54 protein-coding genes, 1 tRNA gene and 1 pseudogene (2 of these 56 only partly in view) are annotated in these 55736 nt (G+C 58.4%); 26 read left to right on the forward strand and 30 right to left on the reverse strand.

From position 1 onward, the window contains the following. From HP062_RS22130 to rffA, 6 genes are all read right to left on the reverse strand, one after another. On the reverse strand, positions 1-121 hold the beginning of the coding sequence (locus tag HP062_RS22130) for an acetyltransferase (protein WP_010464737.1). 545 nt of this gene lie to the left of the window's left edge; the window shows 121 of its 666 coding nt (coding positions 1-121); the start codon lies at positions 119-121; its stop codon lies beyond the left edge, outside the window. Further along, positions 118-753 carry a trans-aconitate 2-methyltransferase gene (locus HP062_RS22135; protein ID WP_010464736.1) on the reverse strand — a complete coding sequence of 212 codons (636 nt, stop codon included), beginning with the start codon at positions 751-753 and terminating at the stop codon, positions 118-120. Before HP062_RS22135 ends, HP062_RS22130 begins: the two co-directional genes overlap by 4 nt. Then, entirely contained in the window at positions 740-1663 is a 924-nt protein-coding gene (locus HP062_RS22140) for a glycosyltransferase family 2 protein (RefSeq protein ID WP_172792029.1), read from the reverse strand. The genes HP062_RS22135 and HP062_RS22140 overlap by 14 nt, the downstream gene beginning before the upstream one ends. After that, complete coding sequence (locus HP062_RS22145; RefSeq protein ID WP_172792030.1) at positions 1660-2352, reverse strand: WbqC family protein; 693 nt, start codon at positions 2350-2352, stop codon at positions 1660-1662. Before HP062_RS22145 ends, HP062_RS22140 begins: the two co-directional genes overlap by 4 nt. 38 nt (positions 2353-2390) lie before the next feature. Further along, positions 2391-4025, reverse strand: a complete 1635-nt coding sequence (locus HP062_RS22150) for a hypothetical protein (RefSeq protein WP_172792031.1) — start codon at positions 4023-4025, stop codon at positions 2391-2393. 137 nt (positions 4026-4162) lie between these two features. Then, positions 4163-5305 carry a dTDP-4-amino-4,6-dideoxygalactose transaminase gene (rffA, locus tag HP062_RS22155; RefSeq protein WP_010464728.1) on the reverse strand — a complete coding sequence of 381 codons (1143 nt, stop codon included), beginning with the start codon at positions 5303-5305 and terminating at the stop codon, positions 4163-4165. A gap of 322 nt (positions 5306-5627) precedes the next feature. On the opposite strand from rffA, the gene HP062_RS22160 reads away from it, so the two are divergent. Both HP062_RS22160 and HP062_RS22165 read left to right on the forward strand, forming a co-directional pair. Then, positions 5628-6854 carry a 3-hydroxyacyl-CoA dehydrogenase gene (locus HP062_RS22160; RefSeq protein ID WP_172792032.1) on the forward strand — a complete coding sequence of 409 codons (1227 nt, stop codon included), beginning with the start codon at positions 5628-5630 and terminating at the stop codon, positions 6852-6854. A gap of 162 nt (positions 6855-7016) precedes the next feature. Continuing rightward, the gene (locus tag HP062_RS22165; RefSeq protein ID WP_010464723.1) at positions 7017-7448 is read left to right on the forward strand and encodes a thioesterase family protein; all 432 of its coding nucleotides are present in this window, start codon (positions 7017-7019) and stop codon (positions 7446-7448) included. Between the two features lie 68 nt (positions 7449-7516). Here the strand turns inward: HP062_RS22165 and HP062_RS22170 are convergent, their stop codons facing one another. The 4 genes from HP062_RS22170 to HP062_RS22185 form a co-directional block, all read right to left on the reverse strand. Next, positions 7517-8005: a glycine zipper domain-containing protein gene (locus HP062_RS22170; RefSeq protein ID WP_010464721.1), complete on the reverse strand. Its 489-nt coding sequence runs from the start codon at positions 8003-8005 to the stop codon at positions 7517-7519. Positions 8006-8364: 359 nt separating this feature from the next. Then, the gene (locus tag HP062_RS22175) at positions 8365-10713 is read right to left on the reverse strand and encodes an FdhF/YdeP family oxidoreductase (RefSeq protein WP_172792033.1); all 2349 of its coding nucleotides are present in this window, start codon (positions 10711-10713) and stop codon (positions 8365-8367) included. Beyond that, positions 10710-11549 (reverse strand): formate dehydrogenase accessory sulfurtransferase FdhD, encoded by an 840-nt coding sequence (gene fdhD, locus HP062_RS22180; RefSeq protein ID WP_154502599.1) that lies wholly within the window; start codon positions 11547-11549, stop codon positions 10710-10712. Before fdhD ends, HP062_RS22175 begins: the two co-directional genes overlap by 4 nt. Positions 11550-11642: 93 nt before the next feature. Beyond that, positions 11643-12530: a LysR family transcriptional regulator gene (locus HP062_RS22185; RefSeq protein WP_083375272.1), complete on the reverse strand. Its 888-nt coding sequence runs from the start codon at positions 12528-12530 to the stop codon at positions 11643-11645. A gap of 137 nt (positions 12531-12667) precedes the next feature. Between HP062_RS22185 and lysM the strand changes: the two genes are divergently transcribed. After that, positions 12668-13108, forward strand: coding sequence for a peptidoglycan-binding protein LysM (gene lysM, locus HP062_RS22190; protein WP_010464714.1), 441 nt, complete (start codon positions 12668-12670; stop codon positions 13106-13108). An 86-nt stretch (positions 13109-13194) separates the two neighbouring features. Here the strand turns inward: lysM and yrfG are convergent, their stop codons facing one another. Next, complete coding sequence (gene yrfG, locus HP062_RS22195; protein ID WP_010464712.1) at positions 13195-13857, reverse strand: GMP/IMP nucleotidase; 663 nt, start codon at positions 13855-13857, stop codon at positions 13195-13197. A gap of 90 nt (positions 13858-13947) precedes the next feature. On the opposite strand from yrfG, the gene nudE reads away from it, so the two are divergent. Further along, on the forward strand, positions 13948-14514 hold the full coding sequence (gene nudE, locus HP062_RS22200; RefSeq protein WP_010464710.1) for an ADP compounds hydrolase NudE: 567 nt from the start codon (positions 13948-13950) through the stop codon (positions 14512-14514). Next, positions 14511-15338 carry a 3'(2'),5'-bisphosphate nucleotidase CysQ gene (cysQ, locus tag HP062_RS22205; RefSeq protein WP_172792034.1) on the forward strand — a complete coding sequence of 276 codons (828 nt, stop codon included), beginning with the start codon at positions 14511-14513 and terminating at the stop codon, positions 15336-15338. Before nudE ends, cysQ begins: the two co-directional genes overlap by 4 nt. A gap of 168 nt (positions 15339-15506) precedes the next feature. Here cysQ and HP062_RS22210 read toward each other — a convergent pair whose 3' ends face one another. From HP062_RS22210 to rfbB, 7 genes and pseudogenes are all read right to left on the reverse strand, one after another. Then, on the reverse strand, positions 15507-15962 hold the full coding sequence (locus tag HP062_RS22210; protein ID WP_010464706.1) for a YiiD C-terminal domain-containing protein: 456 nt from the start codon (positions 15960-15962) through the stop codon (positions 15507-15509). A 40-nt stretch (positions 15963-16002) separates the two neighbouring features. Further along, positions 16003-17396, reverse strand: a pseudogene (locus HP062_RS22215) (sigma-54-dependent transcriptional regulator). Next, entirely contained in the window at positions 17393-19201 is a 1809-nt protein-coding gene (locus HP062_RS22220; RefSeq protein ID WP_010464701.1) for an ATP-binding protein, read from the reverse strand. Before HP062_RS22220 ends, HP062_RS22215 begins: the two are co-directional and overlap by 4 nt. A 36-nt stretch (positions 19202-19237) precedes the next feature. Beyond that, positions 19238-20107 carry a dTDP-4-dehydrorhamnose reductase gene (gene rfbD / locus HP062_RS22225; protein ID WP_172792035.1) on the reverse strand — a complete coding sequence of 290 codons (870 nt, stop codon included), beginning with the start codon at positions 20105-20107 and terminating at the stop codon, positions 19238-19240. Further along, complete coding sequence (gene rfbC / locus HP062_RS22230; RefSeq protein ID WP_010464697.1) at positions 20104-20649, reverse strand: dTDP-4-dehydrorhamnose 3,5-epimerase; 546 nt, start codon at positions 20647-20649, stop codon at positions 20104-20106. The genes rfbD and rfbC overlap by 4 nt, the downstream gene beginning before the upstream one ends. Then, the gene (gene rfbA, locus HP062_RS22235; protein ID WP_172792036.1) at positions 20646-21521 is read right to left on the reverse strand and encodes a glucose-1-phosphate thymidylyltransferase RfbA; all 876 of its coding nucleotides are present in this window, start codon (positions 21519-21521) and stop codon (positions 20646-20648) included. The genes rfbC and rfbA overlap by 4 nt, the downstream gene beginning before the upstream one ends. Next, on the reverse strand, positions 21518-22600 hold the full coding sequence (gene rfbB / locus HP062_RS22240) for a dTDP-glucose 4,6-dehydratase (protein WP_102593435.1): 1083 nt from the start codon (positions 22598-22600) through the stop codon (positions 21518-21520). Before rfbB ends, rfbA begins: the two co-directional genes overlap by 4 nt. A gap of 175 nt (positions 22601-22775) precedes the next feature. Here rfbB and HP062_RS22245 point away from each other — a divergent pair, with 175 nt between their 5' ends. The 4 genes from HP062_RS22245 (at position 22776) to HP062_RS22260 (ending at position 28433) form a co-directional block, all read left to right on the forward strand. Then, positions 22776-25688, forward strand: a complete 2913-nt coding sequence (locus HP062_RS22245) for an aminotransferase (protein ID WP_172792037.1) — start codon at positions 22776-22778, stop codon at positions 25686-25688. Between the two features lie 297 nt (positions 25689-25985). Beyond that, positions 25986-26864, forward strand: coding sequence for an N-carbamoylputrescine amidase (aguB, locus tag HP062_RS22250; protein WP_077747518.1), 879 nt, complete (start codon positions 25986-25988; stop codon positions 26862-26864). Between the two features lie 4 nt (positions 26865-26868). After that, complete coding sequence (gene aguA / locus HP062_RS22255; protein WP_077747519.1) at positions 26869-27975, forward strand: agmatine deiminase; 1107 nt, start codon at positions 26869-26871, stop codon at positions 27973-27975. Positions 27976-28220: 245 nt separating this feature from the next. Then, the gene (locus HP062_RS22260; RefSeq protein WP_010464685.1) at positions 28221-28433 is read left to right on the forward strand and encodes a hypothetical protein; all 213 of its coding nucleotides are present in this window, start codon (positions 28221-28223) and stop codon (positions 28431-28433) included. A 206-nt stretch (positions 28434-28639) separates the two neighbouring features. Here the strand turns inward: HP062_RS22260 and HP062_RS22265 are convergent, their stop codons facing one another. Next, positions 28640-30733, reverse strand: a complete 2094-nt coding sequence (locus HP062_RS22265; protein ID WP_172792038.1) for a TonB-dependent siderophore receptor — start codon at positions 30731-30733, stop codon at positions 28640-28642. Between the two features lie 254 nt (positions 30734-30987). Between HP062_RS22265 and HP062_RS22270 the strand changes: the two genes are divergently transcribed. The 6 genes from HP062_RS22270 (at position 30988) to HP062_RS22295 (ending at position 35572) form a co-directional block, all read left to right on the forward strand. Next, a complete protein-coding gene (locus HP062_RS22270) occupies positions 30988-31602 on the forward strand; it encodes a DsbA family protein (RefSeq protein WP_172792039.1) in 615 nt (204 codons plus the stop codon). 233 nt (positions 31603-31835) lie between these two features. Further along, positions 31836-33122 carry an OprD family porin gene (locus HP062_RS22275; protein WP_010464680.1) on the forward strand — a complete coding sequence of 429 codons (1287 nt, stop codon included), beginning with the start codon at positions 31836-31838 and terminating at the stop codon, positions 33120-33122. Between the two features lie 231 nt (positions 33123-33353). Continuing rightward, entirely contained in the window at positions 33354-34103 is a 750-nt protein-coding gene (locus HP062_RS22280) for a 2OG-Fe dioxygenase family protein (protein WP_102593439.1), read from the forward strand. Positions 34104-34149: 46 nt separating this feature from the next. Beyond that, on the forward strand, positions 34150-34563 hold the full coding sequence (locus HP062_RS22285) for a GNAT family N-acetyltransferase (protein ID WP_169857613.1): 414 nt from the start codon (positions 34150-34152) through the stop codon (positions 34561-34563). Beyond that, entirely contained in the window at positions 34560-35276 is a 717-nt protein-coding gene (locus HP062_RS22290; RefSeq protein ID WP_010464674.1) for an AzlC family ABC transporter permease, read from the forward strand. The genes HP062_RS22285 and HP062_RS22290 overlap by 4 nt, the downstream gene beginning before the upstream one ends. Next, positions 35255-35572: an AzlD domain-containing protein gene (locus tag HP062_RS22295; RefSeq protein WP_010464672.1), complete on the forward strand. Its 318-nt coding sequence runs from the start codon at positions 35255-35257 to the stop codon at positions 35570-35572. The genes HP062_RS22290 and HP062_RS22295 overlap by 22 nt, the downstream gene beginning before the upstream one ends. Here the strand turns inward: HP062_RS22295 and HP062_RS22300 are convergent. After that, positions 35489-36415 carry a LysR family transcriptional regulator gene (locus HP062_RS22300; protein WP_042932449.1) on the reverse strand — a complete coding sequence of 309 codons (927 nt, stop codon included), beginning with the start codon at positions 36413-36415 and terminating at the stop codon, positions 35489-35491. The genes HP062_RS22295 and HP062_RS22300 overlap by 84 nt on opposite strands. Before the next feature lie 475 nt (positions 36416-36890). On the opposite strand from HP062_RS22300, the gene HP062_RS22305 reads away from it, so the two are divergent. From HP062_RS22305 to HP062_RS22325, 5 genes are all read left to right on the forward strand, one after another. Then, on the forward strand, positions 36891-37904 hold the full coding sequence (locus tag HP062_RS22305) for a 2-keto-3-deoxygluconate permease (RefSeq protein WP_172792040.1): 1014 nt from the start codon (positions 36891-36893) through the stop codon (positions 37902-37904). Next, positions 37901-39181 (forward strand): four-carbon acid sugar kinase family protein, encoded by a 1281-nt coding sequence (locus tag HP062_RS22310; protein ID WP_172792041.1) that lies wholly within the window; start codon positions 37901-37903, stop codon positions 39179-39181. The genes HP062_RS22305 and HP062_RS22310 overlap by 4 nt, the downstream gene beginning before the upstream one ends. A 5-nt stretch (positions 39182-39186) precedes the next feature. Further along, a complete protein-coding gene (gene pdxA / locus HP062_RS22315; protein WP_172792042.1) occupies positions 39187-40188 on the forward strand; it encodes a 4-hydroxythreonine-4-phosphate dehydrogenase PdxA in 1002 nt (333 codons plus the stop codon). Between the two features lie 55 nt (positions 40189-40243). After that, positions 40244-41017 carry a DeoR/GlpR family DNA-binding transcription regulator gene (locus HP062_RS22320; RefSeq protein WP_083375261.1) on the forward strand — a complete coding sequence of 258 codons (774 nt, stop codon included), beginning with the start codon at positions 40244-40246 and terminating at the stop codon, positions 41015-41017. Positions 41018-41393: 376 nt separating this feature from the next. Then, a complete protein-coding gene (locus HP062_RS22325) occupies positions 41394-42956 on the forward strand; it encodes a Fic family protein (RefSeq protein ID WP_172792043.1) in 1563 nt (520 codons plus the stop codon). Positions 42957-43062: 106 nt separating this feature from the next. Here HP062_RS22325 and HP062_RS22330 read toward each other — a convergent pair whose 3' ends face one another. Then, on the reverse strand, positions 43063-43356 hold the full coding sequence (locus tag HP062_RS22330) for a DUF3077 domain-containing protein (protein ID WP_077747527.1): 294 nt from the start codon (positions 43354-43356) through the stop codon (positions 43063-43065). A gap of 738 nt (positions 43357-44094) precedes the next feature. Here HP062_RS22330 and HP062_RS22335 point away from each other — a divergent pair. The 4 genes from HP062_RS22335 (at position 44095) to HP062_RS22350 (ending at position 46632) form a co-directional block, all read left to right on the forward strand. After that, positions 44095-44316 carry a 4-oxalocrotonate tautomerase family protein gene (locus HP062_RS22335; RefSeq protein WP_027922199.1) on the forward strand — a complete coding sequence of 74 codons (222 nt, stop codon included), beginning with the start codon at positions 44095-44097 and terminating at the stop codon, positions 44314-44316. Continuing rightward, positions 44313-44969 carry a DsbA family oxidoreductase gene (locus HP062_RS22340; protein WP_010464653.1) on the forward strand — a complete coding sequence of 219 codons (657 nt, stop codon included), beginning with the start codon at positions 44313-44315 and terminating at the stop codon, positions 44967-44969. Before HP062_RS22335 ends, HP062_RS22340 begins: the two co-directional genes overlap by 4 nt. A 43-nt stretch (positions 44970-45012) precedes the next feature. Continuing rightward, positions 45013-45723, forward strand: coding sequence for an SDR family NAD(P)-dependent oxidoreductase (locus HP062_RS22345; protein ID WP_172792044.1), 711 nt, complete (start codon positions 45013-45015; stop codon positions 45721-45723). Between the two features lie 66 nt (positions 45724-45789). Next, positions 45790-46632: an oxidoreductase gene (locus HP062_RS22350; protein ID WP_172792045.1), complete on the forward strand. Its 843-nt coding sequence runs from the start codon at positions 45790-45792 to the stop codon at positions 46630-46632. 152 nt (positions 46633-46784) lie between these two features. Here HP062_RS22350 and HP062_RS22355 read toward each other — a convergent pair whose 3' ends face one another. From HP062_RS22355 to HP062_RS22390, 8 genes are all read right to left on the reverse strand, one after another. Further along, positions 46785-46991, reverse strand: a complete 207-nt coding sequence (locus HP062_RS22355; protein ID WP_042932964.1) for a hypothetical protein — start codon at positions 46989-46991, stop codon at positions 46785-46787. Positions 46992-47290: 299 nt separating this feature from the next. Continuing rightward, positions 47291-47366 (reverse strand) — tRNA-Thr (locus tag HP062_RS22360). 78 nt (positions 47367-47444) lie between these two features. Beyond that, positions 47445-48269 (reverse strand): FkbM family methyltransferase, encoded by an 825-nt coding sequence (locus tag HP062_RS22365; RefSeq protein WP_172792046.1) that lies wholly within the window; start codon positions 48267-48269, stop codon positions 47445-47447. A gap of 343 nt (positions 48270-48612) precedes the next feature. Further along, a complete protein-coding gene (locus tag HP062_RS22370) occupies positions 48613-49842 on the reverse strand; it encodes a methyltransferase (protein ID WP_169857523.1) in 1230 nt (409 codons plus the stop codon). Further along, positions 49823-50512 (reverse strand): ABC transporter permease, encoded by a 690-nt coding sequence (locus HP062_RS22375; RefSeq protein ID WP_010464640.1) that lies wholly within the window; start codon positions 50510-50512, stop codon positions 49823-49825. The genes HP062_RS22370 and HP062_RS22375 overlap by 20 nt, the downstream gene beginning before the upstream one ends. Further along, entirely contained in the window at positions 50509-51204 is a 696-nt protein-coding gene (locus HP062_RS22380) for an ABC transporter permease (protein WP_010464638.1), read from the reverse strand. The genes HP062_RS22375 and HP062_RS22380 overlap by 4 nt, the downstream gene beginning before the upstream one ends. A gap of 78 nt (positions 51205-51282) precedes the next feature. Continuing rightward, a complete protein-coding gene (locus HP062_RS22385; RefSeq protein ID WP_172792047.1) occupies positions 51283-52029 on the reverse strand; it encodes an ABC transporter substrate-binding protein in 747 nt (248 codons plus the stop codon). 13 nt (positions 52030-52042) lie between these two features. Continuing rightward, a complete protein-coding gene (locus tag HP062_RS22390; RefSeq protein WP_007897462.1) occupies positions 52043-52816 on the reverse strand; it encodes an ABC transporter ATP-binding protein in 774 nt (257 codons plus the stop codon). A gap of 553 nt (positions 52817-53369) precedes the next feature. Between HP062_RS22390 and gabP the strand changes: the two genes are divergently transcribed. Then, complete coding sequence (gene gabP / locus HP062_RS22395) at positions 53370-54761, forward strand: GABA permease (RefSeq protein WP_077747581.1); 1392 nt, start codon at positions 53370-53372, stop codon at positions 54759-54761. Between the two features lie 345 nt (positions 54762-55106). Continuing rightward, positions 55107-55433, forward strand: a complete 327-nt coding sequence (locus tag HP062_RS22400) for a hypothetical protein (RefSeq protein WP_010464627.1) — start codon at positions 55107-55109, stop codon at positions 55431-55433. Between the two features lie 79 nt (positions 55434-55512). Here the strand turns inward: HP062_RS22400 and vapC are convergent, their stop codons facing one another. Beyond that, positions 55513-55736 carry the 3' portion of a tRNA(fMet)-specific endonuclease VapC gene (gene vapC, locus HP062_RS22405; protein ID WP_010464625.1) on the reverse strand. It continues 184 nt past the right edge of the window, so only the last 224 of its 408 coding nucleotides appear in the window; its start codon lies off the right edge, out of view — the gene reads right to left on this strand; it ends in the stop codon at positions 55513-55515.

Genomic DNA, 55736 nt, shown 5'->3' on the forward strand with positions numbered 1-55736 from the left:
CGGTGACGTACGCCGCGTTAACAGTAAACGCGACAACTTCATAGTCTGAATCCGAGGAAAAATAATAATGGGCAAGTTGTGCAATATCGCCCGCTCCAAAGATAATCAACGGTTTCTTCATGGTTGTTTCCTCACCAGGATGGTGAACTCATAGAGATCATAATCATGAAGAAGCGCCACATTGCGCGAATAACGACGTTTACAAAGATCGAACAGTTTGCAAGGGTCAGCGTAGTAAAGATATTCACGCATCTTGTCGGCATCGGAGTAGGACGTCAGGCAATTGAAGGCGAATCCCAATCGGCTGGTCTTGTCGAGCGTATCGAGTACACCTTCAAGGTAAGTGGACCACTCTAAATCTGTTCTGCCCAGGCGGACGTTGAAAATGCCACTCGCAATTCCGTAGTCAGCGGTGCGCATGGGTTCGCTGCCGACATGGAACTGTACGTGGGATTGACCGTTGTAACGCAGCCTTGCGGCATTGACCATGTCTTCAGACACATCGATGCCGTCGTAGGAAAATGCGCTGTGTCGCTCCTGCAAAAAGTCGTAGAACGCACCGTAGCCACTGCCGACATCATTGATGGAAAAGGGCTTTTCGCTGTCAATGATGTTGTTGAGTTGCTTAAACCGCAGGTACTGCCCTTCTTTACCATTCCAGTCCACCCCTTGAGGCGTCTCGCCGTGCTCGGCAAGTTTCGAGGAGTAGTACTCGGCAACTTCAGACAAAAGTTCGGTTTTATCGCTTTCCATGAACTTGCCTCACAATGGTATAGGGGCGCTGTTTGGTCTCAGAGAATATCTTCGACAAATAAATGCCGACAACACCTATAAAAGAAATGATCATCCCGCCCAACAGCCAAATAGAGGCCATCACCGATGTCCAACCATCTACAGGCGTGGCCAGCGTCAATTTAATGATCAGTAGATAAGTGATGTAAACGCAAGACAACAGTGAAATGGCCAGGCCAATATAAAAAATGCCAATCAATGGTGCATTGCTGAACGAGGTGACGGAATTGACCAACAAGGACATTTTCCGGCGCAGCGTATACGTCGTTTCGCTAGTGCTGTGTTTCTTTATGAGGCGAGGGTTTTGAACGAAACCTGTGATGTGCCACAGGCCTGCCATAAACACTTCACGTTCTTGATGGCTGAGCAATGCATCCACATAGCGACGGGTCATCAATCGTGCAGTCACGATGTTCTCTGGAAGGTTGAGGCCCGTGAGTAGCCTGAACAAGCCATAGAACCAGCGCCCGCTGATACGCTCCAGAAAATTGCCTTTGCGTCGTTCCTGCACGCCATAGACCACGTCATTTTGGTCTTCTGCCATTTGTTGCGCGAACGTGAGCAGCCATTCCGGTTCTTCTTCCAGATCACTATCGATCAGAAATATGCGCTCACCGGTGGCGTGTGCCAGGCCGGTCATCATCGCCTTGTGATGGCCGAAATTGCGCGACAGGTCGACAACCACGACGTGGCCGTCCTGCTCGGTCAAACGCACTGCGGTTTCCAGACTGTTGTCGGGTGAGCCATCGTTTACAAGGACGATTTCATAATCATCGCCAACCAGCTTTTGTGCGGCAGCGCTTGCTCGCTGGTGAAACTCAGCCAGGTAAGCAGCTGATTGATAAAGCGTCGCTACAATTGATAGTTTCATTGGCGTATGAATTTCATGAAGTTAGGCGTTTCTTTCCCACAATTGAATAACAAATCAAGAATGGTTACGTAGTGAGAAAAATCTCCCCAGAGCTGCGGATACTCAGGGTAGCCGGAATAGTCAAACCAGCTTAGCTGAATACCTCGGTCGAAGAACACATCGGCCTCAACGTAATCCCGTGCTGCCGGGCCGGAAATGTACTCGGTGGCGCCAGCCTGCACACAGAGGTCCGCCAGGCGTTCGGTCTTGCCGTCGCTCAACGTATAGTCCGAAGAATTGCTGATGACCGTCGTAATCCCCAGATAGGTACAGATGCGCTCGAGAAAGGCTCTATTGAGGTCAGACAGCCGCGTGTAGGGACCTCTAAAGAGAGGTTCAAGCCAGGCTGAAATCTCTTCGAAGTGCGGCGAACGGCGATAATTTTGCTGCAAGGATTTCCAGTGAACCGACGCCCACTCGGAACCCTCGATTTCGGTTTCGAAAATTGTCTGGTGGTATTTGCCTTTGACTTTAACGGGCACGGTTAGCCATTGCAGACCCTGAGGTGTCTTGATCTGGTTTCGGTTGCGCCAGTCACGCCGGGTGTATTGCATGTCGTCATAGAGAATGAATTCATCGACAGCGGCAATCATGTCGAAATAACCCTTCCAGGGTATGTAATTGGATTGCACGATAGCGATTTTTTTCATTTCGTTCAGACGCCTCTTAAATGAATAAAATGCATGATTTATAAATCGTCCAGGTTCACACAGCAATAACCCATGTCATCACTCTTTTGTACATTACGAAACTGCAATGGCATCCATTCGCAGCGTGAAATGACACCAGGACTTTTCAGTTTTTTCAAGAAGGGCAATAGTCGACCATTTGACAGGTCGCCGCCGAAGCCATATTCGGATACATAAAGAACATGTATGGGGTTTTTCGCTTTCATATAAGCGAAATACGTCATGTGATCGACAACCATATTTCGTGTTTTGTCCGGAGGCAGACCACAGGATGCACCAAGCTTCTCAATGGATTTCAAGTGGGATTGGGTATTGAAAACCGGAATGGACAAGGGTTGGCCAGGCAGCGTTGCTGCCGCAGACGCAGAGTTTTTTAGCGTGGCGGGAAATACTGCTAATAAGAGCGTCATCATCGAAAGGATGGAAATGATCAAGATGGCTGAGTAACCAACAGCCGAGTATCCACGCCATTTTGGGATGATGATGTTATGCAATAACAAAGCGGCCAGGATGATGGCGATGGGTAAAAATTGGGTAGCTGCGTAGAAATTCTGAATATTGAAGAAAAGCGCATTGAATATGTCGGCGGATGCCAGCAATGCGGCCAGAAAGACGGGTGCGGATAACTTTCTTCTTACGATGTTGATCATAAAGATCAATAAGCCAGCAAGGTGCGTGCCGATGATAAAGGCGTAAAGCAGATATTTGATAACGAAGTTCAAGTACAGGAAAAAGCTGTCACTGCTTTCAATCGGCGGCAGCCAACCCGATTGCGAAACCGGATTGAAGGTCAAATGTAAAAGTAGTTTGTCCGGGAAATTCAGAAGGTTGTTTGACGCTGCGTTGATAAAATCAAGCGGTGCAGAGAATAACATTCCTGGCAACAGTGTGTTGGCAGCCAGTAACGCTTGCATTGCAGGTGCATCTGTACAAGCGGCAATAGCGTTCGATTCGTGGAGTACTTGAGCAAACAGCACCAGCGCATAGACGAGCAATGCGCAACGGATTAGCGTGTGATAAGTCTCGGTGGTCAACCACAGGGCGACCAATAAAAAAGGGAGGAAGAACAGGCTTTTTGGATGGACATAAAAAAAACAGGAAAGTATAAATGTCAGCAGCAATGCCCCCAGGCATTGTTTAAACACGGTTTTTTCGGCTTTAAAATAAAACGCGGTTAAACAAAAAACCAGAATAGGCAATGTCATAAACTGTTCGGAGCGAGACAGGACCAATAGATATGGCAATACGCCTAGTGATGAAAATGCAATAAGGCCGGCAAGACGTGTCATGCCGGATTTTTCATTTGTTTGCTTAAAGCACCAGAATGTAAGCAGGCCAAACCAAACCAGTGTTAAAACAATCCCGCTTAATCTCGTCCCAAGAGGGCTCAGGTTGCTATATATCGTCGAAATCAATGCAGCGGCGGGATAAAAGACCCAGGAGACAGCCCGGTCGGACATTGTCGAGCATTGTGGAAAGAAAGACACCAAATGTTGGTCTTCAAGAAAAAACCTCGACACACTCCACTTTGACACAATTTCGTCAGAGTAGACGGGTATGACAATCCCGGACAGCAATGTAAAAAAAAATAGTCCGATAACTATGGAGGCGGTTCGTTCTGTCATTTTGTACATAGTTACGGCCTTGTGGGTGAAGCGGTACAGTTGTGAGCGGGCAATGCGCCTGCTGCTTTATAACGAGAATGCGACACTTTTTGAATGTCGAGGTGCACCGCTATAAGGCGGCCTCTCCCATGATATATTTTTGTTGATTAGTTGCTGGTCGCATTCAATAACAAGTCGGCAATTTTGTTTTGCTGCTGTTCGGTGAGCCCTACCCACATTGGCAGTCTTATCAAACGTTCCGACTGTTGGTTGGTCACCGTCAGTGGTCCGTGTGCTCGTCCATAGCGCTGTCCTGCTGGAGAGGAATGTAACGGAACGTAGTGAAATACCGCATCTACGGCGTTTTGTTTCAACCTGGTCAATACGTGTTGACGGTCAAATTTCGGATCAAGCAATACGTAATACATATGCGCGTTATGCTGGCACTCATCCGGCACTATCGGACGTCGTAAAATACCTTTCTGTTCAAAGGGGGCTAGCAGTTCGTGGTAATGCTGCCAACTCGCCAGGCGCTGGGCGGTTATTGATTGTGCCTCTTGCAATTGTGCCCACAGGAACGCTGCCGTCAGTTCTCCGGGCAAAAAAGAAGAACCTACCTCTTGCCACGTGTATTTATCGACCTCTCCTCGGAAAAATCGACTGCGATCAGTGCCTTTTTCCCGAATTATCTCAGCGCGCAACGCCAGGTCGTCGTCATTCACCAATAACGCTCCGCCTTCGCCGGAAATCACGTTCTTGGTCTCGTGGAAGCTGAAAGCACCTAAATCACCGATGCTCCCCAAGGCTCGCCCTTTATAGCTAGCCATCACTCCTTGAGCGGCGTCTTCCACGACTTTCAGGCCGCGCCGCCGAGCGATGTCCATGATGGTGTCCATTTCGCATGCAACTCCTGCGTAATGGACTGGGACTATCGCCTTCGTGCGGGGCGTAATGGCTGCCTCAATCAGGCGTTCGTCGAGGTTCAGAGTGTCTTCTCTGATGTCGACGAATACAGGCACCGCACCTCGCAAAACAAAGGCATTGGCGGTGGAGACGAAAGTGTAGGAAGGCATGATGACTTCGTCACCGGGCTGGATGTCCAGCAGCAACGCGGTCATTTCAAGAGCAGCAGTACATGAGTGGGTCAAAAGCGCTTTGACAGACCCGGTTGTTTCTTCGAGCCAGCGGTGACATTTCTTGGTGAACGGACCATCTCCAGCGAGCACATTACCGAGCTTCGCCTGTTCAATGAAATAAAACTCCTTACCTGTCATATAAGGTCGATTGAACGGGATTTTTCCGATACTCACGCGATGCCTCCGGGCCTGAATAGTTGTAGTGGTGTAGCCAGTCAGCAGATTGTTACTTTTTTGTATTTAGCCTGGCGAAACTTTAATCGAAGGGCCGCGATATATTCATCCGCCGATAGGCAGGTTCGGCTGTGCGGATCATAACTTAACGCTCCGCTGAAGCCCACATTCACCCAAGGTGCGCACAGGTCGGTTCCCGAATTTACGGCGACTTTTTTCGATCCATCCGCTGAATGTCCCTCATCACAGGAATAAATTTCAAAAATGCCCAGCGGCTGACTATGGTGAGGACTGTCTTTGGATCGCCAACAAGAGAGCAAACATGAGCCAGACACCGTTCAACATTCAGCGCGCCGCCGTGATTGGTGCGGGCACCATGGGCCGTGGCATTGTCATGTGCCTGGCCAATGCCGGGGTGCCGGTCCAATGGGTCGATAACAACCCGCAGATGCTGGAACAGGCGCTGATTACCGTGGCGGACACCTACGCGCACAATGTGCGCCAGGGTCGCATCGATCAGGCCGAGGCGGATGCGCGCATCGCTCGGGTCACGGCAGCGGCTGATTATGCGGCGATCCGCGAGGTTGATCTGGTGATCGAAGCGGTTTACGAAAACCTGGAGCTCAAGCAAAAGATTTTCCGCGAACTGGACGGGCTGCTCAAACCCGAAGCCATTCTGGCCAGCAACACTTCAGCGCTGGATATCGACGCCATCGCCGCGGCGACTCGCCGTCCGGCTCAGGTCCTGGGGCTGCACTTCTTCAGCCCGGCGCACATCATGAAATTGCTGGAAATCGTTCGCGGTGCGAAGACTTCGCCCGCCGTACTCGATGCGGCGCTGGAGCTGGGCACGCGCATGGGCAAGGTCAGCGTGGTGGCGGGCAACTGTGAGGGTTTCATCGGCAACCGCATGCTCAATACCTACGTGCTTGAAGCGCGCAAGATGCTGCTTGAGGGCGCTTATCCCTATCAGGTGGATGCGGCGTTGCAAGGCTTCGGTTTTGCCATGGGGCCGTTTCGCATGTACGACGTGGTGGGCGTCGACCTGGGATGGCGGGCTCGGGAACTGGCAGGCACAGGCCAGGATGCGCCTGAGGTTCAGGTGGATAACCGTCTGTGCGAACTGGGCCGATTTGGTCAGAAGAGCGGCAATGGCTATTACCACTATGAGCAGGGTAGTCGACAGGCAGAACACGACCCTGAAGTCGATGCGCTGGTGCTAAGTGTTAGCGAAGGGCTTGGCTTCCAGCGTCGTGAGATAAGCCCTGAGGAAATTCTCGAGCGCTGTCTGCTGGCGCTGGTCAATGAAGGCGCGAAGATCCTTCAGGAAGGTATTGCGGGGTCGGCGCACGACATTGATCTGGTGTACCTCAACGGTTATGGCTTCCCGGCGGACAAGGGCGGGCCAATGGCGTGGGCGGATCAGCAAGGGCTGGCGGATATTCATCAGCGGTTGATGGCGCTGGAGGCTCGCCAGGGCGATCACTGGAAGCCGGCGCGGTTGATTGGTGAGTTGGAGTTGATGGGTAAAGGGTTTGCTGACAAGTAATTGATGCAGCGCCTGTGCCGGCGCTTTCGCGAGCAGGCTCGCTCCCACAAGGGATCTCGGTGGCCCACCCCTTCAAGTCTAAACATACAAGCGAGCCTGCTCGCGATGAATACAGCGCGGTATTCGCCTTAGACTGGCAATCCAACTCCAGGAATCGACACGATGTCCAACCCGATGCCCCAACGCACCGACTACCCGCACTTCCAGCCCATCACCACCCGCTGGCACGACAACGACGCCTACGGTCACGTCAACAACGTCACTTACTACAGCTTCTTCGACACGGCAGTGAATACCTACCTGATCGAAATCGGTGGCCTGGATATCCATGACGGCGAGGTGGTGGGTTTTGTGGTGAGTTCGTCTTGCGATTATTTCGCCTCCATCGCCTTTCCGGAGCGGATCGAGATCGGTCTGCGGGTGGGCAAGTTGGGTAACAGCTCGGTGCAGTACGAACTGGCGGTATTCAAGGCCGGGGAAGACGAGGCCTGCGCGGCGGGGCGCTTCGTGCATGTGTTTGTGGATCGGACGTCGAATCAGCCGGTGGCGATCCCTGCCGGATTGCGTGGTGCATTGGAGCGTCTGGTGGTTTGACGGACAAAAAAAATCGCAGCCCTTGGGCTGCGATTTTTTATCTATCGATCAGCGAAGCCGTTCAGGCCTCAATGATGACGATAGTGCTTGTTATGTTTGCGATGACCGTAGGCATGACCTCGGCCCGGGTGGCCGTCACGGTAGTAGCGACGATCATCGCGGCCGCCGCGATAGGAGCGACGATCATCGTCTTCATCGCTCTTGTTGCCCATGTAGTTACCCAGCGCGCCACCGGCGCCGCCGCCTGCTGCGGAGCCGATCAGGCTGCCGGTGGTGCCGCCCATGCTGCGGCCGACCACGTTACCGCCTGCTGCGCCCAACGCACCACCAATGGCGGCTTCGCCACGGCTGCGTTTGTCTGCGCCGACTGCGCTACCACCCGCGCCGCCCAAGGCCGCGCCAATGGTGGAACCAGTATTACCGCCAAGCGACTGACCGACGACCGAGCCAAGAACCCCGCCCAATGCGCCGCCCACACCTGCTTCGGTGGTGCCTCCGGCAGAAGCGAAGCCACTGACCAGGCCAAGGGACAACAAGAGAATCGAGGAGAACTTCATAGAGGAACCTCAAGGGGATGACGGCGCGATCCTGAGGCTGTGTCGGGGTTGTGACAATCGAAATCCGACGAGTAACACGACTTGAGCACATTTCTATAAGTTGCTGTTTTTTGGGCGGAACTTAACGGTTTTTCGCCGGTCTTTAGCTACTTCGGATAGGCCGTTTTTGTGAAAAAGCGGCCTTTTTTGTGGGCGATTGGAAAGTACCGAAAGGGGCCCGATCATGTGTTGTCATGTCGGACGCCTTCGCGGGCAAGCCTCGCTCCTGCAGGATTCGTGTCATGTACAAAAAAAATGCGTAAGACACCGATCCTGTAGGAGCGAGGCTTGCTCGCGAAGAGGCCAGACCTGCCGTCCCGTTAAGCCGACTTGGCCAAAATCAACCCGGTCTCACTCGCCATTTCCAGACGGATCGCCACAAACTTCGACGTTGGCGTATGGCTGCCATCCCCGGTGCTTTCCAGCGGCACCAGTGGATTCACTTCTGGATAGTAAGCAGCCGCCTGCCCCGCAGGAATATCAAACGCCAGCAGCGTAAACCCCTTCACTCGACGCTCACGTCCATCATCCCAGATCGAAACGATGTCAGCCTTCTGCCCAGGCTTGAACCCCAGGCGAATGATGTCCGCTTCATTGACGAACAACACATCCCGCTGACCCTTCACGCCACGGTAACGGTCATCCAGCCCATAAATCGTGGTGTTGTACTGATCGTGAGAACGCATCGATTGCATGATCAGGTCCGGCAACACGCCCGTGGCGCGGGTGCGTTCGTGCACCAGGTCCTTGGGCAGGGCGTTCGGGCGGAAATTGGCGCGCCCGGACGGGGTGTTCCACCTGCGTGCACCGGCGCTGTTGCCGAGGTAGAAACCGCCCGGATTCTTGATCTTCTCGTTGAAGTCGCGAAAGCCCGGAATGGTATCGGCGATCAGATCGCGAATGCGGCTGTAATCGGCCACGAGCCAGTTCCAGTCCACCGGTCTGCTGCCCAGGGTCGCGGCAGCGATGCCGGCGATAATCGACGGCTCCGAGCGCATCTGGTTCGACAGTGCCTGCAACTGGCCGTTGGAGGCGTGGACCATGCTGAACGAATCTTCGACGGTCACCGCTTGCGCGCCTTCGGCCTGGATATCGATGTCGGTACGGCCCAGGCACGGCAGAATCAGCGCATCTTTACCGTGGGCCAAATGGCTGCGGTTGAGCTTGGTGCTGATCTGCACGGTCAGGTCGCAATTGCTCAGGGCCTGGAAGGTGCGCGGGCTGTCCGGGGTTGCCTGGGCGAAGTTGCCACCCAGACCGATAAAGACTTTGGCGCGGCCTTCGGCCATGGCATGAATCGCCTCGACCACGTTATGACCGTTTTCACGCGGCACCTTGAACTGGAAGCGCCGCTCCAGGGAATCGAGGAACGCCACTGGCGGACGTTCGTTGATGCCCATCGTCCGGTCACCCTGCACGTTACTGTGGCCACGCACCGGGCACAGGCCGGCGCCCGGCCGGCCGATGTTGCCGCGCAGCAGCATCAGGTTGGCGATTTCCTGGATGGTTGCCACTGAGTGGCGGTGCTGGGTGATGCCCATGGCCCAGCACATGATGACGTTCTTGCCTTTGGCGTACATGCGCGCCGCTTGCTCGATTTCCACCAGGGGCAGGCCGGACTGCTCGACGATCTGCTCCCAGGAAGTGTCGTCGACGGTGCCCAGGTACTCCAGGACGTTGACGCTGTGCTCATTGAGGAAATCGTGGTCGAACACGGCCGGCTCACCCGCCTTCTGCGCGTCGCGCTCCCATTGCAGCAGGAATTTCGCCATGCCACGCAGCACCGCCATATCGCCGCCCAGCGCCGGGCGGAAGTAGGCGGTGTTGGTCGGCTTGTCGCCGTTGGTGAGCATTTCGATCGGGTGCTGCGGGTGCTGGAAACGTTCCAGGCCCCGCTCTTTCAACGGGTTGATGCACACCACCTGCGCGCCGCGTTTCACGGCTTCGCGCAATGGTTCGAGCATCCGCGGATGGTTGGTGCCCGGGTTCTGGCCCCAGACAAAAATCGCGTCGGCGTGTTCGAAGTCGTCGAAGGTCACGGTGCCTTTGCCGACACCGACACTTTGCGCCAACGCCACGCCGCTGGCCTCGTGGCACATGTTCGAGCAGTCGGGGAAGTTGTTGGTGCCGTAGGTGCGCACGAACAATTGATAGAGGTACGCCGCTTCGTTGCTGGCGCGGCCCGAGGTGTAGAACTCGGCCTGATTCGGGCTCGACAGGCCCTGCAAATGCTTGGCGATCAAGGCGAACGCCGCTTCCCAGCTGATCGGCTTGTAGCGATCGGTTTCGGCGTCATAGCTTAATGGCTCGGTCAGGCGACCCTGATACTCCAGCCAATAGTCGCTCTGTTCCAGCAACGAACTGACGCTGTGTTTAGCAAAGAAAGCGCCGTCGACACGCCGTTTGGTCGCTTCCCAGTTCACCGCTTTGGCGCCGTTCTCGCAGAACGCCACCATGCCGGCTTCGTTGGAATCGCCCCAGGCGCAACCGGGGCAGTCGAACCCGCCGTTCTTGTTGGTTTTGAGCATCATGCGCAGGTTTTTCAGCGCGTTGTCACTGGTCAACCAGGCCCGGGCAACGCTGGCCAGTGCGCCCCAACCACCGGCCGGGCCTTTGTAGGGCTTGTAGCGAGGGACGGGTTTCTGGTCGGCTTGACGGTGTTGACTCACGCTTGATTCTCCAATGCCGGGCTGTAGACCCGCGGCGCATTCTTCTGGGGCAGATGGATGAGGTTGAGGTTGTGGCGACGGGCCCATTGCACGGCAAGGCCCGTGGGCGACGACAGGCTGACGAGGGTCTGGATGCCGGCGCGCAATACTTTTTGAATCAATTCGAGGCTGCAACGGCTGGTGACAATCGCCAGGCCGCCTTCAGTCGGGATCTTCTGGCGGATGAGCCCGCCAATCAGTTTGTCGAGGGCGTTATGCCGGCCGATGTCTTCGCGGCCCAGCAGCAATTCGCCCTGACCGTTCATGAACACTGCCGCATGCACTGCGCCGGAGTACTGACCTAGAGGCTGGAACGCACCGATGCGCTGGCGCAAGCCATCGAGCCATTCGGCGGGGGGCAATGGGGCGCCGGGCAATACCTTGAGGTCTGGCAACGCCTGTTCAACCGCTTCCACGCCGCAGAGCCCGCAGCCGCTGGTGCCGGCCATTTGCCGACGCTGCTGCTTGAGGTTCCAGAACGCGCGGTTGGCGATGGTCACTTGCGCGTATTGCGCCGAGCCCGAGCCGCTGAGTTGCAGGTCATAGATGTCAGAGGCGTCTTCGATGATGCCGCTGCCGAGACTGAAACCGACGATGAAATCTTCGAGGTCCGTCGGCGTTACCAGCATCACCGCCTGACTGATGCCGTTATAAGCGATCGCCAACGCGACTTCTTCGGCGAGCGCGGTGCTGGCCGATTCGGTTTGTTGAAGGTCGCTGTAACTGTAGGTCTGGCTGGCGGCGGGTGCGGGCGCTTCAGAGGCGGGCGCCGCGCAGGCAGGGCGCTTGGCTTTCATGGGCATCACCGACGGTTTAGTCAGCTTTAAGCCTAGGCGCGTCAACATGTCGCGTCTAATCGCTTATACCGATCTACCGATAGATGACATCGATCAAGAAGCTGTCAGCGATTTCTGATAGATCGCAAAGCAGGCTTCGGCCAGCGCTGAACGCGGGGCGCTGCGACGCATGATCAGCCCAAGCCGGGCAAGGGTCTTGGCGTTTTCGATGGGTTGCAGACGCAAGTGATCGGTGAGGTTTTCCAGGCCGCCATCCAACGGCATCACCGCGCAGCAGAGGCCGCCGTGCACCGCTTGTAACAATTGGTGGACCGCGTCGGTTTGCAGAAGCGGCTGGGGTGTCAGGCCGCGGCTGTGGAAGTTGTGATCGATGGACTGGCGAAAGTGCATGCCGCTGGTGAGCATGCCCAAGGGCAACTCGATCAAGGACTCCCAACTCAACGGCGCCTCGCCAAAGCTGAAGAAGCGCTGATCGTAGAGCAGGCCCATGTGGGTTTCGCTGAAGGCCAGGGAGTCGAAACGCTCGTTGTCCAGTCGCTCCAGGTAAGACACGCCGAGGTCCAGGCGATTGTTCGCCAGTTGTTCGAGGATTTGTTCGGAGCTCAGGGCTGAGAGTTCAAAGCGCAGGTTCGGGTGTTCGGCATGCAGGCGTTGCATCAACGGCAGCGGATCGAAACTCGACAGGGGCACCACGCCCAACCGCAGCGTACCGACCAGATTGCCGCGACAGGCGGCGGCCTCGGCCTGCAAGCCGTCGTAGGCCGCCAGCACCGTGCGTGCCCACGCCAACACGCGCTCGCCCGGCGCGGTGAAGCCTTCGAAGCGCTGGCCGCGATTGACCAACGGCAGGTCGAGCTCTTCTTCGAGGCTGCGCAGGCGCATGGACAGGGTCGGCTGGGTGATATGACAGCGCGCCGCGGCCTGGCCGAAGTGGCGGGTTTCGTCGAGGGCGATGAGGAATTTCAGCTGCTTGATGTCCATCTTCGCTCCAGGGCGCGGTGAAGGTCGGGATTCTAGCGCTTGTGCCGGATCAGCGTCATTGGTCGGGTTGGAACCGGGGGTTTCAAGCTTGGTCTAGTCTTTTGCGTCTGGAACCCTAAACCCAAGGAGCGTGCACCATGAGTATTTTTAGCTTTGTGAAAGAAGCAGGCGAAAAACTTATCGATCTACTGACACCGGGCAACGCCAATGCCAGTGAGCAGTTGAAGGAACACATCAGCAAGGTCGGCCTGGGTAACCCGAATGTGCAGGCTACGGTGGACGGCGACAAAGTCACCGTCACCGGTGATGTGGGCAGCCAGGAAGAGAAGGAAAAGATTCTGCTGGCGGTGGGCAATATCGCTGGAGTTGGCAGCGTGGACGATCAGATGACCGTGACCGGGCCGGTGGTAGTGGCCGCAAAGTTTGTCACCGTCGTGAAGGGCGACACCCTCAGCGCTATTTCCTTGCGCGTGTATGGCGATGCCAACAAGTATCAAAAAATCTTCGAGGCCAACAAACCGATGCTCAAGCATCCGGACAAGATCTATCCGGGGCAGACGTTGCGGATTCCTGAGTAATCCTTAAGTCCGTTTGATGGCCTTCGCGGGCAAGTCGGAGCGAGCGATGCGGCGTTCCGACTTGCCCGCGAAGCAGGCGATAAGGTCTAAAGCCCTGCAATAAGCTCCCGATAATCCCCCACCGCCGCAAACTCCGCCGTGTCCTTCGGCCCTTTGCGACTGTCCGGCTCACTCACCGCCAACAGGTGCGCCACCCCAAAACTCTGCGCACTGCGCAGGATCGGCAACGTGTCGTCGATAAACAGGCTGCGAGCCGGGTCGAAACCGATGTCGGCCTGCAACGCCTCCCAGAACTGCGGATTCTCCTTGGGAAAACCATAGTCATGCGAGCTGATCAACCGCTCGAAGTAGGGCGCCAGTTCAATCCGCTCCAGTTTCAATGACAGCGAATCACGGTGCGCATTGGTGATCATCACCACGCGCTTGCCCGCCTGTTTGATCGCCGCCAGAAACGTGTCTGCATCCGGTCGCAGGGCGATCAGGTGGGCGGTTTCCAGTTTCAGTTCGCGCACCGGCAGTTTCAGCTCGGCGCTCCAGAAATCCAGGCAATACCACTGCAATTGGCCGGCGTTGCGTTCGAACAGCGGCTGCAATTCCATCTCGGCCATGGCCCGGCTGACCCCGTGCAACTCGGCGTAACGCTGAGGCAGGTGCTCCATCCAGAAATGGTTGTCGTAGTGCAGGTCCAGCAGCGTGCCGTCCATATCCAGCAGAACGGTGTCGATGTCGCGCCAGGGCAGCAGGGACATAAAAAACTTCTCCAGCGGTAAAAAAGATATCCGAGGTCAACAATCAGGATAGGCCGGGTATAGTAACCCGCTTACGCCAAGGAGCCTTTCATGCGCCAGAAACCCACCGTACTCGCCCGCGAGATCGTCGCCACCAGCCGTTTGTTCTGCGTCGAGGAGCTGAAGCTGCGCTTTTCCAATGGCGTGGAGCGCACCTACGAGCGCTTGGTCGGCAAAGGCGCCGGCTATGGCGCGGTGATGATCGTGGCGATGCTCGATGCGGATCATGCCGTGCTGGTCGAAGAGTATTGTGGCGGCACCGATGCTTATGAGCTGTCGTTGCCCAAAGGCTTGATCGAGCCGGGCGAGGACGTGCTGGCGGCGGCCGAGCGCGAGCTCAAGGAAGAGGCCGGGTATGGCGCGCGGCAACTGGAGCACCTGACCGAGTTGTCGTTGTCGCCCGGTTACATGAGCCAGAAGATCCAGGTGGTGCTGGCCACCGATCTGTACGAAGAGCGCCTGGAGGGCGACGAGCCCGAGCCGATGGGCGTGGACAAGATCAACCTGCGCGAGCTCTCATCCCTGGCGCAGAACCCGCGATTCACCGAGGGCCGTGCCTTGGCGGCGCTGTATCTGGCCCGTGATCTGCTGACTCAGCGAGGGGTGTTTCTGCCATGACGTTCCCGCATCCATTGATGGCGCCTGTGATTGAGCTGGCGCTGAAGGCTGGCGAAGCGATTTTGCCGTTCTGGCGCATCGGCACGGCGGTGACCGCCAAGGCTGACGATTCGCCCGTCACCGCAGCCGATCTGGCCGCCCACCATCTGATCCTGGACGGACTGACGGCACTGGACCCGAGTATTCCGGTGCTGTCCGAAGAAGACGCCAACATTCCCCAAAGCGTGCGAGCCGGCTGGCAGCGATGGTGGCTGGTGGACCCGTTGGACGGGACCAAGGAGTTCATCTCCGGCAGCGAAGAGTTCACCGTCAACATCGCGCTGATCGAGCAGGGCCGGGTGGTGTTTGGCGTGGTATCGATGCCGACCAACGGGCGGTTTTATGTCGGTGGCGCCGGTCTGGGCGCATGGCGTGGTGATAAAGGTGCCGAGGCGTTGCCGATTCAGGTTCGTGAGGTTCCTGCTGCGGGTGAGGCGTTTACCGTGGTCGCCAGCCGCCGGCATTCGAGTCCTGAGCAGGAACGTTTGCTGGCCGGTTTGAGCGCCAGTCTGGGTGAGTTGCAACTGGCTAATATCGGCAGTTCGTTGAAGTTCTGTTTGCTGGCTGAAGGCGCGGCGGATTGTTATCCGCGCCTGGCGCCGACCTCGCAGTGGGACACGGCGGCGGCCCAAGGTGTGCTGGAAGGGGCTGGTGGTGAAGTGCTGGATTTGAGCGGGAAGCCTTTTTGTTATCCGGCGCGGGAATCGTTGCTGAATGAGTTTTTTCTGGCGCTGCCGGCGAAGGCTGCGTGGCGAGAGAAGTTACTGGAACTGGCCCGATCCTGAGTTCACCCAAACCTGTGGCGGGAGCTTGCTCCCGCTGGGCTGCGAAGCGGCCCCAAAACCTAGACTCCGCGCAGCATCAGTTAAACCCGGCTGCCTGATGTGCGACTGCTGCGCCCGAGCGCGGACCGGCCGGCGGGAGCAAGCTCCCTCGCCACAGGTTTTGTGTCTTTACCGGTGCAAGACGTACTGCCCGGTAAACCTCACCGCATCCTCATCACTATCGGCATTGACGATCCGCGAATGCAACGCCAGCCGCGCCCGTCCATAGCGCTGATACATCGCCAGAAACTTCTTCCACACCACGGCGCTCGGCGCCTGGCAAATTGCAATCGCGTCCATGGTCACCGGCAGCGGATAAGTGATGTGCCCCTCTTGAATCACGATGTGCCCGCCTTCAATCCCTTCTTCGTGCAAGCGCAAATGCAGCCAGCCCCAACCTGCCAGCACCGCGCCGCAGTACAGGCTGCCGCCGAACATGGTGCTTTTGTGATTGACGTTGGCCTCCAGCGGCAAGTGCAGTCGCAGTTGCTGGTCGTGCCAGTCGAGCACTTTGAGGCCCATGTCCCGGGTCAACGGAATATCGCGGTGGAGGACTGATTCCAGGTGACGACTGTCGCGGCTCATTCACGGGTCTCTTTTTTAAAGATGATGATGGGACGGTAGCTCAATCGAGTTCGTCGGTGTGGCTGCTGGAGCCACCGTCGGCGAAGTTCAGGCCGTGCTTGCGCAGTTTGTCGTGCAGAGTCTTGCGCGGAATGCCGAGGGCCTCGGCGAGGCTGCGCACCGAGCTGTGAGAGCGCGCCAGTTCGGCGGCAATCAACGATTTCTCGAAGTTTTCCACTTGCTCGCTCAGGCCGCCGCTGACCACTTCTACGGTCATGCCGGCAGCGCCCTCCGGTGTGTTGTTGTCCAGGGCCAGTTCCAGGCCCAGGGCAAAACGTTCGGCGGCGTTTTGCAGTTCACGCACGTTGCCCGGCCAGGTGTGGCGCAGCAGCAGGGCGCGTTGCCCCGGTTGCAGTTCATGGGGCGGCAAGCCATGGCGGGCGCTGGCTTCGTCGGCGAAATACTGGAACAGCACCAGCGCGTCTTCGCCGCGCTCACGCAGCGGCGGAATACGCAGCGGCGCGACGTTCAGGCGGTAATACAAGTCGGCCCGGAAGCGCCCTTGATCGGCGGATTGACGCAGGTCTTCCTTGGTCGCGGCGATGATGCGGATGTCCAAAGGGATCAGTTGATTGCCGCCCAAGCGTTCGACCACGCGCTCCTGAAGCAAGCGCAGCAATTTCACCTGCACATCCAGGCTCATGCTTTCGATTTCATCGAGGAACAGCGTGCCGCCGTTGGCGAACTCGAATTTGCCGATGCGGCGCTTTTGCGCGCCGGTGAAGGCCCCGGCTCGTGACCGAACAGCTCGCTTTCCACCACAGATTCAGCCAAGGCCCCGGCGTTGATCGCTACAAACGGACCGCTACGTCGGCTCGACAAATCGTGCAGCGCCCGGGCCACGACTTCTTTGCCGGCGCCGGTTTCGCCAAGAATCAGCACGTCAGCCTTGGTTGCCGCCAGCGCACCAATTTGCTCGCGCAAGCGCAGCATCGGCGCCGATTGCCCGACCAGTCGGGTGCTCAGTTCATTGCGATCGCTCAGGGCCAGACGCAGGCTGCGGTTATCCAGAACCAGTCGGCGCAGGGCCAAGGCGCGGCGAACGCTGTCCAGCAGCGCGTCGCTGGCGAAGGGTTTTTCCAGGAAGTCATACGCCCCGGCGCGCATCGCTTGCACGGCCAGCGGCACATCGCCGTGGCCGGTGATCAGCAACACGGGCAACTCAGGGTCCTGGGCATGCAGTTCGGTCAGCAGTTCGAGGCCGTCCATGCCCGGCATGCGGATGTCGCTGACCACCACGCCGGGCCAGTCGCGCTCCAGTTGCCCGGCCAGGCCCTTGGCTTCGGCCAGTGGCAGGATTTTCAGGCCCGCCAGGTCCAGCGTCTGGCTCAACGCCTGACGCAGGTGGGGATCGTCGTCGATCAGCACGACCTGGACACGGTTATCGATGGTCATGCACTTCGGTCCTCGGACGGTTGCAGGCTCACACCCGGTGCGCCTGCGCGCAACTTCAGGGTAATCAGGGCGCCGCCTTCCTTGTGGTTGGCGAACGACAGTTCACCGCCGAAGGCGCGCATCAGGGTTTCGCAAATCGCCAACCCCAGGCCAAGCCCCTGGGTGCGGGTCTTGGTGGTGTAGAAGGGCTCGCTGGCGCGACCAAGGGCTTCCATGCAGAAGCCGGGGCCGTTGTCGCGAATGTACAGCGTGACACCGTCCGCGGTGGATTGGGCACTCAACCAGAGTTTACGCGGCGGGCCTTTTTCGGTCAGCGCGTCCAGCGCGTTGGCCAACAGGTTGCCGAGCACCTGGCGCAGACGGGTTTCCCCGGCCTCGACCCACAACGTGGCCGCCGGCAAATCGCGGATCAGTTCGACTTCCATGCTGCGCCGACGCTTGGCCAGCAACGCCAGGGCGTCATCCAGCGCTGGTTGCAGGGCGACACTTTCCGGCGCATGGCGATCGCGCCGGGCGAAGGCGCGCAAATGAGCAATGATCGACGCCATGCGTCCGGTCAGTTCGCTGATCAGCTTGAGGTTGCCGCGGGCATCGTCGGTGCGCTGATGATCGAGCAGCACTTCGGCGTTTTCCGCGTAGCTGCGAATGGCGGCCAACGGTTGATTCAATTCGTGGCTGATGCTCGCCGACATCGTCCCCAGCGCCGACAACTTGCCGGCCTGCACCAAGTCGTCCTGGGCGCGCACCAGTTCCTGCTGGGCATGTTCGCGCTCCAGTACTTCCTGTTTCAATCGACGGTTGAGGCCTTCGAGGTCACTGGTCCGCTCGGCGACCCGGCCTTCCAGCTCGCGCCGCGCCTTGGCTTCGAAGGCGATGCGTTCGAGGTAATGGCGGCGGCGCTGCATCATCAGGCCGAGCAGCAACATCAAGACCAGCAACGTCGCGCCGCCAATGGCGACAACGGTACGCACCGGGCGGTCGATCAGGGTGCGGGGGGCGAGGATGCTGACGTTCCAGCCGGTTTCGGCGATCTGCTGGGTTTGAGTCAGCCAGGCGTTGGGGTTGAGCCTCAATGGTTTCGGATCGCGGGTCGGGTACGGCTGGATCGCAGTGATCGCTTTGCTTTCTTCTTCGCTCAAGGGCCGGGTCGAGCGGAATCGCCACTCAGGCCGCGACGTGAGGATGACCACACCGTTATGGTCGGTCAGCAGCAGTTGTTCCGGGGTTTTACCCCATAGGCTTTCGGTGTGGTCCAGGTCGACCTTGACCACCAGTACGCCGATGATTTTCTCGCCGTTGCGCACTGCGGCGGCGAAGAAATAGCCGCGCTTGGCTGACGTGGTGCCTAAGCCGAAAAAGCGCCCGAGCCGTCCGGCCATGGCTTCGCTGAAATACGGACGGAAGGAAAAATTGCGGCCGACGAAACTGTCGTGTTTGTCCCAGTTCGATGCGGCCAGGGTCTTGCCCGTGGTGTCCATCAGGTACATGACTTCGGCGCCGGTCTGGGCGCTGATGTTTTTCAACAGGCGATTGGCATTGCCTTGGGTGACGCTGTCATCCGGCGCCCCGAGCACCGCGCGCAGGGCCGGCAGGTCGCCGAGGATCTGCGGCAACACTTCATAACGGTGCAGCGTGCCCAGCAGGTTGGCAACGTAAAGGTCGAGGGTCTGACGGTTCTGCCCGGCCAGCTCGCTGCGGTAGTAACGCTCGGCCAGATGCTCCAGCGGCCACAGCAACGGCGCCAGGCACAGCGCAAGCAGTGCGAGGCTGCGCCAGCGGGGTCTGCGGGGAAGGGTCGGAGTCATGAGCATCGGGCGCCTGTGGGTACAGGCGCATTATGCCTAGGCTTGCTCGTCAAGACACTCGCGCAGCGCGGTTTGCCAGTCAGGCTGACTGACGCCCCATTCGCGTTGCAGGCGGCTGCAATCCAGGCGCGAGTTCAATGGCCGGGCGGCCGGCGTCGGATAGTCGCTGGAGGGGATCGGCAGCAGGTTTGCGCAAGGCTTGCCCTGATCCCGCAGTGCCTGGCCGATGGCCTGGGCGAAACCGAACCAGGAAGTCTCACCCTGAGCGGTCAAGTGATACGTGCCCCAGGCCCCGGCCTGTACCGCTTGCCAGCGTTCGATCAGTGCGACAGTGCTGCTGGCGATCGTGCCGGCCCAGGTGGGCGCGCCGATCTGGTCGGCGACAATGCGCATCTCCGGCTTTTCTTGCAGCAGGCGTTGCATGGTCAGCAGGAAATTACGACCGTGGGTCGAGTAGACCCAACTGGTGCGCAGGATCAGGTGCTGGCCTTGTACCGCGCTGATCGCTTGCTCGCCGGCCAGCTTGCTCTTGCCGTAAACGCCGAGCGGGTTGGGCAAATCGGCTTCGTTGTAAGGCTCGGCTTTGCTGCCGTCGAAGACATAATCGGTGGAGTAGTGAATCAGCGGGATACCCAGCGCCGACGCTTCTTCGGCCAAAATACCCGGCCCGGTCGCGTTGATGGCAAACGCCAACTCCGGCTCGCTTTCAGCTTGATCGACCGCGGTGTGAGCGGCCGCGTTGATGATCAGGTCCGGGCGAACGCGCTGCACTTGCTGACGAATCTGTTGCGGCTGAGCCAGATCGAGCTGATCGCGACCCAAAACAACCCATTCGCCAACAGCACCCAGGCGAAGCTGCAACTCACGCGAAACCTGACCGTGCTGACCGCAGATAAGAATTTTCATGGAAACAGATCAGCCTCTTTCAGGCTTTTGCCGTTCTGATCCTTGGCCGACAGTTTGGGCGCTTCGTCCAGTTGCCAGTCGATGGCAAGCGTCGGATCGTCCCAGCGAATGCAACGCTCGGCGGACGGCGTGTAATAGTCCGTAGTCTTATAGAGAAACTCGGCGAATTCGCTCAGCACCACGAACCCATGGGCGAACCCTTCCGGCACCCAGAGTTGGCGACGGTTTTCTGCAGACAGGCGCACCGCTTCCCACTGGCCGAAATTCGGCGAGCTGCGACGGATGTCCACCGCGACGTCGAGCACTTCGCCGACGGTTACCCGCACCAGTTTCCCCTGGGTATTTTCCAGCTGATAGTGCAGGCCGCGCAGCACGCCTTTCTGCGAGCGGGAGTGGTTATCCTGAACAAACTGCGTGTCCAGGCCGGTCGCTTCTTCGAACGCCTTGGCATTGAAGCTTTCGTAGAAAAAACCGCGCTCGTCACCAAACACCTTGGGTTCAATGATCAGCACGCCGGGCAAGGCGGTTTCAATCACATTCATTGTTCTTCCCCGGCCAGTTTGAAGAGGTACTGGCCATAGCCGGTCTTGCCGAAATAGCTGGCGCGCTCCAGCAACAGCTCGCGGCTGATCCAGCCATTTTCGTAAGCGATTTCTTCGAGGCAAGCGACTTTCAGGCCTTGGCGGTGCTCGATGGTCTGCACGTATTGCGAGGCTTCGAGCAGGCTGTCGTGGGTACCGGTGTCGAGCCAGGCGAACCCGCGACCGAAGCGCTCGACCTGCAGATCGCCGCGTTGCAGGTAAGCGTTGTTGATGTCGGTGATCTCCAGCTCTCCACGCGGCGAAGGCTTCACCGCTTTGGCGATCTCGATCACATCGTTGTCGTAGAAATACAGGCCGGTCACGGCATAGCTGGACTTCGGCTTTTTCGGCTTCTCTTCGATCGACAGGGCGCGGCCTTCTCTGTCGAAATCAATCACGCCGAAGCGCTCCGGATCCTTGACCCAATACCCAAACACGGTGGCGCCGGAAGGGCGCATGGCCGCGTTTTTCAACTGTTCGCCAAAGTGCTGACCATGGAAGATGTTGTCGCCGAGGATCAGGCACACCGGATCGTCGCCAATAAATTCTTCGCCGATCAGGAAAGCCTGGGCCAAACCGTCCGGCGACGGCTGTTCGGCGTAGCTGAAGTTGACGCCGAACTGAATGCCGTCACCCAGCAGGTTGCGGTATTGCGGCAAATCCTGAGGCGTGGAGATCAGCAAAATATCTTTGATGCCGGCCAGCATCAGGACCGAGATCGGGTAGTAGATCATCGGTTTGTCGTACACCGGCAACAGCTGCTTGGAGACGCCAAGCGTGATCGGGTGCAGACGCGTGCCGGAGCCACCGGCCAAAACGATGCCTTTCATCATGCGAGCAGCTCCTTGGTATTGAGGGCGCCCAGGCGTTCGCCCTGATAACTGCCATCCTGAACGCGACGGCACCATTCCAGGTTGTCGAGGTACCACTGAACGGTTTTGCGCAGGCCGGTTTCGAAGGTTTCTTCGGGCACCCAGCCCAGTTCGCGCTCGATCTTGCTCGCGTCGATGGCGTAGCGCAGGTCGTGGCCAGGCCGGTCCTGGACGAAGGTAATCAGGTCAGCGAAATGAGCCACGCCTTCAGGCTTGTTCGGTGCCAACTCTTCGAGCAACGCGCAGATGCCACGCACCACGTCGATGTTCTTTTGCTCGTTGTGACCGCCAATGTTGTAGGTCTCGCCGACCACGCCTTCGGTGACCACTTTGAGCAGCGCCCGGGCGTGATCCTCGACAAACAGCCAGTCGCGCACTTGCAGGCCGTTACCGTAGACAGGCAAAGGCTTGCCGGCCAAGGCGTTGAGGATCACCAGCGGAATCAGCTTTTCGGGGAAGTGGAACGGCCCGTAGTTGTTCGAGCAATTGGTCAGCAACACCGGCAAGCCGTAGGTGCGCTGCCAGGCGCGGACCAGATGGTCGGACGCCGCTTTGCTGGCCGAATAGGGTGAGCTGGGCGCGTAAGGCGTGGTTTCGGTGAACAGATCGTCGACGCCATGCAGGTCGCCGTAGACCTCGTCGGTGGAGATGTGATGGAAGCGGAAGGCGCTTTTTTCCGGCTCGGCCAGCGTCTGCCAGTAGGCGCGAGTGGCCTCGAGCAGGCTGTAGGTGCCGACGATATTGGTCTGGATGAAGTCCGACGGACCGTCAATAGAACGGTCGACATGGGATTCTGCCGCCAGGTGCATGATCGCGTGAGGCTGGAAACGTGCCAGTACCGCACTGACGGTGGCCTGGTCGACGATATCGGCCTGGACGAATTCGTAGCGGGTGTCGGTGGCAATGCTGGTCAGCGACTCGAGATTGCCGGCGTAGGTCAGTTTGTCCAGGTTGAGCACTTCATGCCCGGTGTGCCGAATGAGGTGGCGAATCAGGGCAGAGCCAATGAAACCGGCACCGCCGGTGATGAGAATACGCATGTTGGCCAGCCTTTTTCTGTAAGACGATAAAGCGAATGAGCATAGCTTGTCGGCAGGAGCAGGGCGGTGCAAGAGGGTTGTTGGTCGTAATTGGCATTTGCCGCACCAGGGGGGGTTGATTCTCGACCGATGCAGTGGCGATATAGGCGCCTAATAACATTTCAGGGGTCGTTGTATGCCGCTCACCACGTTGATTCACCGCGCCAGTTTGCCCAGCCCGCAAGTGTCTGCGGAGCAAGCGCTAGAACTGCTGGAAGGGCATTACGGGCTGAGTGGAAGGTTGCACGCCCTGGGTAGCCAGCAGGACCTCAACTTTCGGGTCGACAGTGATCAAGGGCGTTTCGTCCTGAAAATCTGCCGTGGCGACTATTCGGCGCTGGAGCTGCAAGCCCAACATGCCGGACTCAAGCAGTTGGGTGAACACTCCGGCGTGCATGTGCCGCGAGTGATTCCTGCAATAAACGGCGCTGAACTGCTCACGCTGGAAGTCGGGGGGCAGGCCGTGCATATGCGCCTGCTCGATTACATCGAAGGCCAGTCACTGACGCACCTTGATCATTTGCCCGGTCCGGTGGTGGCCGGTTTCGGTCGGCTGTGCGGCGAAATGGACCTGGCACTGGCCGCTTTCGAGCATCCGGGCCTTGAGCGCACGCTGCAGTGGGATGCCCGCCACGCCAGCGCGCTGATTGGCCATTTGCTGCCGGTGATCAAGGATGACGCGCAACGCCGGTTGATCGCCGACGCGGCGGAACGGGCCGAGCATCATTTACTGCCGCTGGTGGACAAGCTGCCGGTGCAGGCGATTCACATGGACATCACCGACGACAACGTGGTCTGGCAGCGTGACTCGCAACGCCAATGGCAGTTGCAGGGCGTGATCGATTTCGGCGACCTGATCCGTACCTGGCGCATCACCGATCTGTCGGTCACTTGCGCGGCGTTGCTGCATCACGCCGATGGCGATCCTTTCTATATTTTGCCGGCGGTCCAGGCGTATCACGCCGTCAATCCGCTCACCCATGAAGAACTGCGGGCGCTGTGGCCGCTGATCGTCGCGCGCGCGGCGGTGCTGGTGCTCAGTGGCGAGCAGCAAGTCAGCATCGATCCGGGCAATGATTACAGCCGCGACAACCTGAGCCACGAGTGGGAGATCTTCCGCGTGGCCACGTCGCTGCCGCTGGAATTGATGGAAGCGGCGATTCTGACGTCGGTCGGCCAGACACTGCCGAGCATTGGCAGCGAAGGTTTCGCGCCGTTGCTGCCGAGCCTGGTGGGGCGTGAATTTGCCTTGATCGATCTGGGTGTGCTGAGCCCGCATTTTGAGGCGGGCAACTGGGAGCAAGAGGGGGTTGATCAGCGTTTGCTGACTGAAGCTGCGGCGGCTCACGGATTGGCGGCCAGTCGTTATGGTCAATACCGGCTGTCCCGTACTCGTCCAGATAGCTCAGGCGAACCCGACACCTGCCCGTTGCACGTGGAGTTGCGAGTGCCAAACGGCACGGCGGTCGAATCGCCGTTTGCCGGCGTGGTCCATCAGCCGGCGGCGGGTGTGTTGCAACTGGACGGTCCGCAACTGAGCGTGCGGTTGTGGGGCGTGACGCCGTCGCTGCACACCGGCGCGGCGCTGGTCAAAGGTCAGGTGCTGGGTGCGGTCAGCGGGCCGTTGATTGTGCAGTTGTGCCGAGGCGCTTCGTTCGATGCGCCGTTGTTTTGCACGCCGTCTCGCGCACCGGCCTGGCAAGCGTTGTGCCCGTCACCGGCGGCGCTGCTGGGGCTGGCTTGCGATGCTGAAGCCGAGCTCGATTCGCAGACGTTGCTGGCGCGCCGTGACGCCAGTTTCGCGCGCACGCAGAAGCATTATTACGTCGACCCGCCGCGCATCGAGCGTGGCTGGCGCAATCACCTGATCGACATGCAGGGCCGCTCCTACCTCGACATGCTCAACAACGTCGCGGTGCTGGGCCACGGTCATCCGCGCATGGCGGCGGTCGCCAGCCGTCAGTGGTCGTTGCTCAATACCAACTCGCGCTTCAACTACGCGGCGGTGGCCGAGTTTTCCGAGCGCCTGCTGAAGCTGTCGCCGGAGGGCATGGACCGGGTGTTCCTGGTAAACAGCGGCAGCGAGGCCAATGACTTGGCGATCCGTCTGGCATGGGCCTACAGCGGCGGTCGCGACATGCTCAGCGTGCTGGAGGCTTATCACGGCTGGACAGTGGGCGCGGACGCGGTTTCGACCTCGATTGCCGACAACCCGCAAGCCTTGAGCAGCCGTCCCGATTGGGTGCATCCGGTGATCGCGCCGAATACCTATCGCGGCGAATTCCGTGGCCCAGGCAGCGCGCCGGACTACGTGCGCAGCGTCGAACACAACCTGGCGAAAATCGCTGAGCAGAAACGCCAGTTGGCCGGTTTCATCTGCGAACCGGTGTACGGCAATGCCGGCGGGATATCGCTGCCGCCGGGTTATCTGAAACAGGTCTATGCGTTGGTTCGCGCCCAAGGCGGTGTGTGCATCGCCGATGAAGTGCAGGTCGGCTACGGGCGCATGGGTCATTTCTTCTGGGGCTTCGAAGAGCAGGGCGTGGTGCCGGACATCATCACGATGGCCAAAGGCATGGGCAACGGCCAGCCGTTGGGCGCGGTGATCACCCGCCGGGAAATCGCCGAGGCGCTGGAGGCCGAGGGTTACTTCTTCTCGTCGGCCGGTGGCAGCCCAGTCAGTTGCCAGGTCGGCATGGCGGTGCTGGACGTGATGGAGGAAGAAAAGCTCTGGGAAAACGCTCAGGTGGTGGGCGGGTATTTCAAGGAGCGGCTTGAAGCGCTGATCGATATTCATCCGTTGGTGGGCGCGGTGCATGGTTCCGGCTTCTATCTGGGTGTCGAGCTGATCCGCAACCGCGAGACCCTGGAGCCGGCGACCGAAGAAACCACGGCGCTGTGTGACCGGTTGCGGGAGTTGGGGATTTTCATGCAGCCGACAGGGGATTATCTGAACGTACTGAAGATCAAACCGCCGATGGTGACCTCGCGCCAGAGTGTGGATTTCTTTGTCGACATGCTTTCGAAGGTGTTGGGTGAAGGGTTGTAAGGCTTGATATCGCCTTCGCGGGCAAGCCTCGCTCCTACAGAATTTGCGCGATTTAAACGTCGTCGCATGACCTGTAGGAGCGAGGCTTGCCCGCGAAGGAGTATTCGGTAATACCGATTGTTATCGGGATTAAGTGCGTAAAACTAGACAGCCGGAAGATTAATTGCTTTTAAAGCCGATATTTATCGGCTATAAAGTCGCCATTGCTCACGGCGTGCCTCATCGCGCCCGTGCTTCCCGTTTCTGTCATCGGTCGAGGCCATACTCGACCCATCAGCACTTGCCCGGAGATGATTCATGAGTCGTATCGTTACCGTCGCCGCCACCCAGATGGCCTGTTCCTGGGACCTTGAAGCCAACATCGAGACCGCTGAGAAGCTGGTTCGTGAGGCAGCAGCCAAAGGCGCGCAGATCATACTGATCCAGGAGCTGTTCGAGGCGCCGTACTTCTGCCAGAAACCGAACCCGGATTACCTGCAACTGGCCACGACGGTTGAAGACAACGTCGCCATCAAGCACTTCCGGAAAGTCGCCAAGGAACTGCAAGTGGTGCTGCCGATCAGCTTCTATGAACTGGCCGGCCGTGCCCGTTTCAACAGCATCGCGATCATCGATGCCGACGGCAGCAACCTCGGGATTTATCGTAAAAGCCACATCCCGGACGGCCCCGGTTACCACGAAAAGTATTACTTCAACCCGGGCGATACCGGCTTCAAAGTCTGGAACACCCGTTACGCGAAAATCGGCGTCGGCATCTGCTGGGACCAGTGGTTCCCGGAGTGCGCTCGCAGCATGGCGTTGCTGGGCGCGGAAATCCTGTTCTACCCGACCGCCATCGGCAGCGAGCCGCACGACAAAACCATTTCTTCGCGCGACCACTGGCAGCGCGTGCAACAAGGCCATGCTGGCGCCAACCTGATGCCGCTGATCGCGAGCAACCGCATCGGTAACGAAGAACAGGACGGCTACGACATCACGTTCTACGGCTCGTCGTTCATCGCCAACCAGTTCGGCGAGAAGGTCCAGGAACTCGACAAGACTGAAGAGGGCGTGCTGGTCCAGAGCTTCGACCTCGACGAGCTGGAGCACATTCGCAGCGCGTGGGGTTCGTTCCGTGATCGTCGCCCGAACCTATACAATGCGATCAAAACCCTCGACGGTTCCCTGGAGTCCTGATCGCATGACCACTTTAAACAGCACCCCGCGCGCCGATGGCTTCTACATGCCCGCCGAGTGGGCGCCACAAACCCAGACCTGGATGATCTGGCCGGAGCGCCCGGACAACTGGCGTCTGGGCGGCAAACCCGCGCAAGCCGCGCACGTGGCCGTCGCCAAGGCCATCGCCCGTTTCGAACCGGTGACCGTGGCGGTCTCTGCCGGCCAATACGAAAACGCCCGTGCCCGTCTCGACGTGCCGAATATTCGTGTGGTCGAGATGTCCAGCGACGACGCCTGGGTTCGCGACACCGGCCCGACGTTCGTCATCAATAACAGTGGCGAAGTCCGTGGTGTGAACTGGGACTTCAACTCGTGGGGCGGTTTCGATGGCGGTTTGTACTCGCCGTGGAACCGCGACTCGCAGGTGGGCGGCAAGATCCTCGAGATCGAGCGCAGCCAGCGCTACCGTACCCAGGGCTTCGTGCTCGAGGGCGGTTCGATTCACGTCGATGGCGAAGGCACCCTGATCACCACCGAAGAATGCCTGCTCAACCGCAATCGCAACCCGCACCTGAGCCGGGGGGAAATCGAAGCGGTGCTCAGTGCTCATCTGGCTGTGGATAAGATCATCTGGCTGCCGGACGGTCTGTTCAACGACGAAACCGACGGCCATGTGGATAACTTCTGCTGCTACGTGCGTCCGGGTGAAGTATTGCTGGCCTGGACCGATGATCCGCAGGACCCGAACTACCCCCGCTGCCAAGCGGCAATGAAAGTGCTGGAAAGCAGCACCGATGCCAAGGGTCGCCCATTCACGGTGCACAAGATGCCGATCCCGGGGCCGCTGTATGCGACCGAGGAAGAGTGTGCCGGTGTGGACCCGGTGGACGGGACTCAGGAGCGTAATCCGAGCGTGCGTCTGGCTGGTTCCTACGTGAACTTCCTGATCGTCAACGGCGGCATTATCGCGCCGAGTTTCGACGACCCGCTGGACGGTCCTGCGAAAGAGATTCTGCAGGCGCTATTCCCGCAGCATGAAGTGGTGATGGTGCCGGGCCGCGAACTGTTACTGGGGGGCGGTAACATCCACTGCCTTACCCAACAACAGCCGGCGCCGCACAAGGAGTGAGTGGGGTTGTAACAGCCTGAACCGGCTGAAAAATCACCAAGACGCCGGTTTATCCCCGCTCTTCACCCAGAAGCCCGCAGCCCCAAAGGACTGCGGGCTTCTTTGTATCCACTTGTCGACACTTGGGAAACATTGGCACAGCTCTTGTATCTGTCACGGAGTGAAACAGGGAGGGGGAGGACTTCGATGTTCTGTCATAAACCTTGGATAAGTTAGCCGCTCACGAACCAGGAGAGAGCGCTGAAATGAACGCCGAAGTGAACGTAGTGAGAGAGCGGGCGTTGCATCCCCTGGCAGTTAATAGCGAATCGCTCCAGGTCCTGGCGCACTGGTTGAAGTCCAATGGAACGCGTCAGATCAGAGAACCTGATCCGCGCCGGATGATGATCGAGCGCTACCCCGCTGGTTTATTCAGCGAGGCGGAACTGGAAGCGTTGTGGGATGTGATGGAAGGATAAGAAGAAAAAACAAAGGATTGATGAGAGCGCTGCCGGGATGGCGGCGCTTTTTTATGGGCGATGGATTTGTAAGCTACACCCTGACCATTGTAGGAGCGAGCCTGCTCGCGATGGCGGCCTGGCAGTCACATTAACGTTGACTGACCCGCCGCCATCGCGAGCAGGCTCGCTCCTACAGGTGATTGGTGGGAACACATCAGCAGTGTTTAGAAGCTGTAGGTCCCCGTCACCACCAGGCTGCGCGGTTCGCCGGGTTGAATCTGCGCGGCGCTGGTGGCCGACGAGTAATAGGTCTTGTCGCTGATGTTGTTCAGTGCCGCACGCAAGTCCCAATCCTTCTGCCGGAATCCGGCCAGTGCATCCCAACGGCCATAACCCGGCAGCACGACGGTGTTGAGGTTATCGGCGTAACGCTGGCCGACCAGGGTCAACCCGGTTTCCGCATACCAGCCCATTTCCGGTTTCCAGGTCAGGAACAGACTGCCGTTGTGCTTGGCCACGTTGCTGATGCGTTTGCCTTCAAAGCCGTTGTTGTCCTTCTCGACCGTCGCGTCCTGTACGCCCACGCCACCGCGCACGTACCAGTTGCCGGCAATTTTACCGGTGCCGGTCAGCTCGATCCCGCGGGAACGTTGCAAGCCCGAGAGCAAGGTGACGGTCGGGTTGAGTGGATCGCTGGTGCGGCGGTTGTAGAGTTCCAGTTCGTAGATTGCCAGGGTGGTGCTCAGGCGGTCGTCGAGCCAGTCGCTCTTCACGCCGATTTCCTTCTGCTTGGTCAGCTCCGGGCTCAAGTCGTTGCTGTTACCGGCCGCGCCGGGCGTGATGCCGATCAAGCCGCCGCCCACTGGCGAGAACGTCTTGGTCCAGGAGGCATAGAAGGAATGATTCTGCAGCGGCGTCCAGACCAGGCCTACACGCGGGCTTGTGCTGTGGCTGTCTCGGTCTTCGGAAATGTCGCGCAGCTTGTTGGTCGATTCGATGTCGAACGTGTCGTAGCGCAAACCGGCCAGCAGTTGCCATTGATCGTTCAGACGCAATTGATCCTGCACGTACACCGCACGGCTTTCGACTTCGGTGTGGTTGTCGCTGGACACCTGCATGCGGCCGGTATGCCGCAGATCGCGATTCGGGTTGTGCAGGTCCAGCGCCGGCACCGGCGAGCTGCCCGGCCCGGAAGTGGCCGCGTTGTAAAGGGTCGGATCGCGGCGCTGGCTGCCGATCTCGATGCCGGTCAGCAGGCGATGCTCCAGGCCGAAGGTGTCGAAACCTCCCTCCAGTTCGACGTTGTTGTAGACATTGCGGGTGGTCAGGTCTTGCTGCCAATGCTGACGCGTGACCTTGTTGGTGGCCGGGGTGTAACCGGTCAGGTACGTGTTGTCGAAATCGCTGTCGAGCTTGAACACGCCCAGGGTGTGGCGCAGCTGCCAGTTGTCGCTCAGTTCATAGCTGAGTTTGGAGCGCAGGGATTGCGACTTGTCGTCGATGAAATCGTGCTCGCTGCCGTAGGTCGTATCGCGTCCTACGTCTGCCGGGCGCCCGTTTACGCCAGGAATACCGCGATCCGGCGTGCGGTTGTAACGGCTGTATTCGTATTGCACCAACCAGTTCAGGTCCGGCGTCAATTGCCAGCTCATGGACGGCGCGAACAGTTGGCGGTTGCCGCTGACACCCTCGCGAAAGCTGTTCTGATCCATGTTGCCCATGTTCAGGCGCAGGCTGATGTTCTCGGACGGATCGGTGCTGAGGTCGGCATAAAGGCTGCGTAAATCATCGCTGCCGCCCTGGGCTTCGATGGTCGAACGGCGGCCGAACTCGGGCAGTTTGCTGACCCGGTTGACGATTCCGCCCTGGCTGCCACGCCCGTATAACACGGCGGCCGGCCCTTTGAGGACTTCGATACGCTCGATGTTGTGCAAGTCGCGCACGTATTGGCTGTCGTCACGAATGCCATCGAGGTAGAAGTCGTTGCTCGCATCGAAACCGCGGATGCGCAGGCTGTCGAAACGGGTGTCGGCACCGCTGTTGACGTTGGGGATGCCGCTCAATGCAGTGCCCAGATCATTGGTGCCGTAATCCGAGACGTTCGAGGTTTTAATCGAGTCGATGGCTTGTGGCACGTAGCGCACCGGGGTCGCAGTCCGGGTGGCGGTGCTGGTTTCCTTTACTCGCGGATCGTCGGCCTCCGCTTCGGCACTGATCGAGGTTTCGGGTAAAACGGTGGTCGCGGCGCAGGTGAATCCGGCAGACAGAAAAGCAGAAAACCCAAGGGTGACGGGCATAAGGCGGAAGGGGGCAGGCATCTGAAGCGCATCCGAAAGGGTAGAAGAATTCGAGGGCGCAAATGGTAATGCTTGCTATTTACTTCTGTTAATTATTCTTGAAAAGCTTCGTTGTTCGATTGTTTCAAGTTGTGTCGAGATTGCTACAGAGATTCGTCGAGGCTATTCGACCGATTCATGAAACAGACTGAACGCCATTCCAGCGTTTTTCCGCAACGGTCCGAGGATTAGTCTGCCGGCACTGAGTTTCCCTGATTGATTGCCGGAGTCTTTCCATGATCCTTCACTACATCTACGACCCTTTGTGCGGCTGGTGCTACGGCGCCAAACCGCTGGTGCACGCCGCTCAAGGCGTGTTGCCGGTGATCGCCCACGGTGGCGGCATGATGAGCGGTGCCAACCGCAAAGCCGTTTCGCCACAATTGCGCAACTATGTGATGCCCCACGACCGCCGAATCGCCGAGTACACCGGCCAGCCATTTGGCGAAGCGTATTTCGAAGGTTTGCTACGCGACGACACGGCGGTGTTCGATTCCACCCCGCCAATCGCTGCGGTGCTGGCCGCCGAACACATCGCCGGCCGTGGGCTTGAGTTGCTGGGGCGTTTGCAAACCGCCCATTACGTGGAAGGGAGGCGGATTGCCGATGAGGCGGTGTTATTTGAGCTGGCAAAAGAGATTGGTCTTGAGCCTGATGCCTTTGCGTCAGCCTTCACAAGCACCGACTCGGATCGCCACATCAAGGACAGCCGCGCATTGCTGGCCCGTGTCGGTGGTCAAGGTTTTCCGACCTTGTCGTTGGAGCAAAATGGTCATTTCACGGTGGTCGATATCAGCCCTTGGCTTGGTAAGCCGGAAGCGTTCGCGTCTTGGCTTGCCCAGTCCGCTTAGATGTTTTTCGCCTATGGATAGACGATTCATCAAATTGACACAGCCTTCTGGGCGCGGCTACGATCGCGCCCAACGCCTGTGGCTAACCGCCATGACTCATAAAATAATAAAAAGGCCCGCCACGATTTCTTCGTGGGCGGGCCTTTTTGTTTTGGGGTGAAAAAAGAGTGCGATAGCGCCGTTTCAGCCGTTCGACACAGCGCGTATCAACCGGTAATAAGGAAAAAAACAAAATGTTGAATAAGCGAATCAGCTTGATCGCTCTGGGGATGTTGAGCGCTACACAGGCCATGGCTAACGACCAGGCCGAATCCAAGGGGTTTGTTGAAGACAGCAGCCTCAAAGTGCTGCTGCGCAACGCCTACATCAATCGTGATTACAAAGACGGTCGTGCGGACAAAGCCGAATGGGGCCAAGCGGCCATCGGCACGTTCTCGTCCGGCTTCACCCAAGGCACCGTCGGTGTCGGTGTGGATGCTTTCGGTCTGTACGCACTGCGTCTGGATGGCGGCAAGGGTCGCACCGGCGCACAAGGCATCGACTTCTTTAAAAAGGGCGACAGCGGCAACGCGGCTGACGACCTGTCCAAAGGCGGTGCAGCAGTCAAATTCCGTGTCTCCAGCACCACGCTGACCTACGGCGACCAGATGCCGGCCCTGCCGGTGCTGAGCTACGACAACTCGCGCCTGCTGCCGGAAAGCTACACCGGCACCTTGATCACCTCCAAGGAGATCAAAGGCCTGGAGCTGAACGCCGGTCGCTTCACCGCCGAATCGCGCAAAAGCGCTGAAGGCCGTGACAGTGGCGGTCTGAAGTCGATCAACGTATTGGGCGGTAGCTACCAGTTCACCGAACAATTCAAGGCGGCGCTGTACGCATCCGACGTTGAAGACGTGTTGAAGAAGCAATACGTGAACGCCAACTACGTGTTCCCGATCGACAAGGATCAGTCCCTGACCCTGGACTTCAACGGCTATCGCACCAAGCTGGATGATTCCTACGTCCGCGAAAGCGGCGCCACCGGCGACGACAACAAAATCTGGAGCCTGGCGGCGACCTTCGCCACCGGCCCGCACTCGTTCACCCTCGCGCACCAGCGCAGCACCGGCGACAGCAACCTGGGCTATGCCTACGGCGGTTACCAGAAGGACCAAGGTCGTGTCGGCGACGGCGGCAACACCATCTACCTGGCGAACTCCTACTGGTCTGACTTCAACGCCGAAGACGAGCGCAGCTGGCAGTTGGGCTACGGCCTGGACTTCACCGCATTCGGCGTTCCTGGCCTGAGCTACAACTTCGCCTACGTGCGCGGTGACAACATCACCACGTCCACCAGCGAAGGCGGCACCGAGCGTGAAATCTTCAACCAGTTCAAGTACGTCGTGCAAAGCGGCCCGGCCAAAGACCTGAGCGTGAAACTGCGCAGCTCGATCCTGCGTGTCTCGCAGAAATCCAGCGAGTACAACGTCAGCGGTAACGAAGTGCGTGTGTTCGTGGATTACCCGATCAACATCTTCTGATGATCGACTGAGTGTTCAACACTCACTAAAGAACCCCGACTGGCTCGGGGTTTTTTTCGCCTGAGATCCGTTGAAAAACGCATAAAAAGGCCATTTTCGATCGTAAAAAGTCAAACTAATGCAACGTCATGCTCCGTTTCAAGCAGCGCTTGATATGCCTCAAATTCTTTCTCATGGACGTAAATCCTGTGCTCTCTAGATTAGGCAGCTAAATGCACGGAGATTTTTAAAATGATCGTTTTGAACAAAGAAGTGGGCGAGTTTCTACGGCGTGACAAATATGCGAACGTCCGGGGTGCTGACTTCAATCTTTTCGGTCATTTCAACGATTTCGTCAGATTGACCAATAGCTGGGAAAACATGGAGCCGGACAGTTACTACGGACAGTCCGAGGCGGGCATGCGCTACCGTCGCTACAGCGATTTCGAGTACAACCCGGTCACGCGCGATCTGAAGCAGCTGGAACACCGCGCCTACGTTCAGTCCAAGGCGAACAACAGTTATGTTGGCGGGATGGTTCGGCACTTCCAGGACTTCTCTGATGAAATCATCAGTTCGCCGGTGATGCGCAGCCTGATCGACACCGACTTCGAAGTGTACAAAAACGTTTTGCCACCTGAGTTGCACGACGAAATCTGGCAGTGCCAGATTCATCAGATCCGCATCGAGATCAAGCCTGGCAAACAACTGGAAATCACCCCGGAAGGTATTCACTGCGACGGTTATCCGTTCAGCGGCGTGCACTTCTGGGGACGCAATAACGTTGAAGGGGCAGAGAGCCGTTTGTACGACACGGAAAACCAGGAGCACCTGGCCTCGACGACGTATCAGGAAATCCTCGACACCACCTACTTTCTCGATCGCGACATGCGTCACTACGTGACACCGGCACGCAATACCCATTCTCACGACATGGCGTACCGGCAGATTCTGGCGATCTCTTTCTCGCGGCCCGGGACCGCTTTCGACATTGTTCGCTGAACAGTACAACACCGTGACCAGCCTCGCCGAGTGCCCCGCACCGGTGATGCTGCGGCGCACCACGGCCAAGGATGCACAGCGCCTGGAACGCTTCTTTCGGCAATTCGAAGAAGTGTCTTTCTGTGAATGGCAGGACGCCAAATGCCTGCGCAGTGTGCTGGTGCAGAAGACCACCACCGCGTTTATCGCACTGGACGTCAGCGGCGAAATAGTCGGCGCGGTGTTGGGCGGAATGCTCGGCAGTCGCGGCACGATCAACCACCTCGCCGTGAGCCCGGATTACCGCAGCCAAGGCGTCGGTCAACGCCTGGTTGAAGCAGCGTCGTCAGACATGAAGCGCGTGGGCGTGCTGCGGATGTTCCTGTTTGTCGACGATGCTAACCTTGCCGGCCAGCGCTTCTGGAGTGCCCAGGGTTTTTGCGAGCCGCGCGGCGAAAGAACATTTGAGAGGGACCTATGAATGAGACGTCCAGCAGCCAGCCGCTGATGGTCGAGCCGCACGCTTCGCGCACCTTCGCCGAAGCCAGCCCGGTGGTTGCGGGTTACTTCACGGTGTCGTTTGTGTTCGGTTTGATGGCGGTGAATGCCGGGTTGCCTGTGTGGCTGCCGGTCGCCATGTGCCTGTTCGTGTATGCCGGCGCTTCGCAGTTCGCGGCCCTCGCGCTGATTTCCAGCGGTGCGTCGCTGACCACCATCATCCTCACCACGTTTCTGATCAACGCGCGGCACATGCTGATGTCGGTCTACATGGCCAAGGCGTTGCAGGCAATGGGCCTCAGCCGAATGGAGCGCTGGTGTTACGCGGGTGGGCTGACCGATGAGTCGTTCGCTTTTCACAGCGTCAAACTGGGCAAAGGCTCGCCCGTCAACGTGCGTTACCTGATCGGTTTCAATCTGTATTGCCACACCTCTTGGGTGCTCGGCGGTTTGCTGGGGGCGATTTGCGCGCAGTATGCGGCGCACTTGATCCAGTATCAGCTCGACTACGCGTTGACCGCGATGATGCTCTACGTGCTGGTGTCACTGTGCAACACGCGTAACAAACTCATCGCCGCACTGGCCGCCGTCGCCTGCATGGGCGTGCTGAGCCTGGTCGGCAGCTCGCCCTTCAACGTATTCATCGCCACATTTGTGGGCTGCGGGGTGGGCGTATGCCTGACCAAACGTTCCTGATTCTGGTCGTTGTGCTGATGATGGCCGTGACCTTCCTGCCGCGCGCATTGCCGCTGCAAGTGAACACTGACCATTGGCCGCCCTTCGTCGCCCGGGCGCTGGAATACCTGCCGGTGGCGATCGTCGCTGCAATCAGCCTCACGCCGTTGTTGATCAAGGATCAGCACGTGCAGCTCGATCGCCCGGAATTTTATGCCGCGATTCCGACGTTGTTATGTGCGTATTTCAGCAAAAACCTCTTTCTCTCCGTTGCGGTGGGAACGGCTGCGTACATTGCGCTCGGCTCGTTCATGTAGCGGGAGGTCGACCACATCGTGCAAAGCCTGGCCCGACAACTCAGGATTATTGATCGCCAGCCGCACTTCAAGGGCATCCTCGAAGCCGGGGAAAATCGTCAGGCCATTGCGCTGGGCTGCATCCCGCGAAACCATGCCAAGGCCGTCCATCTGGGTGATCAACGACAGCGTCAGGGTTTCGCTGCACGAATAGACCATCCGCTTGCCCGACTCGTAATTGCCCAGACCCGCGTCGAGAAAGCGCAAGAAGCTGTGGGAATACGGACAATCGTCTGCCGGACGCACCTGAAACTTGTTGCCGAGCAGCACCAGCGGATCATGTTCCTGACCGCAATGCGCACCGACCACCTGCACCTGGACCTCGGGCAGGATAATGCTGGGCAATCCCGGCTTCTGCGGACCAATCAGCACCGCCAGGTCAAAGTCTTCGTTCTTCAGCTTGCTGAGGTTTTCCATCGACTCGGCGTAGCTGAATTCCAGCTGATAGTCGGGAAACACCTCAATCAGGCGTCCGATCATTCGCCGATTGAAGTCAGCCGACAGCGTCGTGTTCAGCGCTACCTTGAGCGTGCGCTGCCCAGGCACCTTCAACGCGGCGACTTTTTCTTCCAGTTGCCGCGTGGCAACCAACACCTTGTCCATGTAAGGCGTGAGTTCCGTGCCCTGCGTGGTCAGGGTCAACCCCTTGTTGGAGCGACGAAACAACCGAAAACCGAACTGTTCTTCGACCTTGTTCAACTGCGCGGCCAACGCCTGCACGGTTAAACAGGAATGCTCTGCCGCCGCCGACAAAGAGCCGGTCTGAACAATGCGCATGAGGTTGCGTAGGGTTCTGCTATCCATTGGGTAATGCCCTCTAAAGTGGGCTGGCTATTGTTGAGTACCTGGCCGCCGGTTGGGCGATACGTGCTGGCTATAATCCTGCACCTGAACACGCTTGTCCCGAGTTTAGTAGCGAATTGATGCTGCGTCCGATGGTTGGAGGCTTACATAGAGTCGAGGTTTTTTGGGAATGTTGGGTGATCAGGGTCAAAAAAATGCTCAGGCCGGGAGGTTTGGGCATTTTTTTTGGGGTGTGTGAATGCGCGACCTTGCCGCTTTTCTGTATATGGGGGCGGCTACTGAGGTGGCTGGCAAAGGTATTTTTGAAAAAACAGGTTTCCTCCATAAATGATCAAAACGATCATTTGAATGATTGATTTGCGCAATTAAGATCGAAAGCCTAAGATTATTTTGACTGACTCAATCACCAAATGATCGAATCAGTCAGTTTCGAGGTGAAGTACGTCTTACCAAACAATTATAAAAGGAGACCCTCGTGGCCCAAATTCCTATCAAGCGCACCATTGAACGCATCCCTGGCGGCATGATGATTGTCCCGCTGCTGATTGGCTCACTGGTGGCTACATTCCTTCCTGACACACCGAAGTTTTTCGGCTCTTTCACCAATGCGCTGTTCACCGGGGCGTTACCCATCCTCGCGGTGTTCTACGTCTGCATGGGCGCGAGCATCAATATCAAGGCCACACCTTATCTGCTGAAGAAGGGCGGCACGCTGCTTATCACGAAAGTCGGCATCGCCGTGCTTATCGGCATTGTGCTCGGGCATTTTCTCGGCGAGCAGCCAATCTCGTCTGGCCTCTTCGCCGGCATTTCAACGCTGGCGGTCGTCGCCGCGATGAACGACACCAATGGCGGCTTGTACATGGCGCTGATGGGGCAATACGGTCGATCCGAAGACGTCGGCGCCTATTCGGTCATGTCCCTGGAGTCCGGGCCTTTTCTGACGATGGTCACCTTGGGCATCGCCGGCCTGTCGGCTTTCCCTTGGCCGACGCTGGTGGGCAGCATCCTGCCACTGGCCCTCGGTATGTTGCTGGGAAACCTCGACCGTGACATGCGCGACTTTCTGGCCAAGGCCGTCCCGGTGATGATCCCGTTTTTTGCCCTTGCACTCGGCGCCAGCCTGGACTTGCATAACGTCTGGCAGGCCGGTTTGCTGGGTCTCGGCATGGGCGTTGCGGTGGTTGTGCTGACCGGCATTCCGCTGTTCTTCGCCGATCGTTTGACCGGTGGCACGGGCGTCGCGGGTGTTGCCGCAGCCACCACCGCCGGGAATGCCGCCGCCGTCCCTGCACTGATTGCGGCAGCCAACCCGGTGTACGCCGAAGCGGCCAAGAGCGCGACCATACTGGTAGCCGCCTGCGTCGTGGTCACCGCGATCCTCGCGCCGTTACTCACCGCCGCCGTCGCCAAACGCGTGCAGCAGCGCAGTCCTGTCGTCATACCTGAACCGGGGATCGAACCTCAAAAGCAGGAGGCTTTGCGATGAGGATTCTGATCATCGCTGACGATCTGTCCGGCGCGGCAGATTGCGCCATCGGCTTTGCCGGCGTGGGGATGCAAACGGTCGTCACCCTCGACCCCCTGAATGACGAGGCTGACGCTCAGGTGATTGCCGCTGATACGGACACTCGGCGCCTCCCACCCGCACGGGCTGCCGAGCGCACGGTCGCGGCATTCAAAGCACTGCACAAACCCGGGCAGCGGCTGTACAAAAAAATCGATTCGACGCTGCGCGGCAACTGGGCGGCTGAGGTTGCCGCCCTGCAACCGTTGGCCGGCCTGGCCATCGTCGCCCCGGCGTTCCCGGCCACCGGGCGCACGTTGCGCGGCGGTCGCGTGTTCGTCAACGGCCAGCCGCTGGAAACCACCGACACCTGGAAACTGGAAAACGCCGACCGTCCGGCCGATGTCGAGGCGATGCTGATTGCCGCAGGCCTGAGCACTGCGAAGCTCGATCTCGACACCTTGCGCGGCAACGAAAAAGCGCTCGAGCGGCACATTGCTGAAATTGCCGGCAATGGCACGCAGGCGCTGATCGTCGATGCGCAGACCGAAGACGACCTGCTGACCCTCGCTCGCTTGACCGCGTCGATGGATCAGCCGCTGTTCTGGATCGGTTCGGGTGGTCTGGCACGGGAAATCGCCAGTCTTCCTGATTTATCCGAAGCAAGGTTCACGACTATCGAACCTGCGACCCTCGAAAAAAGCCAGGCGCCGATTCTGATCCTCGTCGGCAGCCTCTCCGGCGTCTGCGAGCGACAATGCGAGCGGCTCAAAGAGCGTGGCGGCGTCAGCGAACTGGTTATACCGCCTGAAGTCCTTCGTCAGGGCTCAACCCACGGCGATTGGTCGCTCTGGCAATCGCGCATTGGCGAGCAACTGGACGGCTGGAGTGACCTGCTGCTGCGCATCGGCCGCGATGAAGCGTTCGATCCCCAAGAGGGCGCGCAACTCTCGACCATGCTCGCCGTGCTGGTCGAACCGCACTTCGCCAAGGTCGGCGGCCTGATCGCCACCGGCGGCGAAACCGCTCGGGCCATATTGACCACCGTCGGCATCGACAGCCTGCAACTGCTGACCGAAATCGAAGCCGGCGTCGCCTTCGCCCGCCCGACCGTTTCCCGCCAGGGCCATCGTCCCGGCATCGTTACCAAGGCCGGCGCGTTCGGTACCGACAACGCCTTATATGCGGCATGGCAACACCTGAGCGACAGCGCCGATCGCTCCCCGCCCCAACGCACACGAATCCAAGGACTCGAATGAACACTATGAGCAATTACCTCCCCATCATCGGCATCACCATGGGCGACGCCACGGGTGTCGGCCCGGAAATCATCGTCAAGAGCCTGACTCACGACATCGTCTACCAACAATGCCGGCCGCTGGTGATCGGCGATGCCCGTCGCCTCGAAAAGGCCAACGTCATCGTCGGCGGCAGCGCCAAAGTGCGCCGCATCGAAGACGCCTCCCAAGCCTTGTACGAAGCCGGCACCATTGACTGCATCGACCTTAACCTGATCCCCGACGACCTGCCGTTCGGCGAGTTGTCGCCCATCGCCGGTGACGCTGCTTATCAATACATCGCCCGCGCCGTGCAACTCGCCGAGGCCAGCCAGATCGACGCGATCTGCACCGCTCCGCTGAACAAGGAAGCGCTGCACGCCGGCGGCCACAAATACCCCGGCCACACAGAAATGCTCGCGCACCTGACCAACGTCGACGAAGTGTCGATGATGCTGGTGGCGCCGCAGTTGCGGGTGATTCACGTCACGACCCACATCGGCATCATCGACGCGATCCGCAAGATCGAGCCGGGCCTGGTCCAGCGCACCATCGAGCGCGGCAACGCGACACTGATCAAGGCCGGCATTGCTCGCCCGCGAATTGGTGTTTGCGGGATCAACCCCCATGCCGGTGAAAACGGACTGTTCGGTTATGGCGAAGAAGAGGAAAAAATCATCCCTGCGGTGAAGCTGCTGCAAGAACGCGGCCTCGACGTCACCGGCCCGCTGCCTGCTGACACCCTGTTCTTCCGCGCCGGTCGCGGTGACTTCGACCTGGTGGTGGCGATGTATCACGACCAAGGCCACGGCCCGGTCAAAGTGCTCGGCCTGGAAGCCGGCGTGAACGTCACCGTCGGCCTGGACGTGATCCGTACCTCGGTCGACCACGGCACCGCGTTCGACATCGCCGGTAAAGGCATCGCCGATGAACGCAGCCTGCTCGAAGCACTGCGCCAGGGCGCCGAGCTTGCCACGCGACGGGGATGAGGCGCAGGGGCTCGGTCGTGTAAGATCGACCACCGTCCCCACAACGAGACCCGCCATGAAAGCCTCCGAACGCCACCGCGCCATCCTCGATCTCGTACGCATTGGCGACGCCAACGTCGAGCAATTGAGCGCGGCACTTGGAGTCTCGGAAGCCACGGTACGGCGCGACCTGACCATGCTCGCCAAACAGCGGCACCTGGTACGGACCTATGGCGGCGCGACTGCGGTGGTCGGCGTTCATGAGCCGGAAGCCTCGCTCGAAGAACGCAAAACATCCCAGTGGGAACAGAAAGACGCCATCGCCCAGGCTGCGGCGGCTCACGTCCAGGATGGCGATACCGTGTTGCTTGATGGCGGCACCACGTGTGCTGCGCTGGCCCATCATCTTTGCTCGCGACAAGACGTGCATGTGGTCACCAACAACCTGCTCGCCGTGATGACTTTGGCCAATGCGCCGGGGGTGCGGTTGACGTTGATCGGTGGCGATCTGCGCGGTTCGAGCATGAGCACGCTGGGGCCGTTGGCGGAACTGACGTTGAGTCGGTTGAGTGTGGACAAGGCTTTTCTTGGTGCGGATGGCGTGGTTGCGGAGTTTGGTTTGTGTGAGGCGAGTGCGCAGCAGGCTTATTTGAAGGAATGCATCATCAAACGGGCGGCGCAGATTGTTGTCCTCGCGGACACTGACAAGTTGGGGCGCGCCCGACAGCAGCACTGGACGCCGATTGAGCGGGAGTGGCGGTTGATTACCGGCTCCACCGCGGATGAAGCAGCGCTTGCGCCGTTTTATGCGCTGAAGCAGATCACTGTGCAAACCGTGATCGTCGCTTGATTGCATCCCTACTGAAATGACCAAAACCAAAAAAATGCCTCGACCGATTCGGGGCTTTTTTTTGGATGAAAAGGCAACGACGTTTCGGGTTTCAGCGTGTGAGGGGTTCAGTGAAATTGTCCGGTTTCGAAACGGTTTTGTGCAAAAAGCCAGATTTATGATCGTTTTTGAGCAAGTAAAATCGTTTTTATGCGTTTGAGGTCAGTTCGACGGTGCACCAATTCCATTGGTAGAGCTCAATTTGAAGTGCTCTAAATGTTCGTTTTTATGCATTAGTCCCAAAAAATAATCATTTTTATGCAGCAAAACCTGATTTTGATCGTTAATCTCCATTTATGGCGGTTTGATTTGGCCGAGGATTTAAAAGGAGTGTGACGTGAGCGAGTTTCCCGTAGACCCCATCGGTGCGGCTTGGCTAGCGACGACATTCGACGTGCGGCCGATGGCACGGCTACCCGTGTTAAGTCAGGTCGGTAGCCGACGGTCAACTCAGGTCGAAGACGGTTTTCGTCTTGAGACCTATACGGAAAACATGCGCCCCGATCCGGACTTTTCATCCCATCTGCAATTTCACCTGCGGCATGAAGTCCCGAACCTTGAGTTCTTGAGCCGGCTGCTTACCAAGGTGGGAGCCGCACCGTTACAAGACTGGTTAAATGTTGAGCCCACTGGCCAATATGCACGCCGGGCAGCGTTCCTGTTTGAGTGGCTCACCGGCGGGCAACTGCAAGCGCCCGAGCCTATAGGCGGTAAGTATGTCGACGCCATTAACGCCGATCTGATGGTGGCAGCGTCACCCGAAGCTGCGGTGAAAGTGCCGCGTTGGCGGGTGAATGACAACCTGCCAGGCACGCGCTATTTCTGCCCAGTCGTCGTCAAGACAGCAGCAGTCCAGTCAGCAGCGGACCTCGATGTGCCTCACCTCTTCGGTCAACTGACTGCAGAGTTTGGCGAAGCGCTTCTGCTGCGCGCCGCCGCATGGATGACACTGCGGGAAAGCAAAGCCAGCTTCGCCATTGAAGGGGAGGCGGATCGTTCTACGCGTATCCAGCGTTTCGCAGATGTATTGGCGCGACGAACCGGTAAGGGCGAACTGCCGCTCACCGATGCTGCACTGGCTGAGATGCAAGAAGAAATCCTTGGCGCAGTGACCACACTGACACGTATGGGGATTCGGCAATCTCCGGTGTTTGTTGGCGAAACTGTCCGTTATCAGGAGATTGTCCATTACGTCGCTCCCCCGGAAGGCGATCTGGAGCGGATGTTGGAAGGCATCCGCGTCTTTCTGAATCGTACTCAAGGGCAATCCCCGGTCATGCGCAGCGCGGTAGCAGCGTTCGCGTTCGTCTATATCCATCCGCTGGCCGACGGCAACGGCCGGGTCCATCGCTTTCTGATCAACGATATTCTGCGTCGTGATGGGGCCATTCCAGACCCGGTGATTCTTCCGATTTCAGCTGTTATCACCGACGACTCTGCTGAGCGGCGTCTATATGACAGCGTGCTGGATCAGGTTTCAAAACCGCTCATGCAGGGCATACGAGACCAGGTAGCATTCGCCAATACGCGTACGCAATACCCTGATGGCGTGGTCTCGAATATTGAATTCACAGGCCAGGATCAGGCCCGCCCGGTGTGGCGCTATCCGAACCTGGGGCCACACGTTGTTTTCATGTCTAACGTCATTCGCCGCACCATCACGGAACAGATGCGTGAAGAGTCGCGGTATTTGCGCAGCCACATAAGGGCCAGACAGGCAATCAAGGAAGTCGTTGAGATGCCTGATCACCAGGCTGATCGGCTCTTGCGATCCATAGAGCAAAACGAAGGGAAGCTGAGCAACGTGTTGGCAAAGGAAATGCCTGTGCTGGCAAGGCCGGATATTTGGGCCGCGATTATCGAAGCGGTGGCTCAGTCGGTTCGGGGGAGGAGCCGATAGACAGTAGCGTGAGTGATCGATATCACTCGAATCAGCCAGCGGGTCGATGACCGACTTACGCAAAAAGCCCCGATTGATTCGGGGCTTTTTCATGCGTGCGATTTGTTTATGGCGCGACGTTACTGGCTCGGTTGTTACATGGCGCGTCCAACACCTTCACCACATCATCAATGATCGCCTTGCTCATATCCTGCAAATAATGCGATGCCCAGGCGTGCCGGTCGGTGTCGCGAACCATGGCCGCGTCTGACGCGAGCAGTTTGGCGACGTGGAGCAGGTCGGAGGCGTGGGAGAGGGCTGCAATGACCGGGACGCCGGCGTTGATGCGGAAGAGCGGTTCGTTGGCGTGGTAGGAGAAAGGGGTGAGGCCGATGGTTTTAAGGTCTTTAGGGTTGGTCATTGGGCACCTCCGGTTTTTGGGCGGTGGTGGGTGGTGACCAGTGAAGCGGGAACGCAAATTTTGGACGGATCGATAGCGGGCATTAGCAAAAACTCCTGAATCAAAGTTTGAGCTACCACGTTCGTTATCAGGCGAATGGGTGGCAGCTGTGCGCGGGCTGATAAACCGGAGATACAGGAACCCGGCAGACCCGAAGGTCTCCCACGCACAGCCGCCATTACACGGAAATGCAGGCACAAAAAAACGCCAACAATCGTGATTATGGGCGCTTGTGCGCCTGTATCTTACTCGGGTTATCAGGCCCGGTCGCTGAATTGGCAGCGACGGGTTGAAGGTAGCTTGAGGGGGGCGGATGCGCAATCGTGGCTAGGTGGTGGCGTGGGGTGAGAGTTTCAGTGCTTCACCGGCCCTGAGGTTTGGGAATCCGTGAGTGAGCCGCGCCCCGACTGATGCGCGCCTCATTCTCTTCGATGCTCGGCTTTTGGGAGCCATCAGTGACTATCGACAGCTCCACTTCCCCAGCCATTTTTTGGCGATATCTAAATGTTGCTGTAAATGGAAGTTGGCCGATCAATCATTTTTGATGCAAACAGTTTTAGTGGCTCCCAGCGAGGAAATCATTACACCAAGTAACTAATGATGTTCCCGCCCCCACCTTTATCCCCTCCAGCGAACTCCCTACATTGAACTCCAACGCCGACCCATTCATTCCGAAGGGAAGGTCACTGGAGATTCCTCATGCCTTTCGTAAGCGTACGCATCACCCGCGATGGCGTTACCTCTGAGCAGAAAGCTCAGGTGATCGCCGAAATCACTGAAACCCTGGAGCGCGTCCTGAAGAAGGATCCGCACCTGACCCACATCGTGATCGAAGAGGTCGACACCGATAACTGGGGCTACGCCGGCATCACCACCACAAAGTATCGAAAGCAACTGGCTGAGGCGGAGGGCAAGTCATGACCGCGTCCGTCTCCATCGATTTCATCTCCGACGTGGTGTGCCCGTGGTGTGCATTGGGTGCGACGGCGCTGGAGCAAGCAATCGAGAACGTGGCCGGTGAGATTTCGGTGGAGCTGACCTACAAGCCTTTCGAACTGAACCCGGACATGCCGGCAGTCGGCGAAAAAGCGGTCGAGCATTTGATGCGCAAATATGGACGCACCGCCGCAGACGTCGCCGCTGGCAAAGCGATGCAGATCGAACGTGGCGCGGCCCTGGGGTTCAAGTTCGATCTGGACAAGCGCACTCACTTCTACAACACGTTTGATGCGCATCGGCTGCTGTTGTGGGCGTTGCAGGAAGGGCGGCAGGTCGCACTCAAGAAAATCCTGCTCCGCGCTTACTTCACCGACGGCCAGAACCCGAGCGATCGCGAGACGCTGGTGAGTCTGGCTGCTGAAGCGGGACTGGATGCGGCGGCGGCTCAAGAGGTGCTGGCGTCCGGCGCATTTGCCAAAGAAGTGCGTGAGCTTGAAGCGTTTTACCGCCAGCACGGCATCAACTCGGTCCCGGCCATGGTGCTGAACGGTCGCCATCTGGTGTCCGGTTCGCAGTCGGTCGAGTACTACGAACAAATGTTGAGACAAATGGCCAAGGCCCCCGCCGAAGCCTGATTACTGACTTATTCAAACCATTCTTAATTAGTAGAGGTTCATCATGAGCAATTCGAAAAAAGTCATCGTTATCACTGGCGCATCCCAAGGCCTCGGCGCCGGTATGGTCAAAGCCTTCCGCGACCTGGATTACAAAGTTGTCGCCACTTCGCGTTCGATCAAACCGTCCAGCGATCCGGACATCCTCACCGTGGCGGGCGACATCGGCGACCCGGCTGTTGCGCAGCAAGTGATTCGTGAAGCCATCGCACGTTTTGGCCGCATCGATACCCTGGTCAACAACGCCGGCATCTTCATCGCCAAACCGTTCACCGCGTACACCGCCGAAGACTACGCCAACGTGCTGTCGGTGAACCTGAACGGCTTCTTCTACATCACCCAACTCGCGATCAACGAGATGGAAAAGCAAGGCAACGGCCACGTCGTCAACATCACCACCAGCCTGACAGATCACGCAATTGACGGCGTGCCGTCGGTACTGGCCTCGCTGACTAAGGGTGGTTTGAACTCTGCGACCAAGTCCCTGGCGATTGAGTACGCCAAGCGCGGGATTCGGGTGAATGCGGTTTCCCCTGGCATCATCAAGACCCCGATGCACGGTGAAGAAACCCATGCAGCGCTGGGCAGTCTGCACCCGGTCGGCCACATGGGCGAAATCAACGACATCGCTCAGGCGGTTGTGTATCTGGACAACGCCAACTTCGTCACTGGCGAAATCCTGCACGTCGATGGCGGTCAGAGCGCCGGTCACTAAGACCTCGTTGACTTGTCCACAGCGCCGTCGATCACTATCGACGGCGTTTTTATTGGAGAACGCAGCATGAACACCCACGCTCACAAGGTTTTCCTGATCACCGGCGTCAGTTCAGGTTTCGGCCTGGCCTTTTCGCAAGCAGCGCTGGCGGCGGGGCACACGGTGGTTGGCACGGTGCGGCGCGAATCCGAGCGCGCCGCGTTCGAAGCGCTGGACGCCCATCGCGCTAAAGCGTTCGTGCTCGACGTCACCGATTTCCCAGCCGTCGAACCACTGGTGGCTGACATCCTGCGCGAGGTGGGGCAGATCGACGTACTGGTCAACAACGCCGGCTATGGGCACGAAGGCATTCTCGAGGAATCGCCACTGACTGAAATGCAGCGCCAGTTCGACGTCAACGTGTTTGGCGCGGTGGCAATGATCAAAGCAGTCCTGCCCGGCATGCGTGAACGGCGCAGCGGGCATATCGTCAACATCACCTCCATGGCCGGCTTCATCACCTTGCCGGGCATCGCTTACTACAGCGGCAGCAAATTCGCCCTTGAAGGCGTCAGCGAAGCGCTGGCCAAAGAAGTCGAAAGCCTGGGCATCCACGTGACCGCCATGGCACCTGGCTCATTTCGCACCGAATGGGCGGGGCGCTCGATGATCCGATCCGGCCGCACCTTGAGTGACTACGACGCGGTGTTCGATCCAGTGCGCAAGGCGCGGGAAGAGAAGAGTGGTCAGCAGGCTGGTGATCCGCACAAAGCTGCCCAGGCGTTACTGACACTGGTCTCTGCTGAAAAGCCGCCGGTTCATCTGTTGCTGGGTAAGGATGCGGTGAGGTTGGTGCGTGAAAAGATTGCGCGGTTGCAGGGGGAGATTGATGCTTGGGAGCATCTTTCGGTTTCTACGGAGTTTGAGTGATTGATGGCCGGTGTATAAAAACCCAGAACCCAGAAACAACAAAGCCCTCGTATTTCTACGAGGGCTTTGTTTTGTGGTGTTGGCAATAGATCTGAAAATCATTTGGGCGCCCGCCTCCTCTCGTAGGAGGCGAGTGATTCCATTCGCTACAGTCAGAAAAGCGCCACATCTTCGTCGTCGGGGACTTCGTCCGTAACAATCACTCGTGCGTGTGCGCTGTGCTCGTCCTCCATGCGCAACCCGAAGTAGCGGGTATCGTTGGCGTCCCAAAATGCCTCTATCTGCGCCATGGGTGCATGTTCAAGCAGCACCTCGGCGCTGTGCTCCAAGATGATCGAGTAACGTCGTTCGGTGTTCATTACAAAGAGGCTCGCAACGGCGGAGTGAAGTGGCAGGTTGTGCATAAGCACTGCTGTCATTATGCCGCCTCACTGATTTTCGACCGTAACCGCTCATCGTTTCGGTGAGATATGTAGATGCGCGGTACCAGAATTGGCTGCGTCGATTCCGCACCTTTGATGAATGTAACCACCCTTCAGCGAGCGGGGCGCAAAAAGGGGCGAACACGGAACGGGGAGCCATCAGAGGAAACCCAGGAGCGTAAGACCCATAAACGAAAAAGGCCCACCTTTCGGTGAGCCTTTTTCGATACTGCGTATGGTGCCGGCACCAGGAGTCGAACCCGGGACCTACTGATTACAAGTCAGTTGCTCTACCAACTGAGCTATACCGGCGTGTTAGGGCGACGATTATAGCGATTGGATTGGTTCTGTAAACCCCTGAATTCAGACTATTTTTGCGCAGGTGTCAGGTCAGGCGCGAAGCAGGGTTTTCTTGAGTTTCTGAAGGGCTTTCCAGGTGCGGCTGTTTTGCATCGCGCGCAGCTGTGCTTCGGCCTGTTCGGCGCGTTGCAGGGCGGCGGCGAGTTTGTGTTCGGCGTCGCTGACGGGGTGGCTGAAGTTGTGGCCTTTGCAGAACTGGAACTCGTCCAGGTTGCACGGCGGGATGTCGAAGGCGGGTTTGAGGTTCAGGTGTTCGTTGGCCAGGTAGTAGGTGTTGATGCCGTCGAACAGGATGGACTGATAGCCGGCGTCGGTGACGAGGGTTTCCCAGGTCTGGTCGCGGTCCCATGGGGTTTCGATGAGGATGACCCACGGCCGCCATTGGCTGAAGTCCATGCCGCGCAGGACGGTTTCTTCGTGGCCTTCGACGTCGATTTTCAGAAAGTGGATCTCGCGGCCCTGGGCGTGTTCTTCGCAGATGGAGGTCAGGGTGCGGGATTGGACGGTTTGGCTGCGCACGTCCATGCCGGCGTCTTTGTGCATTTGCGCCATGGTCGGGTCGAGGGTGGAGAGGCCGGTACCGGCGATGCCATAGAAAGTCAGGTCGTTGGCGCTTTCACCTGCCACGCATTGCAGGTTGGTGTCTTTGGCGCGTTCCTGGCACAGCGCTTCGTAATAATTGGGCATCGGTTCAACGTTGATGCCGGTCCAGCCACGGTCATAGAAAGCTTTGGTCACGGAGTCGTGGGTGGGGTGATTGGCGCCGACGTCGATGTAGAAGCCATCTTCAACGGTTTTGAGGGCGCGCCACAGGCGTATGTCTTCGAAATTCTGTGCGTAAGAAATGAACGTCACTGTGGCTTCCTGTCTGTCAGAGATTTCTTGTTCGCGGGCGCACTTTGGCGCTCTTGCCTGCCTGTATAACAAGGGTGGCCGTGACGTGCAATTTTCCGCCGAGCGCGACCGGGTTTCGGCGGTTATGTCCTTTTCGTCGGACGCTTATGCACAACGGCCGCACTCAGGAGTGGCGCTCATGACTTTTTTGTGGACCCATTCTCATTTGTGCGCAAATGCCTGTTTTTCTCGGTTTTTTATCATGTGTACGAAAATTGAACAGTAGCGTTTCACCCCTGAAACAGGCGGTTATATTGGATCCATGATAATTCCATCAACAGAGTTATCCACAGGCTGTGGCTTTTTACGGACGTTCTGCCAGGAGCAGGAAATTGCGCGGCGTGAGCGGGGTTTTGCAGAAGGTGCCGAGGCGAACGGTGTAGCCCTGATCGGCCAGAAAAAGTGCCCGATCGAGCACCAGCCAAAGCTCCAGCGGGCGTCGGAAAAGGCCACGCAGCAATTCCAGATTGCGCACTTCGGCAAGTCGCTGCCAGCCAGCGGCTTCGAGTGCTGACCAATCTTGCGGGCCGGTTGTGGATAACTCTTTCAACGCGGCCAAATGATGGCAGTAGTCGGCGAAGGATTTATCCAGCCAGGCGCTCGGTAGGGAGGGAGTTGGCAGGTACTCGTCAACGCCACGCAGTTGTCTTTGCAGCAAGTCGAAGCCGAGGCGCCGGGCCATGGAAGTGTCGCGCTGACGTCTGACGCGAGCCCCGGCGGTGACGGTTTCGCTCATCGGCAACGAGAGATCGTCGAGGGAGAGTTGTAGGTCGGATCGCAAACCGGCCGGGGAAAGCGGTTGGTACGCAGTAAGGCTGATTCGGTTATAGCAGCAGGGCGCGATCGCCAACTGTTTGCAGCCTGCGGCGCTGGCCAATTGAATGAGCCGCACGTGCAGATCACCACAAGCATGCAGCGCAACGGGCGTGTGATCGGCATTCAACATCGCAATGGTATCCGCCGCGAGCACATCCTGTTCGACATGCAGCGCATGCAGGTGATGGCGTTGACTGAGCGCCTGGCCGCTGGAAATCAGCGCAGGGTCGTATTCCAGGCAGGTCAGTTGTTGGCCGTGTTGCAGCAACCGTCGACCCAAATGGCCCTTGCCTGAACACCAGTCCAGCCAATGCCTGGGCGGCGAGGTAAACGACAAACGACTGGCGAACGCTTCAATCTGCTGCCACTTACGGCCCGGCACATCGACATTCAATCGATGCCCGGCCGCTTCCAATGCATGCGCCGGCAACTCGCCCACCGAATCCAGCTCAAGGGACAGCGCCGCCAACGCAGCAAATGGCTGCGGCGCATCCAGCAAACCGGGTTGGTTATGGCTGCTTTCCGCATCCTCCAGCGACCGGCCGCGTAGCCACGTTGCCAATTCCGGGTAGGACGCTTCCCAAGGAAGTTGCAGATGAGTAAACGGACGAGGTTTCCACAACGCCTGATGCTTTATCAGAAAAGCATCCAGCGCCGTGAAACGGGCGAGCAGGGCCTCGCCCGTCAGCACAGGAGAATCAGCGCCCTTGGCAGGCATCGACGCGCAGCCAGCGCTCCAGCAGCTTGAAGCCACGCACCAGCACGTAAGCCATCAGCAGATAGAACATGCCTGCTGCGAAGAAGATCTCTACCGGCAGGTAGGTCCGGGCAATGATGGTGCGGGCCATGCCGGTCAGTTCCAGCAGGGTCACGGTGCTGGCCAGTGCGCTGGCCTTGAGCATCAGGATCACTTCGTTGCTGTAGGCCGGCAGGCCGATGCGCGCGGCACGGGGCAGGATGATGTAGAACAGCGCTTTCGGTCGGGACATGCCCAGCGCCCGCGCGGCCTCGATCTCGCCCGGCGGGATCGCCTGAATTGCACCACGCAGGATTTCGGCGATGTAGGCCGCCGTGTGCAGGGTCATGGTCGCCGTGGCACACCAGAACGGATCGCGCAGGTACGGCCACATCGAGCTGTTACGGACCGCATCGAATTGCGCCAGGCCGTAATAGACCAGGAACAGCTGAACCAGCAACGGCGTGCCCCGGAAAAAGAAGATGTAGGCGTAGGGAAATGCCCGCACGTACCAGAGCCGCGATGAGCGCGCGATACCCAGCGGAATGGCCAGCAGCAAACCCGCAATGACGGCGATGGCCACCAGTTCCAGAGTCAGTGTGGCGCCCTGGGCCAGCTTCGGCAGCCACTTGATGATGACTTCCCAGTTCATTGGGTGCTCCTCGCGAAGCCGCGAGCGGCGCGTTTTTCCATGAAGTACATGCCCGTCATGGCCAGAATGGTCAGGCCCAGGTACATGAACGCGGCCACCATATAGAAGGTGAACGGCTGTTTGGACACGGTCACGCCGATTTGCGCGTGACGCATGATTTCTTCCAGGCCGATCACCGACACCAGTGCCGTGTCCTTCATCAGGATCATGAACAGGTTGCCCAGGCCGGGCAGGGCGATGCGCCACATCTGCGGCATGATCAACCGGGTGAAGATGCGAAACTTCGACAGGCCCAACGCCACGCCGGCCTCACGGTGACCTTTGGGAATCGCCAGGATTGCCCCGCGAAACACTTCCGTGGCGTAGGCGCCGAAGCACAGCCCCAGCGCAATCACGCCAGCGGCGAAGGCATTGAGTTCGAGGTCGGGATTGCCGAAAAACTCGCCCAGAGCACGCATCAGGTTGACCGTGCCGAAGTAGATCAGCAGCACCCACAGTAATTCCGGGATGCCGCGAACCAGTGTCGAATAAGTGCCGCCAAGCCATTGCAACGGCTTGTACGGGGAAGTCTTGGCCAAGGCGCCGAGCAGACCGAGCACCAGCCCCAGGCACAGGGCCGAGAGTGCCAGTTTCACAGTCATCAGCGCGCCAGCGGCGAGTGCCGGGCCGAATCCGTAGAGATCGATAGTCATGGATTTCTTTTCAATGTGCAGCAGGCAATGCCAAGGGCTGGCGCCGTCAAAGAACGGCGCCGGCCAGGCAAGTCAGAATCAATAGATGCTGAACGGGAAGTACTTGTCGTTGATCTTCTTGTAAGTGCCGTCTTCGACGATTTCTTTCAGGGCAAGGTTCAGCTTCGCGCGCAGGGTGTCGCCTTTACGTACAGCGATACCAATCTTGTCGCTTTCTTCCACCGGGTCGCCCTTGAATTCATACGAACGACCGGCGTCGCTTTTCAGCCATTCGTAGTTGACGTATTTGTCGGCCAGGATGCCGTCCAGGCGCCCGGAGGTCAGGTCCAGGTAGGCGTTTTCCTGGGTGTCGTAGAGTTTGACTTCAACGTCGGGCATGTTGTCTTCCATCCAGGTGCCGGCGAGAGTCGCACGTTGTGCGCCGATCACTTTGCCTTTCAGGGAATCCTTGTCGGTTTTGAACTCTTTGTCTTTCGGCGCGATGAACTGCAGTTTGTTCGAGTAGTACGGCTCGGTGAAGTCGACCGCTTGCTTGCGCTCGTCGGTGATCGACATCGAGGAGATCAGGAAGTCGAACTTCTTGGCGTTCAGGGCCGGGATGATGCCGTCCCAGTCGGACGTGACCACGGTGCAATCGACTTTCATCTTGGCGCACAGGGCGTCGCCGATTTCCTTGTCGAAGCCGACGACATTGCCACTGGCATCTTTATTGTTGAACGGCGGGTAGGCCGCTTCGATGCCCATCTTCAGGGTTTCAGCCATGGCACCGGCGCTGAACGCCAGGGTGACGGCGGCAGCCAGGAAGACTTTTTTGAAGTTCTGCATGCGGGTAGCTCCGTTAGCGGTTGCTGGACATGAATTGTTTGCAGCGTGCCGAAAGCGGGTTTTCGAACACCTGCTGTGGCGATCCTTGCTCTTCTACCAAGCCCTGGTGGAGGAACACCACCTCGCTGGACACCTGACGGGCAAAGCCCATTTCGTGGGTGACCAGCAGCATGGTGCGGCCTTCTTCGGCCAGTGCGCGGATGACATTAAGTACTTCCTGGACCATTTCCGGGTCAAGGGCGGAGGTGGGTTCGTCGAACAGGATCACCTTGGGCTGCATGGCCAGCGTGCGGGCGATGGCCGCGCGTTGTTGCTGGCCGCCGGACAGTTGCGCCGGATAGGCGTGACGCTTGTCAGCGATGCCGACCTTGGCCAGCAGGGCTTCGGCGACTTCGATGGCTTCGGCCTTGCTCTGGCCGAGCACCCGGCGCGGGGCTTCGATGATGTTGTCGAGCACGCTCATGTGCGGCCACAGATTAAAGTTTTGAAACACAAAACCAATCTCGCTGCGCAGACGGTTGATCTGCTTGCCGTCGGCAGCCACCAGTTCGCCGTTCTTGGCGGCTTTGAGCTTGAGTTCTTCACCGGCCACCAGGATCTGGCCCTGGTGCGGGTTTTCCAGCAGGTTGATGCAACGCAGGAATGTGGACTTGCCGGAACCGGAAGAACCCAGGATCGAGATCACGTCGCCGTCGCGGGCGGTCAGCGAGATGCCTTTGAGCACCTCGAGCTGTCCGTAGCGTTTGTGCAAGTTGCGAATTTCAAGCGCGGGCGTGGCCTCAGCCATGTGCGTTCCTCATAGTGTTTCGCTCCTGCTGTTGGTTGGCCTTCCTGGCGAGGCGGCCAAGCTAGCATAGCGTTCGAATGGCAGCCAACAGCGCTACGGGCGGTAAACGGGTGGCATGTGGCAGGTTGTCGCATCGGTACAGCAGACTGTCGCGCTGCTATCAACCGAACAGCCGTTTGAACCAGCTGTCCCGCGGGTGTCGCGTAAAAAAGGGCGCGATGTTGCCAGCTTTGACGGGGTGTTGGAAGCGCTAACCGGCCAAACGTTCCTGATCTGCACTTTTATTGTGCGTCGACACATTTTCGGGTGTGTTTCTGGTGCGCTGTTTCGTTCTCAAAGTGGGTCGCAGGGTAACGCTCTGGCGAATTGCCATTAATCTCAATGACTTGCGATGACTGTCCGGTCACGCCGCAGGCCCCGTGCTTCGGGAGTTTGAAACATTTTGGCGCAATTATTGCGTGCAGAATATGGAACGCCCTGTTGGTTTCTTTTTACGAGAAGGAACGCCGGACGGGATGGATGCAAATCGCTTTCCCTTACAAAGGTAGTTTCAATGAGCAGTACCCCAAGCTCCAATGGCCTCGAACAGGGGCTCAAACCGCGTCATGTGACCATGCTGTCGATCGCCGGGGTTATCGGCGCCGGCCTGTTCGTCGGCTCCGGCCACGCCATCGCCGCCGCAGGCCCGGCCGTGCTGTTGGCGTACGCCGCCGCCGGTGCTCTGGTGGTGCTGGTCATGCGCATGCTCGGCGAGATGGCTGTCGCCTCGCCAGACACGGGCTCCTTTTCGACCTACGCCGATCGCGCGATCGGTCACTGGGCCGGTTTCACCATCGGCTGGTTGTACTGGTGGTTCTGGGTATTGGTGATCCCGTTGGAGGCCAATGCCGCCGCGACCATCCTGCATGCCTGGTTTCCCAACGTGGCGATCTGGGCCTTCACTTTGGTCATCACTTTGCTGCTGACAGTGACCAACCTGTTCAGCGTGAAGAACTACGGTGAGTTCGAATTCTGGTTCGCCCTGGTCAAAGTCATCGCGATCATCGGTTTCATCGCACTTGGCATCATGGCGATCTTCGGCTACCTGCCGAACAGCCAGGTCAGCGGCGTTTCGCATTTGTTCGACACCCAGGGCTTCCTGCCAAACGGCATGGGCGCGGTGTTGGGCGCTATTCTGACCACCATGTTTTCCTTCATGGGTACCGAGATCGTGACCATCGCGGCCGCGGAATCGAAGAACCCGGGCCAGCAAATCTCAAAGGCCACCAACTCGGTGATCTGGCGGATTGGTTTGTTCTACCTCGTGTCGATCTTCATCGTCGTGGCCCTGGTGCCATGGAATGATCCGGTACTGGCCGCTGTCGGTTCCTACCAGACCGTGCTTGAGCGTATGGGCATCCCGAATGCCAAGCTGATCGTCGACATCGTGGTGCTGGTCGCTGTGACCAGCTGCCTGAATTCGGCGCTCTATACCGCTTCACGCATGATGTTCTCCCTGGGCAAGCGCGGTGATGCGCCGGCCGTTTCCCAACGCACCAACAAGAGCGGCACGCCGTACTGGGCCGTCATGTTGTCGACTGGCGCAGCGTTCCTTGCCGTGTTCGCCAACTACGTAGCCCCTGCTGCGGTGTTCGAATTCCTGCTGGCCAGTTCCGGCGCCATCGCGCTGCTGGTGTACCTGGTGATCGCGATTTCGCAGCTGCGTATGCGCAAGCAACGTATGGCTCGCGGCGAAAAAATCGCCTTCAGCATGTGGCTGTTCCCGGTCCTGACCTATGCGGTGATCATCTTCATCGTCGCGGCCCTGACCATCATGCTGTTCCAGGAAGCCCACCGCGTCGAGATCCTCGCGACAGGTCTGCTGAGCTTGTTGGTCGTGGCTGCGGGCTTGTTCGTAGCGCGCCGTCGTCGCAACGAGCAGTTGATCGCAGCGGTTGCGCGCTGAGTGTTCTGACACTGTAGAAACACAGAAACGACCGCCATCAGAAATGATCGCGGTCGTTTTTGTTTTCATTCAGACGAGTGTTCGGTCGTTTACCTGATGGACACAGTGATGGCTAGATAGTAGCCTTCTCGCCGAATGTGTATCTCGCTGTTGCGGGGTGCGATGGAGTTTCAGGACACGGATTGTTCGACGCCCCCAGCCTTCCTGGCTAAAGCCCCGACCCTTTCTTGCCTGCTCCCTCATCTGACGCGAGTCACAGATGCATTTGCGTGTGCTTGCCGTTTAAAGCGCTGCATGGAGAGCCCGGCCATCCAGCCAACCCATTGGGGCATCAAGGAGACAGGCATGGCGTTTACATCGGTTGTGTTCAAAAACCCTAACACCGGAGCCATGAAAGAAGCGCCAATCGGCTTCTCGTGGACCGTGTTTTTCTTTGGCTTTTTCCCGGCTTTGTTCCGTGGTGATTTCAAGTGGGCGGCGATCATGTTCGTCGTGGCCTGCTTCACGTTCAGCCTCAGCAACCTGGTGTTCATGTTCATCTACAACAAGCTGTACGTTAAGGACCTGATCGATGCCGGCTACAAGGCTCAGTCCATCGCCAAAGGCGAACTGGGTTATGCCAGCGCCAAGCTGGGTTTTGATATTCCGCGTCTGGAAGGTGTTGCTGCCTGATTGTTGTTTGAAGGTTTAAAAAAAACGGCCGCTGTCAGTGATGACAAGCGGTCTTTTTTTTTCGTTAGCTTTATTCGATTCAATCGGGATGAACCCAATCCTCTACACGTAATCCTGGCACCCGTTCGAACTCACGCAGATTGTTGGTGACGACAATTAACCCTCGTGAGCGCGCATGTCCGGCAATCATTTGGTCATAGGGACCAATGGGCGTTCCGGCCTTCGCTAGCTCGGACCGTATCATTCCGGTATGCGCGGCTGCTTCATTGTCGAAAGGGAAAACTTCAAGGCGGGCTGTGAAGC

The sequence above is a fragment of the Pseudomonas sp. B14-6 genome, from assembly GCF_013260315.1.
GTDB lineage: Bacteria > Pseudomonadota > Gammaproteobacteria > Pseudomonadales > Pseudomonadaceae > Aquipseudomonas > Aquipseudomonas mandelii.

Bases quoted from the DNA above. Each gene is read 5' to 3' on its own strand.
- HP062_RS22135 (WP_010464736.1), bottom strand. From the start codon at position 753: ATGGAAAGCGATAAAACCGAACTTTTGTCTGAAGTTGCCGAGTACTAC.
- HP062_RS22140 (WP_172792029.1), bottom strand. From the start codon at position 1,663: ATGAAACTATCAATTGTAGCGACGCTTTATCAATCAGCTGCTTACCTG.
- HP062_RS22145 (WP_172792030.1), bottom strand. From the start codon at position 2,352: ATGAAAAAAATCGCTATCGTGCAATCCAATTACATACCCTGGAAGGGT.
- HP062_RS22150 (WP_172792031.1), bottom strand. From the start codon at position 4,025: ATGTACAAAATGACAGAACGAACCGCCTCCATAGTTATCGGACTATTT.
- HP062_RS22160 (WP_172792032.1), top strand. From the start codon at position 5,628: ATGAGCCAGACACCGTTCAACATTCAGCGCGCCGCCGTGATTGGTGCG.
- HP062_RS22165 (WP_010464723.1), top strand. From the start codon at position 7,017: ATGTCCAACCCGATGCCCCAACGCACCGACTACCCGCACTTCCAGCCC.
- HP062_RS22170 (WP_010464721.1), bottom strand. From the start codon at position 8,005: ATGAAGTTCTCCTCGATTCTCTTGTTGTCCCTTGGCCTGGTCAGTGGC.
- fdhD (WP_154502599.1), bottom strand. From the start codon at position 11,549: ATGAAAGCCAAGCGCCCTGCCTGCGCGGCGCCCGCCTCTGAAGCGCCC.
- HP062_RS22185 (WP_083375272.1), bottom strand. From the start codon at position 12,530: ATGGACATCAAGCAGCTGAAATTCCTCATCGCCCTCGACGAAACCCGC.
- lysM (WP_010464714.1), top strand. From the start codon at position 12,668: ATGAGTATTTTTAGCTTTGTGAAAGAAGCAGGCGAAAAACTTATCGAT.
- yrfG (WP_010464712.1), bottom strand. From the start codon at position 13,857: ATGTCCCTGCTGCCCTGGCGCGACATCGACACCGTTCTGCTGGATATG.
- nudE (WP_010464710.1), top strand. From the start codon at position 13,948: ATGCGCCAGAAACCCACCGTACTCGCCCGCGAGATCGTCGCCACCAGC.
- cysQ (WP_172792034.1), top strand. From the start codon at position 14,511: ATGACGTTCCCGCATCCATTGATGGCGCCTGTGATTGAGCTGGCGCTG.
- HP062_RS22210 (WP_010464706.1), bottom strand. From the start codon at position 15,962: ATGAGCCGCGACAGTCGTCACCTGGAATCAGTCCTCCACCGCGATATT.
- HP062_RS22220 (WP_010464701.1), bottom strand. From the start codon at position 19,201: ATGACTCCGACCCTTCCCCGCAGACCCCGCTGGCGCAGCCTCGCACTG.
- rfbD (WP_172792035.1), bottom strand. From the start codon at position 20,107: ATGAAAATTCTTATCTGCGGTCAGCACGGTCAGGTTTCGCGTGAGTTG.
- rfbC (WP_010464697.1), bottom strand. From the start codon at position 20,649: ATGAATGTGATTGAAACCGCCTTGCCCGGCGTGCTGATCATTGAACCC.
- rfbA (WP_172792036.1), bottom strand. From the start codon at position 21,521: ATGATGAAAGGCATCGTTTTGGCCGGTGGCTCCGGCACGCGTCTGCAC.
- rfbB (WP_102593435.1), bottom strand. From the start codon at position 22,600: ATGCGTATTCTCATCACCGGCGGTGCCGGTTTCATTGGCTCTGCCCTG.
- HP062_RS22245 (WP_172792037.1), top strand. From the start codon at position 22,776: ATGCCGCTCACCACGTTGATTCACCGCGCCAGTTTGCCCAGCCCGCAA.
- aguB (WP_077747518.1), top strand. From the start codon at position 25,986: ATGAGTCGTATCGTTACCGTCGCCGCCACCCAGATGGCCTGTTCCTGG.
- aguA (WP_077747519.1), top strand. From the start codon at position 26,869: ATGACCACTTTAAACAGCACCCCGCGCGCCGATGGCTTCTACATGCCC.
- HP062_RS22260 (WP_010464685.1), top strand. From the start codon at position 28,221: ATGAACGCCGAAGTGAACGTAGTGAGAGAGCGGGCGTTGCATCCCCTG.
- HP062_RS22265 (WP_172792038.1), bottom strand. From the start codon at position 30,733: ATGCCTGCCCCCTTCCGCCTTATGCCCGTCACCCTTGGGTTTTCTGCT.
- HP062_RS22270 (WP_172792039.1), top strand. From the start codon at position 30,988: ATGATCCTTCACTACATCTACGACCCTTTGTGCGGCTGGTGCTACGGC.
- HP062_RS22275 (WP_010464680.1), top strand. From the start codon at position 31,836: ATGTTGAATAAGCGAATCAGCTTGATCGCTCTGGGGATGTTGAGCGCT.
- HP062_RS22280 (WP_102593439.1), top strand. From the start codon at position 33,354: ATGATCGTTTTGAACAAAGAAGTGGGCGAGTTTCTACGGCGTGACAAA.
- HP062_RS22285 (WP_169857613.1), top strand. From the start codon at position 34,150: ATGCTGCGGCGCACCACGGCCAAGGATGCACAGCGCCTGGAACGCTTC.
- HP062_RS22290 (WP_010464674.1), top strand. From the start codon at position 34,560: ATGAATGAGACGTCCAGCAGCCAGCCGCTGATGGTCGAGCCGCACGCT.
- HP062_RS22295 (WP_010464672.1), top strand. From the start codon at position 35,255: ATGCCTGACCAAACGTTCCTGATTCTGGTCGTTGTGCTGATGATGGCC.
- HP062_RS22300 (WP_042932449.1), bottom strand. From the start codon at position 36,415: ATGGATAGCAGAACCCTACGCAACCTCATGCGCATTGTTCAGACCGGC.
- HP062_RS22310 (WP_172792041.1), top strand. From the start codon at position 37,901: ATGAGGATTCTGATCATCGCTGACGATCTGTCCGGCGCGGCAGATTGC.
- pdxA (WP_172792042.1), top strand. From the start codon at position 39,187: ATGAGCAATTACCTCCCCATCATCGGCATCACCATGGGCGACGCCACG.
- HP062_RS22320 (WP_083375261.1), top strand. From the start codon at position 40,244: ATGAAAGCCTCCGAACGCCACCGCGCCATCCTCGATCTCGTACGCATT.
- HP062_RS22330 (WP_077747527.1), bottom strand. From the start codon at position 43,356: ATGACCAACCCTAAAGACCTTAAAACCATCGGCCTCACCCCTTTCTCC.
- HP062_RS22335 (WP_027922199.1), top strand. From the start codon at position 44,095: ATGCCTTTCGTAAGCGTACGCATCACCCGCGATGGCGTTACCTCTGAG.
- HP062_RS22340 (WP_010464653.1), top strand. From the start codon at position 44,313: ATGACCGCGTCCGTCTCCATCGATTTCATCTCCGACGTGGTGTGCCCG.
- HP062_RS22345 (WP_172792044.1), top strand. From the start codon at position 45,013: ATGAGCAATTCGAAAAAAGTCATCGTTATCACTGGCGCATCCCAAGGC.
- HP062_RS22350 (WP_172792045.1), top strand. From the start codon at position 45,790: ATGAACACCCACGCTCACAAGGTTTTCCTGATCACCGGCGTCAGTTCA.
- HP062_RS22355 (WP_042932964.1), bottom strand. From the start codon at position 46,991: ATGAACACCGAACGACGTTACTCGATCATCTTGGAGCACAGCGCCGAG.
- HP062_RS22370 (WP_169857523.1), bottom strand. From the start codon at position 49,842: ATGCCTGCCAAGGGCGCTGATTCTCCTGTGCTGACGGGCGAGGCCCTG.
- HP062_RS22375 (WP_010464640.1), bottom strand. From the start codon at position 50,512: ATGAACTGGGAAGTCATCATCAAGTGGCTGCCGAAGCTGGCCCAGGGC.
- HP062_RS22380 (WP_010464638.1), bottom strand. From the start codon at position 51,204: ATGACTATCGATCTCTACGGATTCGGCCCGGCACTCGCCGCTGGCGCG.
- HP062_RS22385 (WP_172792047.1), bottom strand. From the start codon at position 52,029: ATGCAGAACTTCAAAAAAGTCTTCCTGGCTGCCGCCGTCACCCTGGCG.
- HP062_RS22390 (WP_007897462.1), bottom strand. From the start codon at position 52,816: ATGGCTGAGGCCACGCCCGCGCTTGAAATTCGCAACTTGCACAAACGC.
- gabP (WP_077747581.1), top strand. From the start codon at position 53,370: ATGAGCAGTACCCCAAGCTCCAATGGCCTCGAACAGGGGCTCAAACCG.
- HP062_RS22400 (WP_010464627.1), top strand. From the start codon at position 55,107: ATGGCGTTTACATCGGTTGTGTTCAAAAACCCTAACACCGGAGCCATG.